This is a genomic window from Streptomyces sp. NPDC087844, assembly GCF_044742785.1.
Taxonomy (GTDB): domain Bacteria; phylum Actinomycetota; class Actinomycetes; order Streptomycetales; family Streptomycetaceae; genus Streptomyces.
In genome coordinates this window covers 171,495-227,058 of record NZ_JBIUVD010000016.1, presented here as the reverse complement: position 1 = coordinate 227,058, position 55,564 = coordinate 171,495, and the positions used below count along the sequence as shown (strand labels likewise).

At 70.3% G+C, this 55,564-nt stretch carries 51 protein-coding genes and 9 pseudogenes (2 of these 60 only partly in view); 27 read left to right on the top strand and 33 right to left on the bottom strand.

Annotated elements, in window-relative coordinates; translation table 11 throughout:
• The 3 genes from ACIOKD_RS28520 to ACIOKD_RS28510 all read right to left on the bottom strand — a co-directional run.
• A protein-coding gene (locus ACIOKD_RS28520; protein WP_402089686.1) for a hypothetical protein crosses the window boundary here: on the bottom strand, positions 1-764 show its 5' portion. 109 nt of this gene lie to the left of the window's left edge; only the first 764 of its 873 coding nucleotides appear in the window; its start codon is at positions 762-764; its stop codon lies beyond the left edge, outside the window.
• 281 nt (positions 765-1,045) lie between these two features.
• The gene (locus ACIOKD_RS28515; protein WP_402089657.1) at positions 1,046-1,894 is read right to left on the bottom strand and encodes a hypothetical protein; all 849 of its coding nucleotides are present in this window, start codon (positions 1,892-1,894) and stop codon (positions 1,046-1,048) included.
• 27 nt (positions 1,895-1,921) lie between these two features.
• Positions 1,922-2,197 (bottom strand): hypothetical protein, encoded by a 276-nt coding sequence (locus ACIOKD_RS28510; protein WP_402089655.1) that lies wholly within the window; start codon positions 2,195-2,197, stop codon positions 1,922-1,924.
• Between ACIOKD_RS28510 and ACIOKD_RS28505 the strand changes: the two genes are divergently transcribed.
• Positions 2,190-2,330, top strand: a complete 141-nt coding sequence (locus tag ACIOKD_RS28505; RefSeq protein ID WP_402089653.1) for a hypothetical protein — start codon at positions 2,190-2,192, stop codon at positions 2,328-2,330. The two genes, ACIOKD_RS28510 and ACIOKD_RS28505, sit on opposite strands and share 8 nt — an antisense overlap.
• A gap of 168 nt (positions 2,331-2,498) precedes the next feature.
• Here ACIOKD_RS28505 and ACIOKD_RS28500 read toward each other — a convergent pair whose 3' ends face one another.
• The 6 genes and pseudogenes from ACIOKD_RS28500 to ACIOKD_RS28475 all read right to left on the bottom strand — a co-directional run bounded on the left by ACIOKD_RS28500 (position 2,499) and on the right by ACIOKD_RS28475 (position 7,765).
• Positions 2,499-2,750: a hypothetical protein gene (locus ACIOKD_RS28500; protein ID WP_399265887.1), complete on the bottom strand. Its 252-nt coding sequence runs from the start codon at positions 2,748-2,750 to the stop codon at positions 2,499-2,501.
• A 4-nt stretch (positions 2,751-2,754) separates the two neighbouring features.
• Positions 2,755-3,147 (bottom strand): annotated as a pseudogene (locus tag ACIOKD_RS28495) (hypothetical protein); the annotation flags it as partial.
• A gap of 304 nt (positions 3,148-3,451) precedes the next feature.
• Positions 3,452-4,333, bottom strand: a complete 882-nt coding sequence (locus ACIOKD_RS28490) for a helix-turn-helix domain-containing protein (protein ID WP_402089651.1) — start codon at positions 4,331-4,333, stop codon at positions 3,452-3,454.
• A gap of 9 nt (positions 4,334-4,342) precedes the next feature.
• Positions 4,343-5,176, bottom strand: a complete 834-nt coding sequence (locus ACIOKD_RS28485; RefSeq protein ID WP_402089649.1) for an alpha/beta fold hydrolase — start codon at positions 5,174-5,176, stop codon at positions 4,343-4,345.
• 599 nt (positions 5,177-5,775) lie between these two features.
• Positions 5,776-6,213: pseudogene (locus tag ACIOKD_RS28480) on the bottom strand (ATP/GTP-binding protein); the annotation flags it as partial.
• 64 nt (positions 6,214-6,277) lie between these two features.
• Positions 6,278-7,765, bottom strand: a complete 1,488-nt coding sequence (locus ACIOKD_RS28475; RefSeq protein WP_402089647.1) for an FG-GAP and VCBS repeat-containing protein — start codon at positions 7,763-7,765, stop codon at positions 6,278-6,280.
• A 369-nt stretch (positions 7,766-8,134) separates the two neighbouring features.
• Between ACIOKD_RS28475 and ACIOKD_RS28470 the strand changes: the two are divergent.
• Positions 8,135-8,308 (top strand): annotated as a pseudogene (locus tag ACIOKD_RS28470) (IS5/IS1182 family transposase); the annotation flags it as partial.
• Here the strand turns inward: ACIOKD_RS28470 and ACIOKD_RS28465 are convergent.
• The gene (locus ACIOKD_RS28465; RefSeq protein WP_402089690.1) at positions 8,296-8,517 is read right to left on the bottom strand and encodes a hypothetical protein; all 222 of its coding nucleotides are present in this window, start codon (positions 8,515-8,517) and stop codon (positions 8,296-8,298) included. The pseudogene ACIOKD_RS28470 and the gene ACIOKD_RS28465 sit on opposite strands and share 13 nt — an antisense overlap.
• Before the next feature lie 20 nt (positions 8,518-8,537).
• Between ACIOKD_RS28465 and ACIOKD_RS28460 the strand changes: the two genes are divergently transcribed.
• On the top strand, positions 8,538-8,990 hold the full coding sequence (locus ACIOKD_RS28460) for an IclR family transcriptional regulator (protein ID WP_402089644.1): 453 nt from the start codon (positions 8,538-8,540) through the stop codon (positions 8,988-8,990).
• A 1,094-nt stretch (positions 8,991-10,084) separates the two neighbouring features.
• On the top strand, positions 10,085-10,888 hold the full coding sequence (locus tag ACIOKD_RS28455) for an IclR family transcriptional regulator (RefSeq protein ID WP_402089643.1): 804 nt from the start codon (positions 10,085-10,087) through the stop codon (positions 10,886-10,888).
• A gap of 155 nt (positions 10,889-11,043) precedes the next feature.
• On the opposite strand, the pseudogene ACIOKD_RS28450 reads toward ACIOKD_RS28455, so the two are convergent.
• The 5 genes and pseudogenes from ACIOKD_RS28450 to ACIOKD_RS28430 form a co-directional block, all read right to left on the bottom strand.
• A pseudogene (locus tag ACIOKD_RS28450) lies at positions 11,044-11,634 on the bottom strand (sulfatase); the annotation flags it as partial.
• Between the two features lie 169 nt (positions 11,635-11,803).
• Positions 11,804-12,724, bottom strand: a complete 921-nt coding sequence (locus tag ACIOKD_RS28445; RefSeq protein WP_402089640.1) for a VOC family protein — start codon at positions 12,722-12,724, stop codon at positions 11,804-11,806.
• A gap of 47 nt (positions 12,725-12,771) precedes the next feature.
• Positions 12,772-13,617, bottom strand: a complete 846-nt coding sequence (locus tag ACIOKD_RS28440; protein WP_402089638.1) for a fumarylacetoacetate hydrolase family protein — start codon at positions 13,615-13,617, stop codon at positions 12,772-12,774.
• A gap of 39 nt (positions 13,618-13,656) precedes the next feature.
• Positions 13,657-14,829 carry an acyl-CoA dehydrogenase family protein gene (locus ACIOKD_RS28435; RefSeq protein WP_402089636.1) on the bottom strand — a complete coding sequence of 391 codons (1,173 nt, stop codon included), beginning with the start codon at positions 14,827-14,829 and terminating at the stop codon, positions 13,657-13,659.
• A gap of 61 nt (positions 14,830-14,890) precedes the next feature.
• Positions 14,891-15,421, bottom strand: coding sequence for a flavin reductase family protein (locus ACIOKD_RS28430; RefSeq protein WP_402089634.1), 531 nt, complete (start codon positions 15,419-15,421; stop codon positions 14,891-14,893).
• 223 nt (positions 15,422-15,644) lie between these two features.
• Here ACIOKD_RS28430 and ACIOKD_RS28425 point away from each other — a divergent pair, with 223 nt between their 5' ends.
• Positions 15,645-16,325, top strand: coding sequence for a FadR/GntR family transcriptional regulator (locus ACIOKD_RS28425; RefSeq protein WP_402089632.1), 681 nt, complete (start codon positions 15,645-15,647; stop codon positions 16,323-16,325).
• Positions 16,326-16,421: 96 nt separating this feature from the next.
• Positions 16,422-16,886, top strand: a complete 465-nt coding sequence (locus tag ACIOKD_RS28420) for a DoxX family protein (protein WP_402089630.1) — start codon at positions 16,422-16,424, stop codon at positions 16,884-16,886.
• On the opposite strand, the pseudogene ACIOKD_RS28415 reads toward ACIOKD_RS28420, so the two are convergent.
• Positions 16,803-17,027 (bottom strand): annotated as a pseudogene (locus ACIOKD_RS28415) (IclR family transcriptional regulator C-terminal domain-containing protein); the annotation flags it as partial. The gene ACIOKD_RS28420 and the pseudogene ACIOKD_RS28415 overlap by 84 nt on opposite strands.
• A gap of 120 nt (positions 17,028-17,147) precedes the next feature.
• On the opposite strand from ACIOKD_RS28415, the gene ACIOKD_RS28410 reads away from it, so the two are divergent.
• A complete protein-coding gene (locus ACIOKD_RS28410; RefSeq protein WP_402089628.1) occupies positions 17,148-17,942 on the top strand; it encodes a hypothetical protein in 795 nt (264 codons plus the stop codon).
• Positions 17,935-18,318: pseudogene (locus tag ACIOKD_RS28405) on the top strand (GntR family transcriptional regulator); the annotation flags it as partial. The gene ACIOKD_RS28410 and the pseudogene ACIOKD_RS28405, both read left to right, overlap by 8 nt.
• 199 nt (positions 18,319-18,517) lie before the next feature.
• On the opposite strand, the gene ACIOKD_RS28400 reads toward ACIOKD_RS28405, so the two are convergent.
• Positions 18,518-19,144, bottom strand: a complete 627-nt coding sequence (locus ACIOKD_RS28400) for a TetR/AcrR family transcriptional regulator (protein ID WP_402089626.1) — start codon at positions 19,142-19,144, stop codon at positions 18,518-18,520.
• 110 nt (positions 19,145-19,254) lie between these two features.
• Between ACIOKD_RS28400 and ACIOKD_RS28395 the strand changes: the two are divergent.
• The 3 genes and pseudogenes from ACIOKD_RS28395 to ACIOKD_RS28385 all read left to right on the top strand — a co-directional run bounded on the left by ACIOKD_RS28395 (position 19,255) and on the right by ACIOKD_RS28385 (position 23,000).
• Positions 19,255-20,057: pseudogene (locus ACIOKD_RS28395) on the top strand (siderophore-interacting protein).
• A gap of 11 nt (positions 20,058-20,068) precedes the next feature.
• Positions 20,069-22,264 carry a 2Fe-2S iron-sulfur cluster-binding protein gene (locus ACIOKD_RS28390; RefSeq protein WP_402089624.1) on the top strand — a complete coding sequence of 732 codons (2,196 nt, stop codon included), beginning with the start codon at positions 20,069-20,071 and terminating at the stop codon, positions 22,262-22,264.
• A 343-nt stretch (positions 22,265-22,607) separates the two neighbouring features.
• Positions 22,608-23,000 carry a MerR family transcriptional regulator gene (locus tag ACIOKD_RS28385; protein ID WP_402089623.1) on the top strand — a complete coding sequence of 131 codons (393 nt, stop codon included), beginning with the start codon at positions 22,608-22,610 and terminating at the stop codon, positions 22,998-23,000.
• Here the strand turns inward: ACIOKD_RS28385 and ACIOKD_RS28380 are convergent.
• The gene (locus tag ACIOKD_RS28380; RefSeq protein ID WP_402089621.1) at positions 22,942-23,316 is read right to left on the bottom strand and encodes a cupin domain-containing protein; all 375 of its coding nucleotides are present in this window, start codon (positions 23,314-23,316) and stop codon (positions 22,942-22,944) included. The two genes, ACIOKD_RS28385 and ACIOKD_RS28380, sit on opposite strands and share 59 nt — an antisense overlap.
• On the opposite strand from ACIOKD_RS28380, the gene ACIOKD_RS28375 reads away from it, so the two are divergent.
• Entirely contained in the window at positions 23,206-23,835 is a 630-nt protein-coding gene (locus ACIOKD_RS28375; protein ID WP_402089684.1) for an aldo/keto reductase, read from the top strand. The genes ACIOKD_RS28380 and ACIOKD_RS28375 overlap by 111 nt on opposite strands.
• A 96-nt stretch (positions 23,836-23,931) precedes the next feature.
• Entirely contained in the window at positions 23,932-24,669 is a 738-nt protein-coding gene (locus tag ACIOKD_RS28370) for a dienelactone hydrolase family protein (protein WP_402089620.1), read from the top strand.
• A 250-nt stretch (positions 24,670-24,919) separates the two neighbouring features.
• Here the strand turns inward: ACIOKD_RS28370 and ACIOKD_RS28365 are convergent, their stop codons facing one another.
• Positions 24,920-25,825 (bottom strand): squalene/phytoene synthase family protein, encoded by a 906-nt coding sequence (locus ACIOKD_RS28365; RefSeq protein ID WP_402089618.1) that lies wholly within the window; start codon positions 25,823-25,825, stop codon positions 24,920-24,922.
• 119 nt (positions 25,826-25,944) lie between these two features.
• Positions 25,945-26,868 carry a lytic polysaccharide monooxygenase gene (locus ACIOKD_RS28360; RefSeq protein ID WP_402089616.1) on the bottom strand — a complete coding sequence of 308 codons (924 nt, stop codon included), beginning with the start codon at positions 26,866-26,868 and terminating at the stop codon, positions 25,945-25,947.
• A 357-nt stretch (positions 26,869-27,225) separates the two neighbouring features.
• Between ACIOKD_RS28360 and ACIOKD_RS28355 the strand changes: the two genes are divergently transcribed.
• Positions 27,226-28,164 (top strand): hypothetical protein, encoded by a 939-nt coding sequence (locus ACIOKD_RS28355; RefSeq protein ID WP_402089614.1) that lies wholly within the window; start codon positions 27,226-27,228, stop codon positions 28,162-28,164.
• On the opposite strand, the pseudogene ACIOKD_RS28350 reads toward ACIOKD_RS28355, so the two are convergent.
• The 7 genes and pseudogenes from ACIOKD_RS28350 to rhaI all read right to left on the bottom strand — a co-directional run.
• A pseudogene (locus tag ACIOKD_RS28350) lies at positions 28,131-28,659 on the bottom strand (ATP-binding cassette domain-containing protein); the annotation flags it as partial. The gene ACIOKD_RS28355 and the pseudogene ACIOKD_RS28350 overlap by 34 nt on opposite strands.
• Before the next feature lie 9 nt (positions 28,660-28,668).
• The gene (locus ACIOKD_RS28345; RefSeq protein ID WP_402089612.1) at positions 28,669-29,316 is read right to left on the bottom strand and encodes a lactate utilization protein C; all 648 of its coding nucleotides are present in this window, start codon (positions 29,314-29,316) and stop codon (positions 28,669-28,671) included.
• Positions 29,313-30,812 carry a LutB/LldF family L-lactate oxidation iron-sulfur protein gene (locus ACIOKD_RS28340; RefSeq protein ID WP_402089611.1) on the bottom strand — a complete coding sequence of 500 codons (1,500 nt, stop codon included), beginning with the start codon at positions 30,810-30,812 and terminating at the stop codon, positions 29,313-29,315. Before ACIOKD_RS28340 ends, ACIOKD_RS28345 begins: the two co-directional genes overlap by 4 nt.
• Positions 30,809-31,561, bottom strand: a complete 753-nt coding sequence (locus tag ACIOKD_RS28335; protein WP_402089609.1) for a (Fe-S)-binding protein — start codon at positions 31,559-31,561, stop codon at positions 30,809-30,811. The genes ACIOKD_RS28340 and ACIOKD_RS28335 overlap by 4 nt, the downstream gene beginning before the upstream one ends.
• Before the next feature lie 198 nt (positions 31,562-31,759).
• Complete coding sequence (locus ACIOKD_RS28330; protein WP_402089682.1) at positions 31,760-33,196, bottom strand: rhamnulokinase family protein; 1,437 nt, start codon at positions 33,194-33,196, stop codon at positions 31,760-31,762.
• A gap of 23 nt (positions 33,197-33,219) precedes the next feature.
• Positions 33,220-35,271 (bottom strand): bifunctional aldolase/short-chain dehydrogenase, encoded by a 2,052-nt coding sequence (locus tag ACIOKD_RS28325; RefSeq protein ID WP_402089607.1) that lies wholly within the window; start codon positions 35,269-35,271, stop codon positions 33,220-33,222.
• Between the two features lie 175 nt (positions 35,272-35,446).
• Complete coding sequence (gene rhaI, locus ACIOKD_RS28320; protein WP_402089603.1) at positions 35,447-36,607, bottom strand: L-rhamnose isomerase; 1,161 nt, start codon at positions 36,605-36,607, stop codon at positions 35,447-35,449.
• 284 nt (positions 36,608-36,891) lie between these two features.
• Between rhaI and ACIOKD_RS28315 the strand changes: the two genes are divergently transcribed.
• The 10 genes from ACIOKD_RS28315 (at position 36,892) to ACIOKD_RS28270 (ending at position 48,068) form a co-directional block, all read left to right on the top strand.
• Positions 36,892-38,409: a sugar ABC transporter ATP-binding protein gene (locus ACIOKD_RS28315; protein WP_402089601.1), complete on the top strand. Its 1,518-nt coding sequence runs from the start codon at positions 36,892-36,894 to the stop codon at positions 38,407-38,409.
• Entirely contained in the window at positions 38,406-39,446 is a 1,041-nt protein-coding gene (locus ACIOKD_RS28310) for an ABC transporter permease (RefSeq protein ID WP_402089599.1), read from the top strand. The genes ACIOKD_RS28315 and ACIOKD_RS28310 overlap by 4 nt, the downstream gene beginning before the upstream one ends.
• Positions 39,439-40,449 (top strand): ABC transporter permease, encoded by a 1,011-nt coding sequence (locus ACIOKD_RS28305; RefSeq protein WP_402089597.1) that lies wholly within the window; start codon positions 39,439-39,441, stop codon positions 40,447-40,449. The genes ACIOKD_RS28310 and ACIOKD_RS28305 overlap by 8 nt, the downstream gene beginning before the upstream one ends.
• Before the next feature lie 110 nt (positions 40,450-40,559).
• The gene (rhaS, locus tag ACIOKD_RS28300) at positions 40,560-41,645 is read left to right on the top strand and encodes a rhamnose ABC transporter substrate-binding protein (protein ID WP_402089595.1); all 1,086 of its coding nucleotides are present in this window, start codon (positions 40,560-40,562) and stop codon (positions 41,643-41,645) included.
• Positions 41,646-41,734: 89 nt separating this feature from the next.
• Positions 41,735-42,055 (top strand): L-rhamnose mutarotase, encoded by a 321-nt coding sequence (locus tag ACIOKD_RS28295; protein ID WP_402089593.1) that lies wholly within the window; start codon positions 41,735-41,737, stop codon positions 42,053-42,055.
• 120 nt (positions 42,056-42,175) lie between these two features.
• Positions 42,176-43,597 (top strand): BNR repeat-containing protein, encoded by a 1,422-nt coding sequence (locus ACIOKD_RS28290; protein WP_402089591.1) that lies wholly within the window; start codon positions 42,176-42,178, stop codon positions 43,595-43,597.
• A gap of 78 nt (positions 43,598-43,675) precedes the next feature.
• Complete coding sequence (locus ACIOKD_RS28285) at positions 43,676-44,701, top strand: LacI family DNA-binding transcriptional regulator (protein WP_402089589.1); 1,026 nt, start codon at positions 43,676-43,678, stop codon at positions 44,699-44,701.
• A 179-nt stretch (positions 44,702-44,880) separates the two neighbouring features.
• The gene (locus ACIOKD_RS28280) at positions 44,881-46,182 is read left to right on the top strand and encodes an alpha/beta fold hydrolase (protein ID WP_402089587.1); all 1,302 of its coding nucleotides are present in this window, start codon (positions 44,881-44,883) and stop codon (positions 46,180-46,182) included.
• A 96-nt stretch (positions 46,183-46,278) separates the two neighbouring features.
• A complete protein-coding gene (locus tag ACIOKD_RS28275) occupies positions 46,279-47,055 on the top strand; it encodes an SDR family NAD(P)-dependent oxidoreductase (RefSeq protein WP_402089585.1) in 777 nt (258 codons plus the stop codon).
• A 155-nt stretch (positions 47,056-47,210) separates the two neighbouring features.
• Positions 47,211-48,068, top strand: coding sequence for a pentapeptide repeat-containing protein (locus ACIOKD_RS28270; RefSeq protein WP_402089583.1), 858 nt, complete (start codon positions 47,211-47,213; stop codon positions 48,066-48,068).
• On the opposite strand, the gene ACIOKD_RS28265 is transcribed toward ACIOKD_RS28270, so the two are convergent.
• A complete protein-coding gene (locus ACIOKD_RS28265; protein WP_402089581.1) occupies positions 48,036-49,586 on the bottom strand; it encodes a cytochrome P450 in 1,551 nt (516 codons plus the stop codon). The genes ACIOKD_RS28270 and ACIOKD_RS28265 overlap by 33 nt on opposite strands.
• Positions 49,587-49,759: 173 nt before the next feature.
• Here ACIOKD_RS28265 and ACIOKD_RS28260 point away from each other — a divergent pair, with 173 nt between their 5' ends.
• Complete coding sequence (locus ACIOKD_RS28260) at positions 49,760-50,368, top strand: TetR/AcrR family transcriptional regulator (protein WP_402089579.1); 609 nt, start codon at positions 49,760-49,762, stop codon at positions 50,366-50,368.
• A 97-nt stretch (positions 50,369-50,465) separates the two neighbouring features.
• Positions 50,466-51,191, top strand: a complete 726-nt coding sequence (locus ACIOKD_RS28255) for a DUF2470 domain-containing protein (RefSeq protein WP_402089577.1) — start codon at positions 50,466-50,468, stop codon at positions 51,189-51,191.
• Positions 51,192-51,282: 91 nt separating this feature from the next.
• On the opposite strand, the gene ACIOKD_RS28250 is transcribed toward ACIOKD_RS28255, so the two are convergent.
• The 4 genes from ACIOKD_RS28250 to ACIOKD_RS28235 all read right to left on the bottom strand — a co-directional run bounded on the left by ACIOKD_RS28250 (position 51,283) and on the right by ACIOKD_RS28235 (position 54,823).
• A complete protein-coding gene (locus tag ACIOKD_RS28250) occupies positions 51,283-52,368 on the bottom strand; it encodes a hypothetical protein (RefSeq protein ID WP_402089575.1) in 1,086 nt (361 codons plus the stop codon).
• Positions 52,369-52,435: 67 nt separating this feature from the next.
• On the bottom strand, positions 52,436-53,683 hold the full coding sequence (locus ACIOKD_RS28245) for an aromatic acid exporter family protein (protein WP_402089573.1): 1,248 nt from the start codon (positions 53,681-53,683) through the stop codon (positions 52,436-52,438).
• Between the two features lie 126 nt (positions 53,684-53,809).
• Positions 53,810-54,304: an FBP domain-containing protein gene (locus tag ACIOKD_RS28240; RefSeq protein WP_402089571.1), complete on the bottom strand. Its 495-nt coding sequence runs from the start codon at positions 54,302-54,304 to the stop codon at positions 53,810-53,812.
• A gap of 126 nt (positions 54,305-54,430) precedes the next feature.
• Entirely contained in the window at positions 54,431-54,823 is a 393-nt protein-coding gene (locus tag ACIOKD_RS28235; RefSeq protein WP_402089569.1) for a hypothetical protein, read from the bottom strand.
• Between the two features lie 186 nt (positions 54,824-55,009).
• Here ACIOKD_RS28235 and ACIOKD_RS28230 point away from each other — a divergent pair.
• Positions 55,010-55,483 (top strand): annotated as a pseudogene (locus tag ACIOKD_RS28230) (phosphotransferase); the annotation flags it as partial.
• 45 nt (positions 55,484-55,528) lie between these two features.
• Here ACIOKD_RS28230 and ACIOKD_RS28225 read toward each other — a convergent pair.
• A protein-coding gene (locus ACIOKD_RS28225) for a GH1 family beta-glucosidase (RefSeq protein ID WP_402089567.1) crosses the window boundary here: on the bottom strand, positions 55,529-55,564 show its 3' end. 1,323 nt of this gene lie beyond the right edge of the window; only the last 36 of its 1,359 coding nucleotides appear in the window; the start codon falls outside the window, past its right edge; its stop codon occupies positions 55,529-55,531.

Genomic DNA, 55,564 nt, shown 5'->3' with positions numbered 1-55,564 from the left:
CGTTCGTCGAGTTCTTGTTGGCGCGCCGCCCACTCGACAGCTGTGACGTGGTCGATGGGGGCCTGGCTGAGGGGGACGCGGGAGCGGTGTAGGAACGCCTGCCCGAGCAGCCGGTTGCCGGAGGCATTGGCCCGGGCGTTGCCCTGGCGGATGGCCGCGTCGAACGCGACCACGTCCTCCCATTCTTCCGGGCTCGCGTCCCGGATATTCCTCCATTGCGCGTTTCCGTGAAATGGACAGCCCAGGCAACTCGATTTTGGTGTATCCGCCAGCCCGATGGAAGTCAGGTAACGGACGCAGTCCGCGCTGGACCAGTTGAGGTCGATGAGCGGATGCCGATTGTGCATGTACTTGACGTCGGCGTCCTTGGCCCGGTGGAATATATCTGTCGAGATGCCCACCCACTGCTCGACGAAGATATCCTTGGGGATGCGGTGCGGGTAGGGATATCCGAGAAGCTCCCGGACTTTCTTCTTGATCGGCCTAATTTTATATTCCCCTGTACAGTGGCGCCTGTTCATGCCCTGCTTCCCGTCCTGGTTGAGAACGTAGAGAGGCATGGAGGCAAAACGGTGATCGGGGTCGAGTGCGTCGTTCCGAATGTTTCCCGCAGAGACCCGCAGGACGGGTATCCCTGCCGGGGCAGCGATTTCCCGTTCGAGGCGGTCGAGGTGAGCATAAACGGTGCGCGGTTCCCATCCGGTGTCAGCGAAGATGGCGTAATCAGCCTTCGGGAGAACTCCGTGCGTCGGCAGGGCGAGCAGGGTGCTGGACTGAACTCCGGCACCGAGCGAAATGCAGGTGATGAAAGGAGATGAGGAAATGCTGGGTCCTTGCGTTGAGCGGGAATGCCCAGGCGGCATCCCCGGAGAAGAAGGAGGTGCGCTCAGCGCCGCGCAGGAGCAGGAAGGGCGACGGGGCGTTGTCGGTGAGGTGGCGGCTGCAGGCGCGATGCCCTCCTGGTGATAGGGCGGAGCGGACCTGAGCGCCCGCGACGTGGTCTTGGGCTGCGGAGCCCAGGACACGGTCTTGGTCTCGAAGCGTGTTACCGGCGCGCTAGCTGCACGGCAGGAAGCTTGGGAGCGGCTCTCGCGGGGGTCATCGCTTTGGCTGCGGGACGCTGTGCGGCCAGGACCTGCTGCCCTTGTTCGGTGACGGTGACCTTCTGCCCGCGGGCCAGGGAGGTGCTGGTGTCCCGGTCGACGAGCCCGCGTGTGGCCAGGGCACGGAAGGTGGCGATGGAGACGCGGGTGCCGTCGCTGGTGGCGACGCGGGTCACGCCCAGCCCGCGCTGCGAACTCTCGTGCAGCCTCCCTGCGCCGGAGGCGAAAGCTTGGAGGGCGTCGTACTGGGCGCTGGTGAGTGCGGGGGCGGCAGCCCGCTGGGCGGAAGCCGATTCATCTCGGGTGGCGGCGAGGGCGCGGGTGATGCCGGTGGCGACGTAGTGGCATCCGGTCGCGCTCAGGTCGAGTTGGCGGGCGGCGTCGACGAGATGGCCGGTCATCTTCGGGATGGCCTCGGCGCGGCGAGTGGTACGCACCGACTCGTCGTCCGCCGAGTAGCCGGCGAATGGGGCACCTTCATAGGGGTTGGCGTACAGCGCGCTGGCGAGGTCGTTGCCGGCCTGTGAGGAGGCGACCACGACGGAGGACAGGCACTCCAGGCCAGCGCTGCTGCCGGCGACGGCGGTGTATGCGCTGGCGTCGAGGGCGCGCAGGCGAAAGAGGGCGGTGGCCGTCAGGTCCTGGGCCCTGAGTAGGAGCGGGCTGATCCGGTGCAGCGCGTCGGTGCCGGGGGTGTAGGAGATGTCGAGGACGCTGGTGTGCAGGGCCTCGAATTCGCGTGCCAGAGCGCGCAGTTGCTGTGCTTGTTCTGCCGGGCTGAGCGGGGGCATGGGGGGGTATGGCTCCGGGAGGGTTGGTCAGCGGCTTCGGGTGGCCGTCTGTGCGGCGGCGGGCGCGGGTGGTGTGCTGCGGGGCCCGGTGGCCGGTGGATGGCTCAGGGCGGCGGCCAGAGCGGTGGTGCCTGCGCAGGTGAGACGGACGCGGTCCTGGAACGGCCCGCCCATGTAGGCGGAGGGCGCGGACTTCAGGTCGCGCTCGGCGAGTCCGTTGGACTCCAGCGACCGCAGGGTGGCGATCAGCACCCGCTCGTCGCGGTAGTGGACGTACTGCCGTCCCGGGGAGCTGGTGGCCACGACGTGCCCGCAGGCGATCTCCCAACGCGACGCCATCGACCTCCTCGGCCACGCTCTCCGCAACCCCACCGAGATCACCGGCAAGCCCGACGACGGCGACGAACCACCCCTCGCCGGAGCCGCCGTCCGCTGACGTTGCCGTCAATTACTGCCGTCAGACCACGCTGAAGCCCTGCCAGATGACACCTGACAGGGCTTCAGATTTGCATCCGTGGATTCACTCCGGGTGCCGCTGACAGAGCATTCTCACCGGAGGCGTCGAAACACATCCAGAGCGGTCCCCCTCCCTTACGGGAGAGGATTAGAGCGTATCGATTTCGTTCCCCTTTGAGTCAATGATCGCGTAGTCGCCGGGATAGGGGACCCAAACCCCAATCCCGTTAGGCCACGAGACAATCTCAAGCGAGGCCACGTTTGAGATTGCGGTCCGGAGATATACCGCCTCACCATCACTCAGGGAGAAGGTGGTTCCTACCGGCTCGAAGCACACCTCGATGCTTTCCCCTCGCGCCGCCACAAATTTCAGGTCTACGACCTGCTCTTCCTTGCTCACCTGACTATCTCCAAGCATCGATGATCTCCTGAGTCAGCCGCACGCGCGCCGGTGCAGTCTTTCCGCCCTTTCCTGCGAGCGCTGCACTCTGGTAGAAGTCCTGCAATTTCTCCGCGTCACCCCTGCTTGCCAACCCTCGCAATTCAGTCGGAGAGCGTGTTCCTGCGAGGTGAGAGGAATCTCCGGAACCCCAGACGCGCCCGCCCACTTCTTGCAGGGTGGCACCTTCAAGTTTCGGAACGCCGACCCTGCCGCCCGGATTGGCGAGATCGGTGGCGTTCCCCTTGGAGTCGACCGAGAAGCGAGGATCACAGTTGCTGTTGTGAACCAAGACCGGCGTCTGACCAGCCAGCACATAGTACGTATGGATGCTCTCGACTGTGAGGTTTCGAGTCTCCAGCCGTCCCTCAAAGGATCGAACGGTACTTACATCGACTGTCGGCAAGGGCTACGGCCCAGGGAGGCCCTGAGTGTGGCGGATGCGAGTAGCCGTGGGCGAGCGATCATGCTCGGCCCACGGGCTCCGGGGGTGCGCAGCGCTTCGCGTGTTCAGCCGTCTGTAGTCAGGTCTGGCAAACCGAATGCTGATCCAATGCTGACCCAATGCTGACTCTACTGACGTGTAATTAGAGGCGTGACTAGGTCGGATGTCGTACGACAGTTGTCGGTCGGGAGCAATGTGAGGGCCGCGGCTGGGCGGTTCAGCACCGGCCGGAACCGCGTGCGCCACCTGTCACGGGCCTCCCTGCCCGCCAGGATGCCGGCCACGCGACGTCGTCGATCGCCAGCCACGGCGCGGCGGAGACGGCAGTCGGCGTGAGCCCCGTGAACGCCTTCACTTCGCGGTGCAGATGGGACTGGTCGACGTAACCGCTCTCGGCCGCGACACCGGCGGGAGGGAAACCCGCCGCGAGCAGATGGGCCGCATGGTCGAACCGCACCAGCTGGGCGGCCCGCTTGGGGGTGACGCCGAGCTGCGCCCGGAAACGCGCCCACAGACGCTTGCGGCTCCAGCCGACGTCGTCCGCCAGGCCGTCGATACGCATCCGGCCCCTGCTGGCGACTGTCCGCCTCCAGATGTGGGCGACCTCCGGATCGACCCGTAGGCCGTCCCCGATCCGCAGGCGGACGGCGTCCGCCGCCATCGCGAACCGCTCCTCCCACGATCCGGCTGTACGCAGCCGCTCCTCGAAGCGCCCGGCGTCGCGGCCCCAGACGTCCGCCAAGGACTCCACGCTCCCGCTGCCCCCGGCCGACGGGCCGAGCACTGCGGCCGCCACATCCGGCTGCAGCCGGATCTGCAGGCACGCGCCCACCAGGCCGGACGCCCGCAGCTCCCCGGGGGCCAGGCCGATCACGACACTGCCGCGTCCGTGCAGCCGCTGCGTGTCGTAGACCAGGCCGTCATCGTCGCTCAGATCGATGAGCAAGGTGACGGACGGATGCGCGACCATCGCGATGTCGACGGGCGCGGGGACACGGTGGCGGAATCCGGCCATGCTGATGCCCGGCAGCCGGTCCGAGGGCTCCGGTACTGCGATGTCAACGCCCGACCACGCGGGTGGCACGCCCTGCGACAACACGGCGCCAGTCTAGGTCGGGCCTGCCGGCGGGGTTCCGGCGCACAGGGTCGCGAAGTCCAGCAGCAGCCGGCCCACCGGCTCGGGCGCTTCCAGCATGGGCATGTGCCCAACGCCCGGCAGCATCTCGACCCGCACGCCCGGCACGACGCCGTACTGGCGCGCCGACGCCGGATCCCACCGGGGATCGGCGGCGCCGAAGACCACGAGCACCGGGAGCCCGAGGGCGGCGAGCCGCTCGGGCACGGACTGCTCGGCGAGGTACGCGGTGTTCTCGCGCAGCACCTTGCGGAACGCGCGGTACGTGGTGCTCCGCACGTCGGCGACCATGCCGGGCGGAATGGGCGCAGGCCCGGCGAGCGTGGCGCCGATGCCTTTGCGGATCATCGCATCGGAACGCCGCCACCACAGCAGCGGCCCGAAGGGCGGTGCCAGCATCACGCGGAGGACGGCCGGCTGCGGCAGGAGCGCGTCGAGGTGCGGGCCGGTGCTGATGATCGCCAGCGAACCCACCAGGTCGGGGCGCTGCTCCGCGAGCGCGGTGGCGACGTATCCGCCGCTGGAGTGGCCGGCCACGGTGACGGCGCGCAGCCCGAGTTCGTCGAGCAGCGCCGCCACGCGGCCCGCCTGCGCCGGAACGTCGTAGGACGCGGCGCGCGGCGACTGGCCGCAGCCCGGGAGGTCTATCCGGACGACATGATGACGGGCGGCGAGGGCCGGGACCACCGGCCCCCAGGAGGCGCTTGAGGCTCCAGACCCGTGGATGAGCAGCAGTGGCGGCGCGTCCCGCGGTCCGTCACGGTCCACATGCATCGGCTGCGCGTGCTGTGCGTCGTGGGCGTTCATAGAGCGATGGTGCGGGGGGCGGCGGCTGCCGGTCTTGTACGAATGTCGCCAACGGCCCGCAGAGGGCGCGCCCCGCGTCTGGATGTCAACGATTCTGCTCGTGCTGGCGCTGTCGGGACCGTGTGTATCGGATGCAGTGGCGGATGCTGTCGTATGTAACCAAGTGTCGTGGTGGTCTATGAGTTCTGTCCGGATCTGCCTTCCGTTGAGCTTCCTACCGATCATGCTCTCGACCATGTCGGCGAGTTCGCCTGTGACAGGGGCAGTCAGGGGACCTGTCTCTGTGGTGGTCAGCCGTGGGGCCTCCAGGGCGAAGCGGACGTCCCAGGAGCGGAGGTTGTAGCGCTTTGTGGGCGGCGTCGGCGTCAGCAAGGGTACGTTCGAGTACTTCGGCCGAGTGCCGTGCCCTGCGGCCGTGGCGAGGTTTTCGAGGAGCGGCTTGCCGAACCACTGTGGTGGGCCGCAGAGATAGCAGTGCAGGAAGCTGGGCTTGAGATGGTTGGCGCGAGCCAGACGCCGGATGTAGGAGTTGACGGACTCTCCGAGGCAGGGGCGGAGCCGGACCGGCAGTGGTGCGAACCGGGGCGGTAGTTCGCTGTTCATCGGAACGTGGCGGTCTTCGTGGCCAGTGACGCCGTGGTGTGGGCGGTGTGGTCGAGCGGAATGGCCTGGAGGCTCTTCTTGGTGAGCTTCTCGGTGCCGGTGAGGATGGCGTCCACGGCGGCGACCAGTCCTTTCCACTCGCTGTTGCAGGGGAAGGGACGGGAGGGGATCAGGGTGAAGCGGCCGGCAATCTGGGCGCCCCGTGTCCCGGACAGCAGGCCGGATTCGGAGATGTCGATGCCGGCATGGACGAAGGTGGCGGCCAGGCGCTCGGAGAAGTACTTGAGCCTGTCGGCGACTTCGGGGCCGTGGCGACTGGCGAGTGAGATGTCGTGGAGTTCGTCGACCAGCACCAGCACCAGCACCAGCCCGGTGCGGGTGTCGGTGCAGACACCGACCGCGGCCTCGATGATGTTCGAGCGTGCCCGCACTGGCCGGACATGACGGTGGGGCGGCACCAGGCCGCCCCACCGAACCCCCGCTGCCCGATCGGCTCGCTCAGCGCAGGAGCGCGCCGAAGCGGGCGCCCGTGGCGGGCGCTGAGAGGTCGCCGGCGCCGAACGCGAGGGACGACGTGGCCGTGAGACCGGTCGCCGTGCCGTTCAGCACCCAGACCGCGCCGTTCCAGCTGTTCTCGGCCAGGGAACCGGCCGCGAGGTCGGCGTGGCCGTCACCGTCGACGTCCAGCAGCGCGCTGCTCGCGCCGAACTGGTCGTCGTTCTCGGCGACTCCGGGTACCCCGGCGGTGTCCTGGTGGAAGGTCTGCGTACCGGCGCCCGTGACACCGGAGGCGCTGCCGGGGACCAGGGCGATCGAGCCGGCGTCGGTGATGTCGCCGATGTCCTCGCCCGGGATGCCGAGCGCGATGTCGCCGAAGCCGTCGCCGTTGACGTCCGCCACCGAGACCGTGGAGCCGATCCCGTCGCCCTCCTCCTCCACGCCGGGGAAGCCGGGCAGGTCCTGGTCGAAGGTCTGTACGCGCTCCTCGGACAGGCCGGAGGCCGACCCGAACGCGATCTGGACCTTGCCGCCGTTCCAGTGGTTGCCCACCACGACGTCGTCGAACCCGTCGTTGTTCACGTCCCCGATGCCGGTGCCCGTACCGGTCGCCGTGCCGTCCGCGGGGACCCAGCCGCTGGTGAAGCCCGTGCTGCCGCCGCCGAGGAACAGGCGGTTGCCCCACTGGCCGTCGCCCGCGTACTTCCAGGCGACGATGTCGTCCTTGCCGTCGCCGTTGACGTCGCCGGTCCGGGTGGAGCGGATGGGCCCGCTGATCGAGTCGCCGTCCTCCTGGCAGCCGCCGTTGGTGGCGCAGGACGCGTCGTCTGCGTCGTAGCCCCACCAGTGGGCCTTGTCCAGCAGCGGCAGGGTGGCGGTGGGCTGTCCGGCACGGGTGACCGGGCCCTTCCATACGGTGGCGTCGCCGCTCGCCGGGTCGTCGCCCGCGCCGGACAGGTAGGAGAACAGGGCGAGGTCCGTCTTGCCGTCGCCGTCGAAGTCGCCGGTCGTGGGGGACTGCCCGTACCCGGGTACGGCCGTGCCGCCGGTGAGTCCGGAGGCGGAGCCCCAGAGGATGACGGAGCCGGGACTGCCGCCCGAGATCACCAGGTCGCTGAAGCCGTCGCCGTCCAGGTCGCCCTTGGTGAAGTTGGTCCCGAAGCGCTGGTTCGCGGTGGCGGAGCCGGGAACGCCGCTGGTGGAGCGGCTGATGAGCTTCTTGTCGGCGGCGGAGACCCCATTGGCGGAGCCGTAGGTGACGGCCACGTAGCCCGCCTTGGCCTTGCTGGAGATCGTGGCGTCCGGAGCCGACACGACCAGGTCGGCGTATCCGTCGCCGTTGAAGTCGTCCTGCGTGTCCGCGGACCCGGTGGCCGCCAGCGCCGGGCCCCCGGTGAGAGCCATGGCGCCGAATCCTCCGGCGAGCAGCACCGCGGCTGCCAGGGGTGCGGTGAGCGCGGTACGGGTCCGGCGGTGTGCTCGGGACATACGTGAGCCTTTCGAGTCGAGTCGGTCGGTTCTGTACGCGGAAGGCCGCGTTCAGTGGGTACGACTCAAGCCGGGCGATCCCAGTTGTACGTCTCAATGTCATGGATACGTAACCGAAGAGACAGGTGTTGCGCTGAACTCCCTTGTCGTCACAGGGAGTTCAGCGCATAGTCCCACGCGTGTTGTAAGTGGGCGTGCTGGTAGCAGCAGGTGAGTGTCGGCAGCATGGAGCGCTGGTTGCCTGATGACAGGGCGTGAGGCGTTTCCACCCTGACGGGTGATTGGACGGGCGACCCCGGCGGTGGGCATGTAAAGGCTCCTGGTAGACGGGTTCACGACCAGGATCACCAGTCCGCCAGGAGCTTTCGCGTGCTTGTCCACCCGTCCGGTATCGATCTGTCCAGCCGCACCCTGCAACACCTCCCCGGTCTCCTCGCAGGTCACCGTCGTCGGATCGGCTCCCGGTGGCGTCGCCCGACCTGCGGCCGACAGGCCCTGCTCGTCCTGGCCCACCCGCGCTGCGGCGACACCTACGCGTTGTTGGGCTGCATGCGCAGGGCTGTGGCGATCTCGCGGACGCTGATCCCCGGCCGGCTGTCGATGAGGCGCAGAACCTCCACCTGGGCGAGCGGGCGGGTCGATTGGCCGGTCGGCGGTGTCTGGCGCTGGCGGAGTGCCCGGTGCAGCGTCCACGCAAGACGGACCAGGTCGTCGGGCAGCCGAGTAGCCCGCAGCCCGCAGCCCGCCCCCACGTCCCTACTACGTTGCCTGCATGCCAGGATCTGTTTCTCGTGATGCGGGAATTGGGCAGGGGCGTCGAGGGCGGAATGCGACCGCCGACCGGGCGCTGGACATCCTCCTCATGTTTGACGACGACCGGCTCGTCCTCTCCGCCGCCGACGTGGCGACCCGTCTCGGAGTGGCCCGCTCGACCGCCTTACGGTACCTGCAGAGCCTGACCGGCAACGGCTTCCTGGAGGAGGACGACGGCTCGGGATTCCGGCTCGGGCCCCGGGTCGTCGATCTCGCGCGTCTGGCGCGCAAGGGCGTGGGGCTGTCGGACCTGGCGCGGCCCGTCATGCGCGGACTGGTGAAGCGCACCGGTATGCCCGCCCTGCTCACCCGGAGAACAGGTGGCACGGTCGTATGCCTGGAACGCGTGGACGCGGGCACCTCGCTGCGCCTTTCCTGCGAGCGCGGGGAGGTCCTGGCCATCAACGCCTGAGCTTCCGCCCTGGCCCTGCTCGCCTGGGCGCCGACGGAAGAAATCGACGAACTCCTGGCCGGCCCGTTGGTGAAGTCGGCCCGGGGCGCGGTTCCGGTCTTTCGACCGGCCCGTTTCCCCGGAGCCGCTTCCCGAACCGGGCATGCGACTTGGCACCGCACCCGGCTCTCCACAAGCCCCGAGGGGGTTCGTGGTGGTTGTTCTCATCCCGTGGCGTTCCAGGGGGTGGGAATCGTCAGGCCCCGCTATCGGTAGCGAGTGGTGCCTACCGTGATCGGGTTGACCGCCGGGTTGATCCGGGTGAGCAGGGCGTCGAGCGGCTGGTTCGTGCCGACCTCCCGGCGCATGTCTGGACCTTGGCCCCGCGACTGCTACGGGACCTCCGCCCCACCCACAGCCATCAGTCGGCAACGGACCTGCCCACCGCCGAACCGGCTGTGGGCGGCTCGGGCGACCGCGGATGGTTCCCACGTTCACCACACAATCGATCGGTCAGGGAGACGCCCAGCTCTACTCCGGCAGCATCGCCACGCCTACGCCGCAGGCTTTCAACGTGGCCTCCCCACCGGAACAGGAAATCCGGCTTCGGAGTTGACCCGTCTATCCGAAGACGGACAGTCCCGGCACGTCCCGCCGTTGTCGGGGCCGCTTGCCACCCTCCCCGGCGGACCCCGGATCAGGCTGCCCCCAGCTTCACCAGACCGCTGCGACGGCCCGGCGGAGAAGGTCTTCCACCTCCACTCGATTGCGTAGCGCCTCGTGGCGCACCCCCGCTGCACCGAAGCCACCCCTCGCCGATCCCGGGGCGCTGCGTGCCCGCCTCGCCGGGATCCGGAAGCAGGGATGCGCGGTGGGTCATGGCGAACTCGACCCCGACGTGCTCGGGATCGGGCTCCGGTGAGGGGTGAGAGAGGCGACATCGTCGGGGCGCTCGGTGTCGCGGCCTTCTCCCATCCCACCGGGTGCCGGAAGGAGAAGTGCCGCACCACATCGAGAGCGTGTGCCAGGCGGCCGAAGATCTCTCGGGTCAAGCGGCGCGCATGGGGATCGGCTTAACGCGGAAAGTCGTACACGGCACCCGTACGATGTCCTGCATGACAGGACGTAAGTCAGGCAAAGGTACTCCGGTGGGCCAGTACCGGGAACGCAACTCGACCGCGGAACGTGCGCTCGACATCCTCGGACTGTTCTCGCAGGACAAGCTGTCCCTCTCCGGCCAGGAGGTGGCGACCGCTCTGGGAACGGCACGTTCGACCGCCTACCGCTACCTCCAGAGCCTGGTCGGCAGCGGGTTCTTGGAAGAGGACCCCCAGGGCGGGTTCCGGCTCGGCCTGCGTGTTCTGGAACTGGCGCGCCTGGCCCGTCGGGGGTACGGGCTGTCGGAGATCGCGCTGCCTCTGATGCGGGAGCTGTGTACCGAGGTCGGCGAGACGGTACTGCTGACTCGCCGTGCCGGAGGCGCCGCCATCTGCGTGGAGCGATGCGAGGCGGAGCATCCGGTGAGAATTTCCTACGAACGCGGCAGTGTGCTCCCTGCCAACGCCGGGGCCTCCGCCCTGGCGCTGCTGGCCTGGCTGCCCGAGCAGGAGTGCCGCGAGCTGCTGGAGGCCCAGAGACTGCAGCGGTTCACCGCGCGCACGATTACGGACGTCGACGGTCTCATGGAACGGCTCGCTCAGATCCGCCAGGACGGGTTCACCGTCAGCCGGGGTGAACTCGATGCCGACATCCTCGGTATCGCCGCCCCGATACGCGGATCGTCCGGGGGCGTGGTGGCCGCGCTGAGTATCGCCGCACTGGAGCACCGGGTCCCGGATCGACGGCTTGACGAGGTGGTCGCAGCGGTCCGCCGTGCCGCTGAACTCATCAGCGGCCAGCTGGCGGTCGTGGGGGACTGACCAGAGGGCCCGCCGGGAGCGCCGGTGGGCAGCTGGGCGTCGACCGGCGCCCGTTTCGCACCGGACGGGACCGATCATCATGACAACGGCTGCGGTCAGCATCCGTCCGTGTGGCTGCGCGCAGTAACCTTCGCCCCCCCCGCGGGGAGGAGACGCTACGCGACCGGGTACGGGAGGAGGCCGGCCGTTGTCTTCTCCCAGGCGGCCCGCGAATCGGTCAGCAACCCCGGTTCCGTGCCGACCGGATCGGCCTGTTCGCGTGCGTCGTTCGCCAGGTTGTACAGGTGATCGCTGTCGGCGGCGTCCCGGTAGTACTTCCACTCGCCCCGCCGCAGCGCCCGGTTGTCCCGTACCCGCCAGAACAGGTCATGCTCCGGCGCCTTCTTACCCTTCAGCAGATATCCGACGAGGCTGGTGCCGTCCAGCGGGTACGCCGGGTCGGGCCGGGCGCCGCCCACCTCCAGCAGGGTCGCGGTCCAGTCGGGGGAGAGGTTCGGTGCGTGGCTGACCTGGTGGCTCTCGATCCGGGCCGACCGGCGCACGATCGTCGGCACCCGGATTCCGCCTTCGAGGAGCACGGACTGCGCACCGCTGAGCGGCCAGTTGTAGGAGTAGCGCTCCCCGCCGTTGTCGCTGGCGAACAGCACCAGCGTGTTCTCCTCCTGACCAGAACGGCGCAGCGCCGCGAGGACCTCGCCGACGGGCGCGTCCAGGCTCTCCACCATCTGTGCGTACTTCTCGACATTCGTCAGCAGGCGGCTGCCGCCGAGGCCGCGGTACAACTGGGCGGGGACGAAGCCGGGTTGCACCTTCATGATCAGGGAGTCCTGACGCCAGACGTCGACGACCTTGTCGGCCTGTCCTTCGGGGGCGAGGTCCTTGAGCTCCGATGACGTGGAATCCGCCGGGAGCAGGTCAGGCGCTGTGGGAGCCGGACATCAGTCCTGCCAGGTCGTCGGGCTTGATGAACGAGGGGGGTGGGGGCGGCCCCCAGTTGAACAGTCCCTTGGCGCCCTCGAAGACTTCCGGCTTCCACAGCTGGTCGTCGACGATGCAGTCCAGGTCCGAGTAGTACTCGGAGAAATTGCCGGCGGGGTCCTTGAGGTACCAGAAGAAGTTGGAACCGGCGTGGTGCCGGCCCAGGCCCCAGACGTGGCGTTCGGGGTGGTCCTCCAGCATGGCCGTGGCACCGCGGCCCACCTCGTCCACGTCGTCGACCTGCCAGGAGGTGTGGTGCAGGAACGCCACCGGAGCGGCGAGTACGAGGATGTTGTGGTGATCGGTGGAACAGCGCAGGAAGGCGCCGACGTCACCCATCAGGTCGGACACCTTGAAGCCGAGACCGTCACGGAAGAAGCCGGTGGTGGCCTCGAAGTCGGTGGTTCCCAGGACCGCGTGACCCAGCTTCCGGGGCCGGACCCGGTCGCTTCGCAGCAGGGCGGGCGCTCGGGTGCCGGCGCGTTCGATGCGTCCTGGGCCGTTGTAGGGAGTGGGCGGGGTCTCGGGCTGGGTGGCGCGGGGTTCCACCTTGAGGACGGTGCGGACGCCGGTGATCTTCTCGTAGGCGGTGAGGGCGCCGGCTTCCTGCTGTGCGAAAACACCCAGCCGGTCCAGCCGGGCGGCGGTGGCGGAGAGGTCGTCGGGGGAGTCGACGCCCACGGTGATCTCGACGAGCCGGCGTGTGGGTGTGTGGACGACCTGGAGCTGGCGTCCTCCGTCCCGGGTGCCGAACCAGCCGTCCCCTTCGGGCGCGAGCCCGAAGTCGGTGTAGTACGCGACGGTCTGAGTGGTGTTGGGGACACCCATGACGACGGAGGACAGACGGTGCAGGGCCATGGTGAACTCCTGAACGCGGGAAGTACGTGGTGGTGGGTGCGCCGGCTTCAGGCGCGGAAGGTCTGGCAGAGCTTGCCGATGCCCTGGACGTGGCTCACGAGGACATCGCCGTCGGCGAGCCGGCGCTGCGGTGTACGGCCCATTCCGACACCCGCGGGGGTGCCGGTGAAGATGACGTCACCGGGCAGCAGGGTAAGGACGGCCGACAACCGGGCCACCAGGGCGGGCACGGAGAAAACGAGGTCTCTGGTCCGGCCCTTCTGCACCTCCTCGCCGTTGATCGAGCAGCCCAGTTCGAGGTCGTCGCTGTCGGGCAGAGCGTCCGGCGTGACCAGGTACGGCCCCATGGGGGTGAACCCGGGGAAGGACTTGCCCAGCCCGAACTGAGGTGCGGGTCCGGTGAGTTGCGTGATGCGTTCCGAGATGTCCTGGCCCACGGTGAGTCCCGCGATGTGCAACCAGGCATCGTCCTCACTGACCCTGTGGGCCGGCTCGCCGACGACGGCGACGAGCTCGACCTCCCAGTCCGTGTGGCCCCCTTCGGGGAGCCCCACTTCGGTGACGGGGCCCGTGATGCTGGAGACGTACTTGGTGAACACGGGCGGCAGGGTGTCGGGGACCGCGAAGCCGGACTCGGCCGCGTGCGCACGGTAGTTGAGTCCCACGGCGAGCACCTGCCGCGGAGCGGGGGCGGGTGAGCCGAGGTCCGTGGCCGAGAAGGGCCGCCCTGCGGGCAGTTCGGCACTCGCAGCCCACGTACGGAAGGCGGTCCAGCGCTCGTAGACCTCTTGGGGGTCGGGACCGAACCGGCCGTCACTGGCGTGCTCGATGTCGACGGCCGTGTCGTCGTCGGTGATGATGACGAGGCGTCCGGACAGGTTGGCGGTACGCACGTGCTGCTCCTCTGAAGGATGGGGGTGTCGTGCGGGTGGTCACACGAGGGGGGTGATCTTCTCTTCGATGCCGAGCAGGGCCTTGCCATACACCTCGAACGCCACCGTCGGCGCGGCGACCGCGTGCCGGCCCGCGGTGTTGGCGTCGCGCCAGATCCTCTGCAGGGGGTTGACGTCGGCGAAGGAGCCGGCGCCGTGCACGCTGACGAGGGTGTTGATCGCTTCCAGCACGTTCTGGATGGCCCAGCCGGTGTCCGCCCGCACTCGGGCGCGCTGGGTGAAATCGAGGTAGACCCCGTTCTGCGCGGCCTGGTCGATCTCGGCCGCGGCGCGTTGCGCGTGGAGCGTGGCGGTGTCGATCCGCAGGGCCGCCTCGGCGATCTGCAGCTGCACGGCGACCGACTCGGCCTGCGTCTCGTAGAAGGTGTACGAGATCGGCTTGCGGGCGGTCTTCTCCATGACGTACTCAAGTGCCGCGCGGCCCAGGCCCAGTTGGGGTCCGGCGAGCACCAGGGCCAGGATGGGCACGAAGGCGGAACGGGACAGGACCTCGTCCGTGTGCTCGGTCGGATACCGGCCCTCGATGGCGGCGGGCACGGACAGGACCCGGTGCTCGGGCACGAAGACGTCCTCGGCGATCAGACAGTTGCTCGCGGTGCCCTTCATCCCCGCGACGAACCAGGTGTCCTCCAGGGCGAGGTCACCGCGGGGCACGAGCGCGAGTGCCTGGTCCACCACCGCGCCGTCCTCGTCCGTGAGAGGAACACCGAGCACGGCCCAGTCGGAGTGCGAGGAACCTGAGTTGTAATACCAGCGCCCCGAGACCTGCCATCCGCCGTCGACCTTGGTCGTCGTGGAGGTCGGACTGAGTACCCCGGTGACCCGGGCGTCGGGGTTGGCGCCGAAGACGTCGTCCTGGGCTTTGGAGGGGAAAAGGCTGGTGAGCCAGTTGCAGACGTTCACGAGGGTGACCACCCAGGAGGTGGAGCCGTCCCCCTCGGCCAGGGCGGCCGACACGTCGAGCATGGTGCGCATGGACGTCTGGTGACCGCCGTACCGACGGGGAGTGGCGAGCTTGAACAGGCCGGCGTCCGCGATGGCGTCGATCACCGGGTCCGGTACCTGGCGGCCGGTCTCCGTGGCGGCCGCGTGCTCACGCAGCAGTGGCCGCAGGGCTGCGGCGCGGGCGACGAGGTCCTCATGAGTCGTCATCGGTGTGCGCTCTTTCTGTCATCGGCGGGACAGCGGTCCCTGGTTCGGGCGGGAGGAGTGATCAGCGCGCGCAGGCTGCGACGTGTTCGCGGATCGTGTGGCGAGGGCGGTCGGCGAAGGCGGAGTGGGTGCCGAACGTGCGGTGCCCGTAGACGAGCGGTGCCGCCGGCGTCGTTTCCGCGTGGGTGACCAGGCCGAGGATCAGAAGGTGGTCACCGCCCTCCACGGCTCGGGCCACCTCGCACACCAGCCATCCCGGTGCCGAGCCGAGCCGGGGAAGGCCGTGATCGAAGTCGAAGTCCACGCCGGCGAAGCGGTCGGCACCGCGGCGGGCGAAACCCAGGGCGAGGTCGTCCTGGCTCCGGGCGAGCACGTTCACACCGAAGCGTCCGGTGGTGGTGATGTGGGACAGGACTCTGGACCCGCGGTCGAGAGCCACGGTCACCATGGGCGGGCGCAGCGACAGGGAGGCGAAGGCGCTGACCGTCGTGCCATGGGGGAGACCCTCCGCCGTAGCGGTGACGATGGTGACTGGGGCGCAGACACCGGCCATGAGGTCGCGGAATGCCTGCTCACCGAAGGAGGGGATCATGAGGATCTCCATTCGTCATAATGATTACGGTGATGCTGCATCCGGGTTACATGGGGCGTCAAGAGGTGCGACTGTATTCGCCATAATGATTTCTCGGCGCCGGTCGAAGGGCGGAGTGGCTGTGGCGGCACGTAAGGAAGATGCTCAACGTCGAGGTGCGGGCGCGAGCAGGGCGGTCGATCCACCGGCATTGCGACGCGCCGAGTGGGGGCAGGCGGGAAGTGTGTCTCGTGCCGAGGCCGCGGCGGACGCTGTGGCCGAACTGGCCGCGCGTGTCACTCCTGGCACGCGACTGGGTACGAAGGACGAGCTCCGATCGCGCTGCGGGGTGTCTGTCGGGACGTTCAACGAGACGCTGCGCCTGCTCCAGACGCGGGGAGTGGTGACCGTGCAGCGCGGTCCGGGAGGCGGTCTGTTCGCCGCCGAGCAGACCCCGATGACGCGGCTCGCCCACTCCGTACTGGCCCTGGACGCGTCCCAGGGTGATGTCGCGCAGGCGTTGCGCATCCGCAACGCTCTTGAGCCGCTGTTGTGGCAGGACGCGTTGTGGCATGCCTCGCCGGCCGATGTCAAAGACCTCCGAGTGTGTCTGGAGGGCATGGCCGAGGCCGCGGCCTCGGGTGACGCGGACGAGTTCGTGGTGGCCAACTGGCGGCTGCACGCCAGGGTTGCCGACATCACTCCGAACTCTCTTCTGTGTTCGCTCTATGTGGCCCTCCTGGAGCTGGTCGAACGTCATGCCCTGGCGGTCCGGCCGCAGGCCGGCGTCTCTCTCGCGCAGCACGTCCGCGACCGCTGGAAGCTGCATGCCGCGATGGTCGACGCCCTCGACGGGCGAGACGAGGGAACTCTCCTGCGGCTCGTCGCTGAGCACGACACGACCAAGGCCGTCGATGAAGGGTGAGGCGGGGGCGGTGCCGACGGCCGAGAGGAATATACGACGGGACTGTCTTGTATAGGAGGACCATTGTCCTGCTATTCCGGTCATCCTGCCAGGGGTGTGCGCCTCTCCACCCTTGGCAGGTCTCCCACCGTGCACCCGGCCGATCCTCGATCCTGGAGCGGATCGAGGGATCGACCCTGTTCAGGCCGTTGGGTGGCCGGTTTCCCGGCTGATCGGATGTGGATGCTGGGCGTGTGCACTGTGGTCGGCGGCATCGGGCTACTCGCCGGGCTCTTCTGGTGGTCGATCGGGGTCGCGGCGGCTGCGAGTAGCGTCGCTCATCTTGTCGCGGCGCTCGCCTTCCACCTTGAGTCCCGGAGTGTCGACCGGCCGATGAACGGCGTCATCGTCTTGACGGCCCTGTCTGTCGCCCCTTGGTACTGTGCGCGTCGCGTCGGTGGCCGTGCGAGCGCCAGGTGGGTGGCGAGATGTCGTAGGTCAGCCCACCTGCTCACCAAGTTCCTTTGCGATGCGTGTCAGCGTCGGCGCGACCCTCTCGGTCCATCCTGTGTCGGCGCGTGAACTGGGCGCTGTCACTGCGATGGAGGCGCGGGTGTGGCCGTGCCCATCCCGTACCGCGGCGGCCACTGAGCGGACTTCCGGCTCACCCTCGCCGTCGTTGATCGCGTAACCGCGCTCCCGGACCGCCCGCAGCTCGGGGAGAAGTTGGTCGAGAGTTGCGGATACTCAAGTCCCCTTTTGTATCAAGCGTTTGACACAACGCTCCGACAGAAGCCATCTTGTACCCATCGCTTGGTACAAGATAATTCGGGGGATCTCCAGATGCTCGACACCGTCCCGCTGCAGTCCCGGATCCTCGACCATGCCGACCACTACGCCCGTTGGTCCGGTCTGGCCATCGGGATCGTGGCCGCACAGCATCTGATCATGATGAACAGCGGTGACATCGCGCTGCCCCTGGTGTTCGCCATCACCGCTTTCGGACTGTGCGCGGTGGGCGGTGTGCTGCTCGGTGACGCCCTCACCCTGCCGCCGCAGGAGGCGGTGCGCACCGCGAGCCTCGCCCCGCGCCTGATCCGGGACCAGGTGCCGCCGCGGATGGCGCCCCTGCTTCTTCTGCAGGCGGCGTTCCTCGTGGTCCTGTTGCTGATCGGCGCGGTCACCGCATCCTCCGTCGTCGACCGGCCCGACAGAGCGGGGAGCGTCATCAACGTCACCTGCGAAGGGATACGCACCTCGCTCGGCCCCTGGCCCGGCCTGTACTACAGCGGCCCGATGTTCGCCGCGCTCGCGGTGGCGACCCCGGTCTGCGTCTGGGCCCTGCGCCGCATCGCCGACGGCACGGCCGACGAACAGCAGCGCCGCGACCGTGCGTGGGCCATCACCGGAGCCTGGGGGCTGCTGGTGTCCAGCCAGGTGCTGCTCGTCGTGCTGATGCTCTTCGTCGCGCTCACGGACAAGGCCTGCGCCGGCCCGCTGGGTGCTGCCACCATCGTGGCGATCTGCCCCCTGGGCCTGCTGGGCATGTTCTGCTTCGGATGGTCCCTGGCCACCGTGGTGGCGCCCAGGGCGGTCGACGACGAGGCAGCCTACGAGGGGACTCCCGGCGATGAGTGACCCCGTCGTCCGCGTCGACACCACTGGCCAGGTACCGCCGTACGAGCAGATCCGCGCCCAGTTGGCCGCGCTGATCCGCACCGGCCGGCTGGCCGAGGGGGAGCGGCTGCCGACCGTGCGCCAACTCGCCACCGACCTCGGGCTGGCGCCGGGCACGGTGGCCCGCGCCTACCGTGAACTGGAGGCCGGCGAGCTGATCCGCACCCGCCGTGGCGCGGGCACCAGGGTCGCACCGCTGCCGCCGGACGCACCCGCGCACGATGCCGGCCGACTCACCACGCTGGCGCGGGACTTCACCTCGGCCGCCCGTGCGCTCGGCGCCGAGAGCGAGGACATCCTGACCGCCGTCCGTGACGCCCTGGAGCCCGGATCTCCTTCCTCTCCACCCGCACCCGGAAGCGGAACGCCCGGCCACAGAACGGCGGGTGTCACACCGGCGGTTCAGCGGCTGCCCCGGGGAGCGGCACGGTGAAGAGGGCGGCGCGCGGCACGTCGTAGGGGCCGCCTCGCGCTGCAGGGCACGCCGTAGCCGGAGGCGTGCGGTGGCGGTGTGACCGCCGCACCCGCCCCAGCAGCTACCGATCACCGCTGCCGCGCAGATATCGAGTGATCATGGCGGTCAGCTCCTTCTCCAGCCGTTCGATCTGGAGGGGGTGTGGGCTCGCCATGAGCTTGTGGGTGTTCATCTCCACCGTTCCCACGACGAGTTCCGCGGCCATGTCGAGATCCTCCACCCGTACGTCCGGATGCCGGGCGAGTACGTCGCGTATCTGCTCCACCCGTGCCTTGCCGTGCCGGTCCATCGCTTCGATCAGTTCGCTGGAGACCGGCGCTTCTTCGATCATCATCCGCAGGAGTTGCGGGTCGTCGCGATGGTGGTCGATCGCGTCGCGGACGAGGGCCAGCACCGTCTCCTTCAGGCTGCCGGGGGTCAGGTCCAGCTCTTCGGCTCCCGTCCAGCCACCGCGGTCGATGTGACGGACCAGCAGCTTGGCGAGGATGGCGTCCTTGTTCGGGAAGTACTGGTAAAGCGAGCCGATGGACACGCGGGCGTGCTCGGCGATGCGGTTGGTGGTGCCGGCGGCGTAGCCGTACTCGGCGAAAACGTGAGCAGCGGCGCTGAGGATGCGCTCACGCGTAAGTTCGGCGCGCACCTGCCGAGGCGTACGACGTGGGGCGAGACGGCGTTCGTCGGAGGGCATCCAGTGATCCTTCCGGGCGGTGGAAAGCGAGTAGCCAAAAGTTGAGCTTTTACTCAGAATGATGCCATGACCTGCGCAAACAAGCGAAGCGAAGTAATCGGAGCGCTTCCGTGATCCCCCAGGTGGGCATTCCTCGCGAACGCACGGCGATCACATGGGAAGTGCGGCGGCGCGAGCTGCTCACACCCGGCTTCGCCTGCGTCACCCTCGGCGGCCCCGACGTGCGGGACCTCGTCCCTGGAGGCGGCGACCAGGCCGTCCGTCTCTTCTTCACCAGGGAGGGGCAGAGCGAACTGAGGATGCCGACCGCCTCGAACGAGGCGGCGTGGATGGTCCAGGTGATGCTCATGCCCAGAGCGGCCCGCCCGTGGGTGCGCAACCTGACCGTCCGGCGGCTGCGGCCCGCGGAGCAGGAGATCGACATCGAGTTCGCCCTGCACGGCGACTCGCCCATGAGCTCGTGGGTGCGCCGGGTCGGGCCGGGCGACCCGGCCGGGATCTACGACCTGGGGACCAGGTACCGGCCGCCCGCACATGCCGGGGGCGGCTGCTGGTGGGTGACGACAGCGCGCTGCCGGCCATCCTGTCGATCCTGCAGGGCGACCCGGACCCGGTGCCCACCGAAGTCTTCGTGGAAGTGGCGACCGAAGCCGACGTCCGGCCCGTTCCCGCGCGGGCCGGTGTGCGCTTCCACTGGCTCAGCCGCGACGACCGGAGACTGCGGCCCGGCGTCCGCGCGCTTGAGGCGATCCGCGACGCCGAACTGCCCGAAGGCCCCCTCTACGCGTGGGTGGCCGGCGAGTCCCGGCCGGCCACCGGCGTCCGGCGGCACCTGGTCGACGACCGCGGCGTACCCAAGCGGGACATCTTCTTCCATGGCTACTGGCGACCGGGCCGGTCCACCCCCGGCTGAAAAGGACTCCCATGCAGCAGCACACCCTCCGGCCGGACTCCGTGCGCCGGCTCTCGTCCGCGGCCGAGGTCGAGGCGGTCGTCGGCCGTCCGGCCGCGATCGTCATGCGCAAGCAGATCGGCGTCCTCGACGCGGGCTGCCGTGACGTCCTGGCCCACAGCCCGGTCGCGGCCCTCGGTCACCGGGACGCCGACGGCACCGCCCGGACCACCTTCGTCGGTGGGGCGCCCGGGTTCGCGCGCGTCCACTCCCCGAAGCGGTTCTCCTTCCGCGTTCCCGGGCCGGCCGTCGCGCACGGTCCGGTCTCGCTGTTCTTCCTGCTGCCCGGTGTGGGCGAGGTGCTGCGCGTCAACGGCACCGCGTCCGCCCTCAAGGGCGGGGAGACAGCCGTGGACATCACCGAGGCGTACGTACACTGCGCGCAGGCCGTCATCCGGTCCGGCCTGTGGGAGCCGCCCGCCCCGTTCCGGGCAGCAGAACCGGTACCGGGCGAGGGCCCGCTGACCGGCCCCGGCGTGAGCGACTTCCTGGCCGCCTCACCCTTTCTGGCCCTGTCCACCTGGGACACGGACAACGGCGGTGACACCAGCCCGCGCGGGGATCGGCAGGCGGTCGCCCGCATCCTGGACGGCCGTACCCTGGTCCTCGCGGACCGCAGGGGGAACAAGCGCGCGGACACCCTGTACAACCTCCTGCGGGACGACCGGTTGTCGCTCGCCGCGCTCGTCCCCGGCCGCAGCGGCGTGCTGCACGTCCACGGGCGAGGCGCCATCACCGACGACGCCGCCCTGCTGCGGATGATGGCTCTGCGCGGGGTGCCCCCGCATCTCGCACTCGTCATCGACGTGGAGTACGCCGAGGTGAGCGGCAACGACGCGGTGTCCGGTGCGAGGCTGTGGACGCCCGACGGACGGGCCGGTCAGGGCCGCGTACCCGACATGATGGCCCTGGGCGGTGCCCACCTGGCCGCCAACTCGGCGGAGTCCGGGAGCAGATCGGCATGGCTGATCAAGCTCGTCACCTCCCTTCCCGGGGTGAGCCGGCTCCTGCGAAAGGTCGCCGACCGCGCCTACGTCTCCGGACTGCGCAAAGAGGGTTACGACGGCGTTCGCGCCCCCGCTGCCGCACACCGCGGCGACGCCTCACAGGATGCCCCCCAAGTCGGCGCGGTGCAGGGCCCGTTGCGGCCTGTGCGTGTCCGCGAGATACGCCGGGAGACACCCACCGCCCGAACCCTGGTCCTTGAGGACGCGCCCGGTCGGGCCGAGCGATTCGACTTCCGTCCGGGACAGTTCTTCACGCTGGTCACGGACTTGGAGGGCCACCCGGTACGGCGTGCCTACTCGGCCTCCTCGGTCCCCGGCGCGACACAACTGGAACTCACCGTCAAGCACGTGGAGGGCGGACGCTTCTCGACGCACGCCCACCGCGGCCTGCGTCCCGGGGACCGCCTCGCGGTACGCGGCCCCTCCGGCACCTTCCACGCCCCGGCGCAGGCCCCCGACGAGCTGGTGCTCATCGCGGCGGGCAGCGGCATCACCCCCATGATGAGCATGATCCGAACGCGCCTCTCCGATCCTGCGGCGGCCGGCAGGATCCATCTGCTCTACAGCAGCCGGAGTCCCGAAGACATCATTTTCGGCGACGAGTTGACCCGAATGGAGGCGGAGTGTCCGGACCGGCTGGCCGTCACCCACGTCCTCACCCGCCGCGACGGCCGGCTCGACACCGAGGGCGTCCGCCGATGGGTGACCGGCCTGTCCCTGTCCGACGGCGCACACCACTATGTCTGCGGCCCCGAAGCGCTGATGGACACCGTTCAGGACGTCCTGCGGCAGTTCGGCGTGCCGGACGAACGCATGCACCAGGAACGCTTCAGCGGTGGCGTGGCCGCTCCCACCGCCGCGGCACCCCAGGAGATGAGAGTCGAGAAGGAGGGGAGCCTCGTCGGAGCCACCGTGGTCGAGCCCGGCCAGACGCTGCTCGACGCCGGTCTCGCCGCGGGACTGCGTATGCCGTACTCCTGCACGGTCGGCAACTGCGGCGAGTGCATGGCGCGGCTCGGCGGCGGAGAGGTCACGCAGCCCGAGCGCACCTGCCTCACACCGGAGCAGAAGGCCGAGGGGTACGTGCTGACATGCGTCGGTTGTCCCCTCTCGAAGGTGACGCTCGACATCACCGATCCGGCGGCCCCCGAGGAATCTTGAGGGCCGGAGGCGGCACCACCACGTGCGGGGATCCGGTCCGGCGGCAGGGCCGGGTCGGCGATCAGGGTGCCGGTCCAGGCCTCGCGCAGCCGGGCGAAGAGCGCCGGCCGGGATCGGCGAAGTCGTGGATGGTCCGGCGGATGTCGTCGGCGGTCCGCACGGCCTCGGTGGCCTGGCGCCGGTCGGCGGTGGACCCTCAACCGCGCCGCAAGCGGTTCGCCGGCTCGTGGGTACCGAGGCGGGCCGGGGCCAGGAGGGGGAGGTCGTCGTCTCGTGCGTCATGTGGGTACCGTAGAACTTGACGTCGGTGTAAGAAGCAAGCGGAAATGATGTGATCTGCGTCATGCGAATCGGTGAGTTGGCTCGGCGCACGGGCGTCAGTGAACGGTCGCTGCGGTACTACGAGCAGGAGGGCCTGCTGACCGCGGAGCGGACACCGGGCGGGCACCGGGACTACACGGAGCCGGCGGTGGCCCGGGTGCGGCGGATCCAGGAGCTCTACGCGGCCGGCCTGTGCAGCTCGAAGATCGTGAGACTGCTGCCCTGTATGAGCGACAGTGACGGCGGACCGGCGGAGACGGCGGACGAGTTTTTGGTGAGCGAGCTGACGGCGGAGCGGGCCCGCATCGACCGCGTGATCGAGGATTTGCGGCGATCCCGCTCCCTGCTGGACGCCATCATCGACACCGCCGCCGCACCCCCGGGCCGAGGGCACCGCACGCCTCGGCCACGGTGAAGCGGGCCGTCAGCGGCCGGTGCTCCTCGCTGGCCGGCCACTTGACCGTCTCGCCGGCGCTGGTGCGCACGACGCGCCCGTCGCGGGTGCCGACCAGACCGACGCCGTCGGTGACGTGCAGGACCTGTCCCCTGGCGTGGGAGTGCCAGTTGGTACGCGCGCCGGGGGTGAACCGCACCAGCACCGGGTCGACCCGGACACCCCGATCGAGGAGGTCGCCGGGGCGGTCGCGGAACTCGTACAGGCGGGCAAGATACGCCACTTCGGTCTGTCCGAGGCGGGCGCGGTGACGGTCCGCCGGGCGGACGCCGTCCATCCCGTGACCGCCGTCCAGAGCGAGTACTGCCTGTGGACCCGCGACCCCGAGCCCGAGGTGCTGCCCGCGCTCGCCGAACTCGGCGTCGTCGGACGCGTGCCGTTCAGCCTGCTCGGCAAGGGCTTCCGCACCGGCACCGCGGACACCACGACAGCGTTCACCGAGGGCGACATCCGCACCACCATCCCGCGGTTCGACCAGACAACCTTGCCGCCAACCAGGCACACGTCGACCACGTCACCGCGCTCGCCCGCGCCCGCGCCCGCGCCCGCGCCCGCGCCCGCGCCCGCGCCCGCGCCCGCGCCCGCGGCGCCACGCCGGGCCGGCTCGCGTTGGCCTGGCCGCTCGCCCAGCCCTCTGGATCGCCCCGGTCTCCGGTCTCCGGTCCCCGTCGCGTCGAACGCCTGGAGTGAGACGGCATCCGCCAACGGGTTCCGCGAAAAACCCGTTGGCGGGCCACGGCGGCCACTGCTACTTTTCCGGAGGCCGTGCGAGAGAACGAGGAGGTGGTACCCGTGACATCACTGTCGACATGGGTGCTCTCCTCCGGGGTCACGGTCGGGCGATAGGTCGTCCGGGAGCGCCGTTCAGCAGCACTCCCGAAAGGCCCGACCAATGCGCGACACGAGCACGCACTTCACTTCCGAGCGCCGCCTTGACGACGGCGTCCTCGAACGCGAATTCACCCTCGGCGAGATCCCCGGCACCCTCTGGACGCCTGAATCCGCCGCACCGGCCCCGCTGATCCTGATGGCCCACAACAACGGCCTGCCCAAGAGGGATGCCCGGTTGGTGGCCCGGGCCCGGCACTCCGCGGCGCACGGCTACGCGGTGGCCTCCATCGACGCCGCCGGGTGCGGCGACCGGCCCCGTTCCGCCGCCGACGAACAGGTCCGCGCCGACCTCCGCCGGGCCATGCGGGCCGGCGAGCCGGTCGACGAGATCTTCGAGTCCGTTGTCGGCCCACTGGTCGAGAAGGCGGCCCCGGAATGGCGGACCACCCTGGACGCCCTCCTTTCGCTGCCCGGGATCGGCGGCCCGGTCGGGTACTCGGGGTGGACCGCCCTCGGCATCCGGCTGGTGGTGACCGAACCGCGTATCGCAGTCGCCGGCTTCTTCGCCGGGGGATACGTGCCCCACGCCCAGCGCGAGGAGGCCCGGCAGGTCACCGTTCCGCTGCTGCTCCTGCTGCAGTGGGACGACGAAGGGAACCCCCGGCAGCGGGCCCTGGACCTGTTCGAAGCCTTCGGCAGCAAGGAGAAGACGCTGCACGCCAACATGGGCGGGCACACCGGCACCCCGTGGTTCGAGGTGGAGGACGGGGGCCGGTTCTTCGGGCGGCACCTGAAGTGAGGCCGGGCTGTCCGGCCGCCGGCAAGCGGTAGGTGGTAGGCGGCACCGGCCGCGACGCCGCTGGTCGAGGCAGGCTCCGGCCTTTCTCGACGAGCGGCGTCGCCCCGCCGCGATCAAGTGAAGGGCGCGGTGGGTGAGCCGGGCAGTGCTGCTCCTTGCGGCGCGCCGACATCAAGCCGGACCGGGCACGGCCCGGCGCTGCCCGGTCCGGGCGTGCGCGGCCGCGGGTCCGTCGTGGGTGGTCGCGCCGCTAGAGAGCGCCGACGGGTTCGGGGCGGCGGGCCAGCAGGCGCAGGCATGCCACCGGGCGGTCGCGTACGGGGCGGCGGGTGACCGTGGCGCCGCGGGTCGCCACCGATTCCAGGCGCTGGTGGTGCAGGTCCAGGATGAAGCGCATCAGCCGCCGGTGTTCGTCCGAGCAGTGGTCGAGCAGTACGCCGGCCTCCCGGAGCGTGCTGCGCGCGGTGCGGGCGGTGGCCGCGACCAGCGCGCGTACTCCGGGCAGGTCGCGGCCCCGCTCCAGATCCTCGCGGGTGATGTCGTACCGGTCGAGATCGCTGACGGGCAGGTACAGGCGCCCCTCGCGCAGATCCTCGTGCAGGTCGGTCAGGATGTCCGTCCGCTGGGCCGCGTCGGCGAACAGCCGGCAGGCGGCGGCGAACTCGGCGCTGCCGCCGCCCTGATGGGCCAGACCCGAGGTGATCATCAGGAACGGCCAGGTGAGCTGTTCCACGTACCGCTGGTAGTCGGCCTCGGTGGCGAAACCGGGGAAGTCGAGGTCGATCCGCGCGCCGTCCAGATACGAGTCGACCCACCGGCGCGGCAGCTCACGAGAGGCCGCGGTGTGCAGGAAGGCGCGCAGCAGCGGGTGCTCGGCGGTTCCCGAGCCCAGCGCCGTACGCACCTGCGCGTCCCACGCGTCGTAACGCCGGGTGCGTTCCCCGACCGTGCCCCGGTCGCAGACGTCGTCGGTGTAGGAGGCGAACGCGTATCCGGCGAGGACGTGGGGCTGATGGTCCGCGGGCACCATCAGGCGCACCGCCAGGTAGCCGGCCGGCTCCCGCCGCCGCATGAACCGCGCGGCCTTCATGTAGTCGTCACGCAGCGTGCCGTGGCTCACCCCGGCCGCTTCGAGACTCTTCCGCCAGGTCCGCACGTTCCGCTCTCCTGAAACTGCCGGTCTGCAACCACCGAAGCGACGCAGGCTATCAGTCACGTGATCTTCGGCGGACGGCAGGTCCGGCGGGCGGCGGGTCCGGACGGCAGGTCCGTGCGTCAGCGGCGCCTGCGCAGGGTGTACGCGGCGCCCGCCGTGATGAGGAGCCCCGCCGCGCCGCCCGCGACGAGGGGCAGGGCCGGGGCCCGGTCGTCCTCGTCGGAAGTGGCGGAGGAGACCGCCTCGCCGGGATCGCTGGTCACCGTCTCCGACGGCTGCGGGGGAGCGCTGGTCACGTCGGTCGGGGACTTCGAGGGGGAGGGAGCGGCGCTGGTCTTTGCCGCCGCGGACTTCGTCGGCGACGCCACGGGCTCGCGCGTCGCGGACCCGGCGGACCCGGCGGCCTTCTTCGCGGCGGGGAAGACCACGTCCGAGCACGAGTAGTACGTGTCCGGCGTACTCGTGTTCTGCCAGATCGTGTACAGCAGGTGGCGTCCGGTGCGGTCGGACGGCAGCTCGGCCTTGATCCGGTAGGCGCCGTTCACCAGCGCCGGGTCGGTGGCCGTCGCGAAGGGCCGGCTCGGCAGGTCGGACCACTTGAGCGGCTTCGTCGGGTCGTAGCCGTCCTTCGTCAGGAACAGCTTGAACGTTCCTGTGTGCGGGATCGTCGACTTGTAGGTGAGCGTCATGCCCGCTCCGGCGGTGAGCCGGGTCGAGGGCCAGTCGGCGCGGGCCAGATCCAGGCCCCGGTAGGCGGCGAGGCCCGCGCTGCACAGCTTGCCGTCGGGGACGACCTGCCGGTCCCGGCCGTCGACTCCCGCCAGCCGCAGGTTGTCGAAGACGGCGACACCGGAGGCGGCGGCGGCCCGGCAGGCCGCCGACCGGGCCTGCTGCCCGCCCTCGGGGGAGCAGGCCACCACCCGGCTGACCGGATCCGTCGGCGCTCCGTGCGCGGCGGCGGGCCCGGCGGCCCCCACCGCGAGCAGAAGCGGGGCCGTCCCGGCGAGGACGACGAGGGCGGCGGTGCGGGGTGCGGTCGTCATGGGCGGGATTCCTCCTGGGACGGCGGACAGGGGAAGCCCGCTGTCCCTGAAGTACGGGGGCGGCGCAAGGGGCGTTCAACTCGCCGCCCACGGGCAATGCCCTCCCGTCGGCCCCCCTCCGGTACACGGGACCTGGCGTCCATGAACCAGCAGGTGGACAGCTGGCGCCGACTGCCCGAGGACGTGGCCCGGACGTATCTGCGGGAGAACGGATCGCTCCCGTAGCAAGGCCGTGACGACTGTGGCCGTACTGGTGCGACGGAACGGCTTCCGCCACGACCTCCGCGTCGGTAGACGTCTTACATGGAAAACGGGGGACACCGCCCGACGAGGCGGGGAAAGTTATGCGAAACGGTGGTGGGAGCGGCCACGCTCGAAAAGCCCAGGCTGCTGAGCGAGGTGGATTCCGTGCCCTGCGACGGCTACCAGAAGCTGGGCAGGTCGTTCCCGAAGCAGCAGCTGGAACTGCAGCGGCTGTACGGGGTTTCCCAGCGGGCCTTCGAGAGGGAGACCAGGGTCTCGCTGATGGCCACCGTGGAGTACACGCTGCGCAGCGCGCTCGCCTCTCCGCAACTCGACGAGACGCAGCGCAGCTCCAGCCTTGAGGACTACCTGGACAAGGAGATCGCCGGCATCAGGGCCAGGGTCCGCCAGGACAGAGCGGTGGCTGTCAGCCGCGGGCTCAACGTCGGGCTCTCCAGCGGGCTGCTGCTCAGTCTCGTGCTGCTCAGCCTGCCGCTGATGGCGGGCGCGTGGGGGTGGCTCGGGGACCTGGGAATCACCCTGAACTGCAGCGACCGCTGGACGCTCCTGGGTGTCTTCCTGAGCGGCGGTGCCGGGGCGTTCGGCGCGGTGTTCAGCGTGCTGGCGCGGCTGCGCAACAGCGGGGACGAACTGACCCGTCGCAAGGCCAACGGACACAGCGCGGCCGTCGTGCCGGGCCAGATGTCGCGGAGCATGCGGTACGAGGGCGTCTATCGCGTGGTCATCGGCTGGGTCCTCGGTATCGCCGTGTTCCTGTTGCTGAGCGCCGAGTTCGCCCAGGTGATCGACGTACCGGTCGCCACGGGCGACATCTGCGGTGGCCAGGAGGCGGCGAGCACCTCGTTCTGGGTGTTCTGGTGCGCCATCGGCTTCCTGTCGGGCTTCAACGAACGATGGACCTTCGGACTGCTGAACCGCTCGTCCCGTTCCTACGGCGCGGACAGCAGGGACGGCGCGGGCACCAGGGACGGTGCGGACAGCGGCGGGAGGGACAGGTCTCAGGCGTCCGCCACCGACTCGAAGTCCACCTGACCGCGCGCCCCGTCGAGCACGGCCACCCACCCGGCGTCGTGCTGGAGCATCACGCCGAAGGCCGGCTTGAGCGGGGCGCCCACCGTGCCCCAGGACGTCATGCGGTGGACGAGGGCGGCCACCGTGCCGCCCTCGGCCGGCTCCTCGCCACCCACCCAGCCGTAAAAGTTCACCGTCCGCGTCCAGGACGACCGCCCAGCGCGCGCCCTCCGCGTGCAGCCGGGCTGTCCAGCACCGCCGCGGGCGTGTCGTACTGCTCGATGCGGCCCTGCCCGTACACGGCGACGCGGTCGCCGAGCCGGACGGCCTCCTCGACGTCGTGCGTGCCCAGCAGCACCGTCTTGCGCACCACCGGGTCGGCCGTCGCGATGTCCTCGCCGCCGACGAGGATCCGGCCCGGGTCGGTTCGATGAGCCGGTCGACCATCATCGTGGTCGTCGTCCCGCCGCAGCCGGACGGGCCCACGAGCCTGACCGGTTCGCCCTCGGACACCTCCCGCGTCCGTCACTCTCCGCTCACCAGCACGACCTCAAGGGTGCGGGGACCGTGCACCCCCTCGACCCGGTCGAGTTCGATGTCACTGGTCGCGGACGGACCCGAGATCCAGGTCAGCGGGCGGGCCGGGTCGACGCGCTCCAGGCCCTGGGGCACGGAGGACACGACCTGATCGGGGACGCGTACGACGCAGATGTGGTGGTCCGGGACCAGGGTGGTCCGGCGGCGGCCCTGATCCGGGCTCCCGTCCAGCACGATGGTGCCGGTCTCGGCGATGGCGACGGCGCACGCCGTGACCACGCTGTCGACACGGTCCAGTTCGTCCGGGGTGTCCATGGCGGAGTCGGGCACCTGGGTGACCTCGGTGGCCGCCAGCCACCGGGGGTCAAGGCCCGTCGGTACGGAGACCGCCGCCGAACCCCGCTCGGCCAGCAGCCGGGCGATCGTCGCCGCCAGCTCGCCGGCCGTGCAGCGGTGCACGAGTGCCCGGTAGTCCGCGAGGTTCTCCGCCAGCAGATCCACCGTCTCCTCGACACTCCGGTGCCCGTGCTCGCGCAGATACGGGCGCGCGAAGGCCTGGTCGTACGGCGTGTCGTCCTGTGGCACATCGGCCAGCGCGCGCCGCACCCGGGCCAGGATCAGATCCCTGCTGCTCACTTCGAGGTGTCCTTTCCGCCGCGCGTCGCCTGTCCGCCCCGGGTCCGCTGCCACCAGTCGCGGAAGGGCTCCGCCGGAACCGCCGGCAGTGACCGGGTCTCGCTCCACGCCTTGCCGGGTCCTGGCAGCGTCCGCGGGTGGAAGCGGCGGGTCCGGGAGGCCATCCGCTGGCCGGTGCGCAGCGCGCCCGGATGGCTGAACGCCCACCGGGCGGCACGCATCGCGGCACGCTCGGCGGCATGCCCCTTCGCGGGCTTGAGGACGACCTTGGTGCCCTCGCGGGTCACGGCGCCGCCCTGCACGACCCGTTCCCGCAGATGCACCAGCACCTCCGGGATGTCGATCGCCACCGGGCACACGTCGTAGCAGGCGCCGCACAGCGAGGACGCGTACGGCAGTGAGGCGTCGATCTCGCTCTCGGTGCCCCGCAGTTGGGGGCTGAGGATCGCGCCGATGGGGCCCGGGTAGACCGAGCCGTACGCGTGGCCGCCCGCCCGCTCGTAGACCGGGCAGACGTTGAGACACGCCGAGCAGCGGATGCAGCGCAGGGCCTGCCGGCCCACCTCGTCGGCCAGCGTGTCGGTGCGCCCGTTGTCGATGAGGACCAGATGGAAGGTCTGCGGCCCGTCCCCCTCCGTGGTGCCCGTCCAGGTCGAGGTGTACGGGTTCATGCGCTCGGCCGTCGAGGAGCGGGGGAGGGTCTGGAGGAAGACCTCCAGGTCCTGCCAGGTCGGCACGATCTTCTCGATGCCGACGACCGAGATCAGCGTCTCGGGCAGGGTCAGGCACATCCGGCCGTTGCCCTCGGACTCCACCACGACCAGGGTGCCGGTCTCGGCGACCATGAAGTTGGCGCCGGAGACACCGACCTTGGCACGCAGGAACTTCTCGCGCAGGTGCAGACGCGCCGCGTCGGCCAGTTCGGCGGGCGTGTCGGTCAGGCCCTCGGGCGCCGGGCGGCCCCACTCGCCCATCTCACGCGCGAAGATCTCCCGGATCTCACCGCGGTTGCGGTGGATGGCCGGGACGAGGATGTGCGAGGGCCGGTCCTTGCCCAACTGCACGATCAGCTCGGCGAGATCGGTCTCGTAGGCGTTGATGCCCTCGGCTTCGAGCGCTTCGTTCAGCCCGATCTCCTGCGTGGCCATCGACTTGACCTTGACGACCTCGCTCTCACCGGTCGCCTTGACCAGGTACGTCACGATCCGGTTGGCCTCGTCCGCGTCGGCGGCCCAGTGCACGGTGCCGCCCGCCGCCGTGACCGACTCCTCCAACTGCACCAGATACGTGTCGAGATGGCGGAGCGTGTGGTCCTTGATCTGCTTGCCGGCCTCGCGCAGCTCGGCCCAGTCGGAGAGTTCCGCGACCGCCTTCTCGCGCTTGGCGCGGATGGTGTGCGTCGCGTGGCGCAGGTTGCCGCGCAGGGTCTGGTTGTGGACGGCCTCGTGCGCGGCCTTCGGGAAGGCCGGCATACCGACGAATGTGCCACCGCTCATGCCAGTTCCTCTTCCGTGCTCGCCAGGATCTCCGCGATGTGCACCGGGCGCATGCCCGTCCTGAGCCGGGTCATGGTGCCGCCGATGTGCATGAGGCAGGAGTTGTCGGCGGCGCACAGCACGTCGGCGCCCGTCGACTCGGCGTTGCGGACCTTGTCGGCCCCCATCGCCGCCGAGACGTCGGAGTTCTTGAGAGCGAAGGTGCCGCCGAAGCCGCAGCACTCGTCGGCGCCAGGCAGTTCCTTCAGCTCAAGTCCCCTGACGGACTGGAGCAGTCGGCGCGGCCGGTCGCCCAGACCGAGACTGCGCATTCCGTGGCAGGTGGGGTGGTACGTCACGGTCTGCGGGTAGTACGCGCCCACGTCGGTCACCTTGAGCACGTCCACCAGGAACTCGGTGAGCTCGTACGTCTTCGGTACGACCGGCGCGAGGGCGGTGGCGAGGCCGTCGCCGCGGCCCTCCGAGCGGGCCCGTTCGCCCATCCGGGGGTACAGCTCACGCACCATCGCGCCGCACGAGCCGGAAGGGGTCACGATCGCGTCGTACTCACCGAACACATCGGAGAAGTGCCGGGCCAGTGGTTCGGCCTCGTGGCGGTATCCGGTGTTGTAGTGCGCCTGCCCGCAGCAGGTCTGCGCCATCGGGAAGTCGACGTCGACGCCCAGCCTGGTCAGCAGCTTCACGACGGCTCGGCCTGTGTCCGGATAGAGCGTGTCGTTGACACAGGTCAGGAACAGGGCGACACGCATCGCGGCTCCTATAGATCATTCATCGGATGGGTATACGTTACGCGCGGCTGAGCTTCGCCGTAATGACGTGTGCCGACCGTGCGTTTTTCGGTGCGAATGCCGGTCCGTCGTGGCCGGCCGGGCCCCGCGGCGGAGCCGCACATCGGTACAGCCCCGCGCCCCTGACGGGGTACACCGGTGCTGGGGTGGGACCTCATGTCATCGGCCGGTGAGTCGGGCCTCCGCCGCTTGCCATGCCGCCGTGGTGCCCTGAGGCTCGTAGCGGGTCAGTCGCTGGGTACGGGCCAGCAGCGCGCGCATCTCGGCCCGGTCGCCCACCTGGCCGTTCGTCCGGGCCTGCACCAGGACGTTGCCCAGGGCCGCCGCCTCGGGCGGGCCCGCCACGACCGGGAGACCGCAGGCGTCGGCCGTGAGGCGGCACAGCAGGGCGTTGCGGGCGCCGCCGCCGACGACGTGGACGACGTCGACCGGGTGGTCGGCCAGTTCCTGCGCCTGGAAGATCGCCCGGCGGTGCGCGAGGGCGAGCGAGTCGAGGATGCACCGGGTGATCTCGGCGTGCGACCCAGGCACGGGCTGCCCCGACTCCCGGCAGGCGTCGGCGATCCGGGACGGCATCCGGCCGGGGGCCAGGAACGCTGCGTCACCCGCGTCCACGACGGACCGCAGCGCGGGTACCTCGGCCGCGGCGGACAGCAGCTCGCCCAGGTCGGGGTTCCCCCACTCCCGCAGGCACTCCTGGAGGAGCCACAGGCCCATGATGTTCCGCAGGTAGCGGACCGTGCCGTCCAGCCCCAGCTCGTTGGTGAAGTTCGCCGCGCGGCTCGCCTCGGTGAGGACGGGCGCCGTCAGCTCCAGGCCCACCAGCGACCAGGTGCCGGTGCAGATGTACGCGAACCGCTCGCCCACCGCCGGGACGGCCGCCACCGCGGAGGCCGTGTCGTGGGAGCCGACCGTCGTCACCGGTACCGGCCCCGTCAGCCCGGTCTCCTCCAGCACGCCCGGCCGCAGCAGACCGGCGGGGTCCCCGGGCCGCCGCAGCGGTGCGAAGAGGCCCAGGTCGATACCGAGGCGCGCCGCGACGTCGTACGACCAGTCACCCGTGCGCGGGTCGATCAGCTGGGTGGTGGAGGCGTTGGTCAGCTCGGTGCCGGCCTCGCCCGTGAGCCAGTACGTCAGCAGATCCGGGATGAGCAACAGGCGCTCGGCATGAGCCAGTTGAGCGGAGGAGCCCGCCGCCACCAGCTGGTACAGCGTGTTGAAAGGGGCGTACTGGAGTCCGGTGGCCGCGTACAGCTCGGCGGCGGGCACGGTGGCCCACACCTTCTCCGCGACGCCCTGGGTGCGGGTGTCGCGGTAGTGCACCGGATTGCCGAGCAACGCCCCGTCGGCGTCCAGCAGGCCGTAGTCGACGGCCCAGCTGTCGATGCCGACCGAGTCGACGTGCCCGGCCGCGCGCAGCCCGTCGAGCACCCCCGCGTACAGGGACAGGATGTCCCAGCGCAGGCCCTCGGGCGTACGCACCGGCCGGTTCGGGAAGCGGTGGGCCTCCGTCAGCTCCAGCGAGTCGGGGCCGACGCGGCCGACCATGACGCGTCCGCTGGACGCGCCGAGGTCGACCGCGGCGTACGACTTCACAGCCGATTCCCGAGTGCGGTCCGTCATCGGAGGAACGCGGCGGCGACGCCGGCGTCGACCGGGACGTGCAGACCGGTGGTGTGCGTGAGGTCGCCGCCCGTGAGGGCGAAGACGGCGTTCGCGACGTGCTCGGGAAGGACCTCGCGCTTGAGGATGGTCCGCTGGGCGTAGAACTCGCCGAGCTTCTCCTCCTCGATGCCGTAGGTGGCCGCGCGCTGGGCGCCCCAGCCGCCGGCGAAGATCCCCGAGCCGCGGACGACGCCGTCGGGGTTGACGCCGTTGACCCGGATGCCGTGCTCGCCCAGTTCGGCGGCGAGGAGACGGACCTGGTGGGCCTGGTCGGCCTTGGTCGCCGAGTAGGCGATGTTGTTCGGGCCCGCGAAGACCGCGTTCTTGGACGCGATGTAGATGACGTCGCCGCCCAGCTCCTGCGCGATCATCACCCGGGCCGCCTCGCGCGAGACGAGGAAGGAACCGCGGGCCATGATGTCGTGCTGGAGGTCCCAGTCCTTCGCCGTGGTCTCCAGGAGCGGCTTCGAGATGGAGATGCCGGCGTTGTTCACGACCAGGTCGACACCGCCGAAGGCGAGGACCGCCGCCTTGAAGGCCTCGGCGATCTGCTCCTCGGAGGTCACGTCGACGGCCACGGCGACGGCCTTGTCGGGACCGCCGAGCGCGGTGGCGACCTCGGCCGCGTTCTCCGCGTTGAGGTCCGCGATCACGACACAGGCGCCCTCGGCGACGAGCCGCTCGGCGATCGCCTTGCCGATACCGCTGCCGGCGCCGGTCACGAGCGCGACCCGGGTGGCGAGCGGCTTCGGCTCGGGCATCCGCTGAAGCTTGGCTTCCTCAAGGGCCCAGTACTCGATGCGGAACTTCTCGGACTCCTCGATCGGCGCGTACGTCGAGACGGCCTCCGCGCCGCGCATCACGTTGATCGCGTTGACGTAGAATTCGCCGGCCACGCGTGCGGTCTGCTTGTCCTTGCCGAAGGAGAACATGCCGACGCCGGGGACCAGCACGATCGCCGGGTCCGCGCCGCGCATCGCGGGGGAGTCGGCGTCGGCGTGCCGCCCGTAGTAGGCCGCGTACTCCTCGCGGTACTCGGCGTGCAGTTCCTTCAGCCGTGCGACCGCCTCGTCGAGGGAGGACGTCGGCGGCAGGTCGAGGACGAGCGGCCTGACCTTCGTACGCAGGAAGTGGTCCGGGCACGAGGTGCCGAGGGCGGCGAGGCGGGGGTGCTCGGCGCTCGCCAGGAAGTCGAGGACGACCTCGGAGTCGGTGAAGTGGCCGACCTGGGGGCGGTCCTGCGAGGCCAGCGACCGGATCACGGGCGCGAGGGCGGCGGCCCGCTCCCGCCGCTCGGCGTCACCGAGGGCCGCGTACCCCTCCAGGACGGGACCGAAGGGCTCGGCCTTCCCGCGCTCGACGAGGAACTCCTCGGCGGTGCGGATGATGTGCAGCGAGTTGCGCTCGCACTCCTCGGCGGTGTCGCCCCAGGCGGTGATGCCGTGTCCGCCGAGGACACAGCCGACGGCCTGCGGGTTGGCCTCCTTGACCGCGGCGATGTCCAGCCCCAGCTGGAAACCGGGCCGCCGCCACGGCACCCACACGACACTGTCCCCGAAACACTCGGCGGTCAGCTTCTCGCCGTCGGCGGCGCAGGCGAGCGCGATCCCGGAGTCGGGATGCAGGTGATCGACGTGGGCCGCGTCGACCAGCCCGTGCATGGCCGTGTCGATCGACGGCGCCGCCCCGCCCTTCCCGTGCAGGCAGTAGTCGAAGGCGGCGACCATCTCGTCCTCGCGCTCGACGCCCGGGTACACGTCCTTCAGCGCCAGCAGCCGGTCGAGCCGCAGCACGGCGAGCCCGCCCTCGGTCAGGGTGCCCAGGTCACCGCCGGACCCCTTGACCCACATCAACTCGACGTCCCCGCCGGTCACAGGGTCGGCCCCGGTGCCCTTCGCGGACGTGTTCCCACCCGCGTAGTTGGTGTTACGAGGATCAGCACCGAGCCGATTGGACCGCCCGAGCAGAGCAGCGGCTTCAGGATGGGGACGGGGATGGGTTGCCATGTTCCAGTTCCTTAAAGAAGAAGAGAGAAGAGAGGGGAAAGCCCCGCAAGGGGCGCGGGGCTGTGTCGATCTGCGGCTCCGCCGCGGGGCGCGACCAGCCACGAGCGACCCGCAGTCGGCCACCGGCCTCCGGTCCCACGGCGAGCGGACCGCCGAGGCCGAGGGGGAGCCGGGGTCAGGCGCCCCAACCGGCCTGCTGCCCACCCACCCGCTCCGCGGCGATCTTCTCCGCCCACCCGGACCGGTGATACGCCGCGATCGGATCGGGGTCGAGCCCGAGCTCCTCCCGAACCTCCGCGACCAACGGCCGCACATCCGTGTTGTACGCGTCCATCAGCACGGCGTTGGCGGCCAGCACGTCACCGGCCCGCTGCGCGGCGGCCAACGCGTCCCGGTCGACGAGCAGCGCCTTGGCCGTGGCCTCCTGCACGTTCATCACGGACCGGATGATCGCCGGGATCTTCGCCTCGATGTTGTGGCACTGGTCGAGCATGAACGCCACGTCCGCCGTGAACCCGCCACCCCGGATGACCTCGTACATGATCCGGAACAGCTGGAAGGGGTCGGCCGAGCCCACCATCAGGTCGTCGTCCGCGTAGAACCGCGAGTTGAAGTCGAACGCTCCGAGCTTCCCCTCCCGCAGCAGCGTGGCGACGATGAACTCGATGTTGGTGCCGGGCGCGTGGTGGCCCGTGTCGACGACGACCTGCGCCTTGGGGCCGAGCTTCAGGCAGTGGGCGTACGCCGTGCCCCAGTCCGGCACGTCGGTCGCGTAGAAGGCCGGCTCGAAGAACTTGTACTCAAGGAGCATCCGCTGGTCGTCACCGAGACGCTCGTACACCTGGGCAAGAGCCTCGGAGAGCCGGTCCTGGCGCTCGCGGATGTCGTCCTGGCCGGGATAGTTCGTGCCGTCCGCGAACCACAGCTTCAGGTCCTTCGAACCCGTGGCGTCCATGATGTCCACGCATTCGAGCAGATGGCCCACGGCCTTCCTGCGCACCGCGGCGTCCGGGTGGCAGACGCTGCCCAGCTTGTAGTCGTCGTCCTGGAAGGTGTTGGAGTTGATCGCGCCGAGGGTCAGGCCGCGCTCCTCGGCGTGCTTGGCCAGCGCCGCGTAGTCCTCGACCCGGTCCCAGGGGATGTGCATCGCCACGGTGGGCGCGGCCCCCGTGAACTCGTGCACCTTCGCCGCGTCGTCCAGCTTTTCGAAAGGATTGCGGGGGACCCCTGGCTGCGCGAACACCTTGAAGCGGGTTCCCGAGTTCCCGTACGCCCACGACGGCGTCTCTACTGCCTGGGTCTTGAGGGCGGCCTTCACCGCGGCGAGCTCGGTCACTTCGGGGCTCCTGTGACTTCCGTTGTGGCATCGGTTCCGAACGGCTTCTGAACACCATGGCTCTGAAACGATTCAGAAGGCAGAAGTTATGAGCCCCCCGAAGGGCTGTCAACCCCTGCGGCGCGTACGCCTTGCCGTGACTCGGTTGTGACCTTTGGCTATCGAAAATTTCGGCCTGTACCCATTGACGTGACCTGGGCTACATGTCTAACGTCCCGGCAACCTAGTTGAAACCTTTCACGACGTCGTGAGGCCGCATCGCCCGCGTCGTTGAGGAGCCCCTCATGACCCACCGGTCCGACGCGGATCCGGCCCCCGTGCTGGCACTCAAGGACATCTCGAAGTCCTTCGGCGCCGTACGCGCCCTGCGGGACGTGTCCCTGGAACTCTTCCCCGGCGAAGTGCACGCACTCGCCGGAGAGAACGGCGCGGGCAAGTCGACCCTCATCAAGACGCTCGCCGGCGTGCACCGACCGGACGCCGGTCAGGTGCTCCTGGACGGCGAGCCCACCCTCTTCCACGGTCCCGCCGACGCCCGCGACGCGGGTATCGCGGTGATCTATCAGGAGCCGACTCTCTTTCCCGACCTCTCGATCGCCGAGAACATCTTCATGGGGCGCCAGCCCCGGCGGGCCCTCGGCCGGATCGACCACAAGGCCACGCACGCCGCGACCCTGGCCCTCATGAAGCGTCTCGGCGTCGAGCTCGACCCCGACCGCCCGGCACGCGGCCTGTCCATCGCGGACCAGCAGATCGTCGAGATCGCCAAGGCGCTCTCCTTCGACGCCCGCGTCCTGATCATGGACGAGCCGACCGCCGCACTCACCGGCAGCGAGGTGGCCCGCCTCTTCGGAGTCGTCCGGGCGCTGCGCGAGCAGGGCTCGGCCGTGCTGTTCATCTCGCACCGCCTGGAGGAGATCTTCCAGATCTGCAAGCGGGTCACGACCCTGCGCGACGGTGCCCTGATCTCCAGCGAACCGATCGACGGCATGACCGAGGAGGATCTCGTCCGCCGTATGGTCGGCCGCGACCTCGACGAGCTGTACCCCAAGCAGGACGTCAAGGCGGGCGAGGTCGCGCTGAGCGTGCGGCGCCTGACCCGCGAGGGTGTCTTCACCGACGTCTCCTTCGACGTCCGCCGCGGCGAGATCGTCGGCCTCGCCGGACTCGTCGGCGCCGGGCGCACGGAGGTCGCCCGGGCCGTCTTCGGCGTCGACCGCTGGGACGCCGGAGAGGTCGAGCTCGACGGGAAGAAGCTGACGAACGGCGCGCCCTCCACGGCCATGGCCGCGGGTCTCGCCCTCGTCCCCGAGGACCGCCGCGCCCAGGGCCTGGTGATGGACATGTCCATCGAGCGCAACATCGGCCTCACCGGACTGCGCAAGACCGTGAAAGCGGGACTGATGGACCGCGGCGCCGAGCGCAGCCGCTCCCTCGACTGGGCCGTCAAGCTCCAGGTCAAGTACGCCCGGATCGCCGACACCGTCAACACCCTGTCCGGCGGCAACCAGCAGAAGGTCGTCCTCGCCAAGTGGCTGGCCACCGGCCCGAAGGTGCTGATCGTCGACGAGCCGACCCGCGGCATCGACGTCGGTACGAAGGCCGAGGTGCACCGGCTGCTCAGCCAGCTGGCCGCCGACGGGGTCGCCGTCCTGATGATCTCCTCCGACCTGCCCGAGATCCTCGGCATGGCCGACCGGGTCCTCGTCATGCACGAGGGCCGGCTCACCGCCGAGATCGCACGTACCGACGCCACCGAGGAAACCGTGATGGCCGCAGCCACCGGGAGGGCAGCCGCGTGACGGTCACCGCTCCCAACCCCGCCCCCGCCGCCGAGGTGCAGAAGTCCAGCGGCACCCGGCTGGTGGACCGCGTCTTCAAGATGCGTGAACTCGCCATCCTGCTGGTCTTCCTGGTGATGATCGTCATCACCCAGATCGGCAACAGCGACTTCCTGTCCGAGCAGGGCATCAAGGACCTCCTCCTGAACGCGACCATCCTCGTGCTGGTCGCCACCGGCCAGTCGCTGGTCGTCATCACCCGCAACGTCGACCTGTCCGTCGGCTCGACGCTCGGCATCAGCGCCTTCGCCGCCGGCACCTACCTGGAGGGCGGCGGCAACTCGGTCGTCGCGGTGGTCCTCGCGGTCCTGCTCGGCGTCGGCTGCGGCCTCGTCAACGGACTGCTCGTCAGCCTCGGCCAGGTGCCCGCGCTCGTCGTCACCCTCGGCACGCTCTACATCATCCGGGGCATCGACTCCATCTGGGTCGGCTCCCGGCAGATCACCGCGGCCGGCCTGCCCGACGACTTCATCGACTTCGGCTCCGGCGGCATCTCCGCCGTGCCGTACCTGGCGCTGATCGCGCTGGCGGTACTGATCGCCACGGCGTACTACCTCAAGCACTTCGGCAGCGGCCGTGAGCTGTACGCGCTCGGCTCCAACCCGGAGGCCGCCCGCCTCGCCGGCATCCCCGTACGCAAGCGGATCCTCGCCGCGTACACCTTCTGCGGAGCCCTCGCGGGCCTCGCCGGCGCCCTGTACCTCGCCCGGTTCGGCAACGTCGACTCCGGAACCGGCAACGGCTACGAACTCACCGTCGTCAGCGCGGTCGTGGTCGGTGGCGTCGTCTTCACCGGCGGCTCCGGCAGCGTCTACGGAGCGGCCCTCGGCGCACTGCTCCTCACCTCCATCAACAGCGTGCTGCCCGCCCTCGGTGTCAGCTCCGTCTGGGTGCTCGCCATCAACGGCATCCTGCTCATCCTCGCCATCGCGGTCGACCGGATCGTCGCCCTGCGCGTGGCGACCGCACTGAAGAAGAGGAACGCCCGCCATGGCTGACTCCGCTCTCACGCGCGCCGTCCGCTGGTCCGCCCTGAAAAGGTGGGATTCCGCGGTGGGCGCCCTCCTGATCGTCGTCCTGTTGCTCTCCTTCACCACCGTGGACGGCTTCGGCAACGCGCTCAACCTGTCGTTCCTCATCGGCAACACGCTGCCCATCGCGCTGATCGCCCTGCCGATGACCATGCTCGTGGTGTCCGGCGAGATCGACCTCTCGGTGGCCTCCACGGCCGGTCTGTCCGGCGCCGTGATGGGTGCCCTGTGGAACCAGGGCATGACGATCGAGACGATCATCCCGATCTGCCTGCTCCTCGGAGTGGTGTGCGGGCTGATCAACGGGCTGCTGGTGACCCGCCTGGGTCTGCCGTCCCTCGCCGTCACCATCGGCACCCTCGCCGCCTACCGGGGCATCGCGCAGATCGTGCTCGGCTCCGACGCGGTGACCGACTTCCCCACCCAGTACCTGGACTTCGCGGCCGGCCGCCTCGGGGACACCTTCATCCCGTACGCGCTCCTCCCCTTCCTGGTGCTGCTCGCGATCGCCGTGGTCGCGCTGCACGCCACCCCGTTCGGGCGATCCCTGTTCGCGGTCGGCGCCAACGAGGAGGCGGCGAGGTTCGCCGGCATCCGCGTCAAGCGGCAGAAGCTGATCCTGTTCACCGTGACCGGGCTGATGGCCTCGCTGACCGGCATCTTCTGGGCGCTGCACTACGCCAGCGCCCGGTACGACAACGCCACGGGGCTCGAACTGTCCGTCGTGGCCGCCGTGCTGCTGGGCGGGATCGACTTCGACGGCGGCAAGGGCACGCTCGGTGGGGCGATCGCGGGTGTCTTCCTGCTCGGTGCGCTGCAGAACGTCATGAGTCTGCAGGATGTCTCGGCGCAGTCGCAGATCGTCGTCACCGGCGTTCTGCTGGTGCTGTCCGTGCTCGGGCCGCGGGTCGCGCGGCAGGTCTCCATCGCGCGGGCGGGGCGCCGGGCGGCGCGAAGTTCCACTGGGTAGCTCCGCTGGTTCGGCAGTTCGTCGGCTGCGGGGCCGTTGTGGCTGGTCGCGCAGTTCCTCGCGCCCCTGAAGGCGGGCGCGCCGTACTTCAACTCTGTAAAGGACCCATCATGCGCAAGTCATCCCTCCGTCGAGCCTGTGCGGTTCTCGCCGCCACCACCTCTCTGGCCCTGGCCCTCACCGCCTGCGGTGGGGGGACCTCCAAGGACGACGTCAAGGACGAGGGCGGCTCGAACGCGGCGGCCGGCAAGGCCGACCCGAACGCGGCCACCAAGAAGGGCCTGACCGTCGGCTTCCTGCCCAAGCAGGTCAACAACCCGTACTTCACCTCCTCCGACAAGGGTGGCGAGAAGGCCCTCACCGAGCTGGGCTCGAAGTACAAGGAGGTCGGCACCAACAGCGGCACCGACACCGCCGGCCAGGTCTCCTACGTCAACACGCTCACCCAGCAGCAGGTCGACGCCATCGCCGTCTCCGCGCAGGACCCGGGCGCGCTGTGCACCTCGCTCAAGCAGGCCATGAAGAACGACATCAAGGTCGTCACCTACGACTCGGACACCAAGACCGACTGCCGCAACGCCTTCGTCTCGCAGGCCAGCGCCGAGGACCTGGGCCGCACCGAGGTGCAGCTCCTCGCCGAGCAGATCGGCTACAAGGGTGAGATCGCGATCCTGTCCGCCGCGCAGACCGCGACGAACCAGAACACGTGGATCGACTTCATGAAGGACGAGCTGAAGGACCCGAAGTACAAGGACATCAAGCTCGTCAAGACCGCCTACGGCAACGACGACGCCCAGCAGTCCTTCCAGCAGACCCAGGGCCTCCTCCAGGAGTACCCGAAGCTGAAGGGGATCATCTCCCCGACCACGGTCGGCATCAAGGCCGCCGCCCAGTACCTGTCGGGCTCCAAGTACAAGGGCAAGGTCAAGCTGACCGGCCTCGGCACCCCGAACGACATGCGCAAGTACGTCAAGAACGGCACCGTCGACGCGTTCGAGCTGTGGGACCCGGCGAAGCTCGGCGAGCTGGCCGCCCGCACCTCCGTCGCGCTGGTCTCCGGCCAGATCACCGGCAAGGAGGGCGAGACCTTCAAGGCCGGCGACATGGGCGAGTACACCATCGGCAAGGACGGCGTGATCAACCTCGGCAAGCCGACCGTGTTCAACGCCAAGAACATTGACCAGTTCGACTTCTGAGACAGGCGCCGACAGCAGGGCCGCCCTCCGCGTCGCGGGCGGCCCGGCCGACGGCACTTACCCCCCCCACGACCCCGGAGTGGTACTTCATGCAGCGCGTCTGTTTCCTGCTCAAGGTCCGCGAGGACCGGCTCGACGAGTACCGCGAGAGACACGCCACCGTGTGGCCCGAGATGCAAGAGGCGCTCTCGGCCACCGGCTGGCACAACTACTCGCTCTTCCTGCGCGAGGACGGCCTGCTGGTCGGCTACTTGGAGACCGAGGACTTCGCGGCCGCGCAGGCGGGCATGGAGGCAACCGGGGTCAACGCCCGCTGGCAGGCCGAGATGGCGCCGTTCTTCGAAGCACTGGACGGCGCCAGACCGGACGAAGCCATGAAACCGCTCAACGAGGTGTTCCACCTCGCCTGAAGCCCTGCCGAACCACTGATCCACCTACCCACTGACCCACCTACCCACTGACCCGACCCCTGTGCTCTTCCCTCGCTCGTTCTCGTTCTCCTCGTCCCCACACACCAAGGAGCCCCGAACATGAAGAGACGCACCCTGCTGGCGACCGCCCTGCTCGGCACCGCGGCCGCACCCGCTCTCGCCGGGACGGCCAGGGCGGCAGCCCCCGGCCCCTCGGTCACCCGGACCGGGACCACCACACTCGACAGCCAGGCCATCTTCTTCGTCTCCTACGACGGCTTGGTCAACAACAACTCGTTCCAGAAGAACGCCCTGCTCACCTACAAGGGCCACCAGTACGCCGCCTGGTACACCGCCGACCGCAACGCCGTCATCGGCCGCCGCGTGCTCGGCGCGAGCACCTGGTCGACCGTCAAGGTCGGACACACCCTGCGGTACGACGACTCCCACAACGTCATCTCCATGGGTCTCTCGAAGACCGACGGCCGCCTGCACCTCCACATGGACTCCCACAGCGACGGCTTCACCTACGTGAAGTCGGTGGCCGGGCTCATGGACAACCCCGCGGGACAGACCTGGACCACGAGCCGCTTCGGCGCGCCGCAGTCCACCCTCGACGGGCTCGCCCTCACCTCGCAGTTCACGTATCCGCAGTTCGTCGCCACGCCCGACGGGAAGCTCCAGCTCAGCTACCGCGTCGGGGTGTCCGGCAACGGCCGCAACGCCCTCGCCGAGTACAACGGCACATCCTGGACCGCCCTCGGCGAGTGGAGCGGCTCCACCGGCACGTACACGAGCGAGCACGGGTCCAGCACCGTCCGCAACATGTACCTGCACGGCATCGACTACGACCGGAACGGCCGGCTGCACTCCTTCTTCACCTGGCGTGAGCAGAACGGCGCGGTGATGTGCAACAGCGGCGGCCTGACCAACCACGACACGGGTTACGTCTACTCGGACGACCGCGGCCGCACCTGGCGCAACGACGCCGGTACGGTGGTCGGCACCACCGGCACCTCGAACACGGTCGCCGTCACCGACAGCGGCCTGGTGATCGACGCGCTCAACCCGGACCACTCCCTGATGAACCAGGAGAGCCAGGCCACCGACTCCGCCGGCCGTCCGCACGCGATCATCAGTTACGTTCCCGGCCGCTTCGGCCAGTGCACCACGAACTACGTCGGCGACCGGACGGCCAACGGGCGCGCCTTCCACGTACGGAAGACCGCCGCCGGAGCCTGGAGCAAGACGGAGATACCGGTCGCCCTCAACTCCAGCCAGCGCACCAGGCTGGTCCTCGACAAGTACGACAACGCGTACGCGATCCTGCCGTACGGACGCATCGCCGCCGCGTCCGCCGCCTCCGGACACACCGACTGGACGACCCTGTTCGACGGCAGCGGACTCGACGCCTTCGGCGAGGTCCTCGTCGACGAGACGCGGATCGCCCAGGACGGCGTACTGTCCCTCCTTCACCAGGTCAGGTCCAGCGGTACGACGCCCTCGGCGCTGCGTGTCATCGACTTCGGACTGCCTGCGTGACGCAGTCCGTTCCGGGTGGGCACGCGGGTAATGTGACTGCGTGCCCACCACTCACCGTTCCATGGAGGTAACCGCCTGATGGCCCAGTCGGTGGGTATCAAGGACGTCGCCCGAGTCGCCGGAGTCTCCGTCGGCACGGTCTCGAACGTCATCAACCGCCCGGACACGGTCGCCTCCGAGACCCGTGCCCGTGTGCTCTCCGCCATCGACCGGCTCGGCTATGTCCGCAGCGAGTCGGCCCGGCAGTTGCGCGCCGGACGGAGCCGGATCATGGGCCTCCTCGTCCTGGACATGGGCAACCCCTTCTTCGTGGACGTGGCGCGGGGCGCCGAGCGGGCGGCCCGCGAGACCGGGCTCGGCGTGATGGTCTGCAACAGCGCGCAGAGCGCCGGCGAAGAGGCCGACTATCTGTCGCTCTTCGCCGAACAGCGCGTCCGGGGCGTCCTGTTGACCCCCGCCGACGCGACCGGGCGCAACATAGAGGCGTTCCGCCGGCACGGCATCCCCTTCGTCCTCGTCGACCGCGTGGCCGAGGGCACCACCGAGTGCTCGGTGTCCGTCGACGACGTCGCGGGCGGCGCACTCGCCGTACGGCACCTGATCGACGCGGGCCACCGCTCCATCGCGTACGTGAGCGGCCCGCCCGGACTCACCCAGGTCACCGACCGCCGCACGGGCGCCATGAACGCCCTCGCCGAGGCCGGACTCGGCCCGGAACGCCTGCGCGAACTGCCCACCGAGCGCCTCGACGTGGCCGCGGGCCGCGACGCGGGAGCCCGGCTCCTCGGCCTCGCCGACCGTCCCACCGCCGTCTTCTGCGCCAACGACCTGCTCGCCCTCGGTGTGCTGCAGGCGATGTTCGCGGCCGGGGTGAGCGTTCCGGACGACCTCGCGATCGTCGGCTACGACGACATCGAGTTCGCCGCGGCGGCGGCCGTCCCGCTGACCTCGGTGCGCCAGCCCGCCGTGACCATGGGCGCGCTCGCCGCGGAACTGCTCCTGGAGGAGACCGAGGCCGACGCGGCCCCCGGCGCGCACAAGCACCGGCGCGTGGTCCTCCAGCCGGAACTGGTGGTCCGGCGCTCCAGCCTCCCACCGCGCTGAGGAGTGTTCCGGGCTGAGCGGTGGTGCTGAGCGGTTGTTCAGTACGTTCCTGTTCCCGAGGTGTTCCACGGCCTGATCGGCCGGTCAGTACGGATTTCTTGATCCCCGGCCTCGGCTCGCCGAAGAACTTGTGCTGAACTGGTTCGCGGTCAGGAATCCGTCCGTCTCGGGAGCCCCTTTTGAGCGCCAGTTACCGTCAGCCCGGTGTCGTCCTCAGCGACCGCCGGTTCACCGTGCCCCTCGATCACGACGCCCCCACCGGGGAGACGATCGAGCTGTACGCCCGTGAGGTGGTCGCGAGTGACCGGGCGGACCAGGACCTGCCCTGGCTGGTGTATCTCCAGGGAGGGCCCGGATTCGGCGCCAACCGCTTCGTCGGCAGGCAGGCCTGGCTGGGCCGCGCCCTGCAGGAGTACCGCGTCCTGCTGCTCGACCAGCGCGGCACCGGCAGCTCCACCCCCGCCAACCGGCAGACGCTCCCGCTGCGCGGCGGACCCCGCGAACAGGCCGACCATCTCGCGCTGTTCCGCGCCGACTCCATCGTTCGCGACTGCGAGGCGATCCGCCCGGCCGTCACCGGCGGCGCCCCCTGGGCCGTCCTCGGCCAGAGCTTCGGCGGCTTCTGCACGACCCACTACCTCTCCACCGCGCCGGAGGGGCTCAGCACGGCCCTGATCACAGGCGGCCTCCCGACCCTCGACGGGCACGCCGACGACGTCTACCGGGCCGCGTACCCGCGTATCGAGCGCAAGGTCGCCGCGCACTACGCGCGTTACCCCCAGGACATCGAGCGGGCCCGGCGGATCGCCGAGTACGTCCTGCTCAACGAGCCCGTCCTGCCCGGCGGCTACCGGCTCACCGTCGAGGCCTTCCAGTCGCTCGGCATCCTCCTCGGCGGCGGCGAGGGCAGCCACCGGCTGCACTACCTCCTGGAGAACGCCTTCGTCCGCACCGCCCAGGGCACGGCCCTCTCCGACGCCTTCCAGGAGGAGGTCAGGCCCCTCCTCTCCTACGCCGGACATCCCCTGTACGCGCTGGTCCACGAGGCCTGCTACGCACAGGGCGAGCGCCCCACCGCCTGGTCCGCCGAGCGGGTCCGCGCCGACTTCCCCCAGTTCGACGCCGCCAAGAGCCTCGCGGGCGACGGTCCCGTGCTCTTCACCGGCGAGTCCGTCCACCCCTGGACCTTCGACTGCGACCCCGCCCTGCGCCCGCTGCGCGAGACCGCGGACCTCCTGGCCGAGCGCACCGACTGGCCCGTCCTGTACGACGCCGCCCGGCTCGCCGCCAACGAGGTCCCCGTCGCCGCGGCCGTCTACCACGACGACATGTACGTCGACACGGACCACGCCCTGCGCACGGCCGGCACGATCCGCGGCCTGCGCACGTACGTCACGAACGAGTTCGAGCACGACGGCGTACGAGCGGGCGGCCCCCGAGTCCTGGACCGCCTCCTGTCCCTGGCGAGGGACGAGGCCTGAAGGCCCCGCAAGGGGGGGCGCCCTCCGGGGGCGCGGGGAACCGCGCGCCCAGCCACAACGGACCCGCAGGTCACGTCCGCTCCCTAGTCTGATCCCATGACGAGATTCAACGATCACGCAGTCCTGATCACAGCCGCGGGCCAGGGCATCGGCGAGGCAACGGCACACCGCTTCGCCGAGGAGGGCGCGTCCGTGCTGGTCACGGACCGGGACAAGGCGCGTGCCGAGCGGGTGGCCGCCGCGATCCGTGACAGCGGCGGCACGGCCGCGTCGTACGCGTGCGACGTGACCGACCCCGCCGCCGTCGAAGGGGCGGTCACCACGGCAGTGGACTCCTTCGGCCGCCTCGACGTGCTGGTCAACAACGCCTACGCGTGCCACACCGACCCCGCCTCCTTCGAGGAGCACGAGGACGGCCCCTGGTACGAGGACTTCGAGATCACCCTGCACGGCGCGTACCGCTGCATCCGGGCGGCCCTGCCGCATCTGGTGGCCGCGGGCGGGCGAGGGGCGATCGTCAACATCGGTTCGGTCAACGCCGAGCAGCACTTCGGCTCCCACGCGTACAGCGCGGCGAAGGCGGCACTGGCCTCGCTCACCCGTACCGTCGCCGTCGAATCGGCCCCGCGGGGTGTCCGGGTGAATCTCGTCGAGCCCGGCACCGTCCGCACCAACGCCTGGGACGACCGGGCCGAGGTCCTCGTACGGGCCGCCGCCCACTACCCCTTGGGACGGGTGGGCGAGCCCGCCGACATCGCGTCCGCCGTCGCCTTCCTGGCCTCGGCGGACGCGGCCTGGATCACCGGAGTGACGCTGCCGGTCGACGGCGGCCTGCTGGTGAGCAACCTGGCGATGATCCGTGACATGTCCTGAGACCGGGCGACACAACAGAACAAATTCCAGGGAGAGTTGAACCGCGGGCGCGCAGGACGGCCTACCTCTGCCGCGTGATCCGACCCCGCCACCCACGCCGCGGCCACCGGTCGGGCGGTGATCACCACGGGCGCGCCCTGCGTACGCTGGGGGACATGCAAGACGAACCCGGCAGCGCGGCCCCCGCCCGCACCGACCTGACAGCCGACTGTGCCCAGTGCTTCGGGCTGTGCTGTGTCGCGCTGCCCTTCGCCGCCTCGGCGGACTTCGCGATCGACAAGGCCGCCGGAAGCCCCTGCAGGAACCTGCGGACGGATTTCGGCTGCGGCATCCACACGGAGCTGCGGCAGCGGGGCTTCAACGGCTGCACGGTCTACGACTGCTTCGGCGCCGGCCAGAAGGTCTCGCAGCTCACCTTCGGGGGCGAGGACTGGCGCTCGGGAAGCAGGGAGCACTCCCGGCTGATGTTCGACGTGTTTCACGCCGTACGGCAACTGCAGGAACTGCTCTGGTATCTCACCCAGGCGCTGGAGCTGCCCGCGGCCCGCCCGGTCCACCCCGAACTGCGCCGCGCGCTCGACCGCGCCGAGGCGCTCACCCGCCGGGAGCGGGAGGAACTGGCCGAGCTGGACGTGACGGCGGTCCGCCAGGACGTCAACGTCCTGCTGCTGCGCGCCAGCGAGCTGACCCGCGCCGGTCTCTGCCGGGACAAGTACAACAAGAAGGACAAGAGGAAGGAACGCCGGGGCGCCGACCTGATGGGGGCCCGGCTCAAGGGTGCCGATCTACGGGGCGCCAACCTCCGCGGTGCCTACCTCATCGCCGCCGACCTGACGGGCGCCGATCTGCGCTCCGCCGACCTGATCGGCGCCGACCTGCGCGACGCCGACCTCACGGACGCCGACCTGACCGGCGCCCTCTTCCTCACCCAGCCGCAGCTCAACGCCGCCAAGGGCAGCGCGGGCACCAGGCTTCCGGCGTCATTCACCCGCCCCGGTCACTGGACACCGTGACGCCGACGGGGCCTCCCGGGCCCCGGAGACCTCCGGCCCGCCGGGCGGCGCGGGGGAGCGGCGGCCGAGCCGCAGTGTCAGCCCCTCCGGCATCAGCGTGAGCCGCTCCGCCACCCGCAGCCGGTAGGCGGGGTCCGGCAGCAGCTCGTACCGGCGCAGGAGCAGCCCCAGGACGAGGGTCGCCTCGTGCAGTGCGAACTGCCGCCCTATGCACGCCCTGGCGCCGGTGCCGAACGGCTTGAAGGTGTGGGCGGGCCGGGCCCGTACCGCCCCCGGCTCGAAGCGGTCCGGATCGAACCTCTCCGCGTCCGGGCCCCACGCGTCGGGATCGCGGTGCAGCAGCGGCATCAGGACCAGCGCCCACGCGCCCCTGCGCATCGGATGGACATCGCCCAGGACCGTGTCCTCGCGGGCCTCGCGCGCGAACGCGGGCGCCGTCGGCCACAGCCGCAGCGACTCGTCGAGCACGCGCCGCACGTACCGGAGCCTGGCGACCTGGTCGTAGGCCGGTTCCGGGGTGTCTCCCCAGACGCGGTCCACCTCGGCACGGGCGCGGGCGGCGATCCCGGGGTGCCGCGCCAGATGGTGCAGGGCGAAGGAGAGCGCGCCCGACGTCGTCTCGTGGCCGGCGATCAGGAAGGTGATGACCTGTCGGCGGATGTTCTCGGGCGTCAGCCGCTCGCCGGTCTCCGGATGGGCGGTCTCCAGCATCCGGTCCAGCAGATCGCCGTCGCCGGCCGGCCCGTGCAGCCGCGTCTCGACGACGGCGTCGACCGTGCGGTTGAGGTACGCCACGTCGGCCCGGTTGCGGCGGGTGGCCGTGCGCATCAGCACCGGCGCCACCGGCGGGGGGACGACATTGAGGCGCTGCGCGTACGACAGGGCGCCCACCATGGCCGTGACGAAGGGGTGCGGCCGGGCCCGCTCGAACGAGTCGAAGTCATGGCCGAAGCCGGTGCGGGCGATCGTCTCCAGCGTCAGCTTCGTCATGTCGCCGGGCACGTCGACGGCCCGTCCCGCGGCCTGTGCGCCGTCCCAGCGGTCGGTGAGCCGGGAGGCGACCCCCAGCATCATCGCGTGGTAGCCCTCCATGGCCTCGCGGCTGAAGCCGGGCACCAGCACGTCGTGCGCCAGCTGCCAGTTGGGCTCGTGGTTGTACGCCGTGAAGAGGCCGTCCCCGGCGACGGGCCGGAGGTTGGCGACCCCCAGCCCCACATGCTTGGCGAACCGTGACTCGTCCGCCAGCTCACCCGTGAGCCCCGCGCCCCAGACGAAGACGACCTCCTTGCCGAACCCCTTGCGCCGGAAGATCGGCCCGAGCCTTCGTCCGACACGCAGCGAATCCTGCAACGGCGTACGGAGGTTGGTCCCGACGGCGTCACCGATCAGCGGCACCCGGTAGGGCGGGTGCGGGATGCGGCGCAGTTCGGGCCAGCCCAGCTCCGCGCTGCGGAACCCCTTCGGCAGCGCGCCTTTCGGCGCGCCCTTCGACGACCGGGTCTCCCTCGTGCCCGCCATCACGTCATCTCCCCTGCACCGGCCGCCGGTTGCGCTTGTTGTACGCGGATTCAATAGTGTCCGCCAGTCTGGTACCGCTGTTGAACCGACGTCAAGTAAGACGCTGTGCAAGACGCCGTGCAAGGCACCGTGTGAGATGTCGGTCGAGTCGGCGGGCCGGGTAAAGTGCGGGCATGGCCGCCAAGGAGGGGGAGCGCACGCGTCGTCGGCTCAGTACCGAGGAGCGCCGGGAGGAACTGCTCACGGTCGGGGCGAGGCTGTTCTCGGAGAGTCCGTACGACGACGTCTGGATCGAGCAGGTCGCCGAACTCGCCGGTGTGTCACGGGGGTTGCTCTACCACTACTTCCCGACCAAGCGGGACTTCTTCGCGGCCGTCGTCGAGCGGGAGAGCGGGCGCATGCTGCGGGTCACCGCCGCCGTGCCCGGAGTGCCCGTGCGTACGCAGATCGACGCCGGGCTCGACACCTTCCTGGAGTACGTCCAGAAGCACGCGCACGGCTTCCGCGCCTTCCATCGCGCGGAGGCGGCGGGGGACCAGGCCGTCCGGAAGGTGTACCGGGAGACGTTGGCCGCGCAGCAGCGGCAGATCCTGGAGGCGCTGGCGGCCGACCCGGAGACGGCCTGGACCGAGGAGGATCTGCCGGTCCTGCGGATCGCCGTGCGGGGCTGGCTGGCCTTCATGGCGGCCGCCTGTCTGGAGTGGCTCAAGGAGCCGGATCTCTCCCGGGAACAGGTGCGCGACGTGTGCGCGCGAGCTCTGCTCGGAGCCGTCCGTCCGTGAACTCCCCGTCACAAAGGTGCCGTGAGCGGCGCCGCGTGGTTGGCGTACACCTCGATCTTCTGTAGGTTAGGCAAGGCTTACCTAAGGGAGGTTTGGGATGGGTGACCGTCACAGCTGGACGGCCGCACCGGCCACGGCGCAACGTGCCCGCTCGGTGCTCGCCGCGGCGTGGTCCTGCGCGGTGACCGCGGAAGGCGGTCGGGAGGAGTTCATCGGCGTACACACCGTCGCGGAGGACGGCAGGGTGCTGCTGCACCTGCCCGACGACAGCGTGCTCACCACGGCCGCGATCTGCGCGCCACGCGGAGAGCCGTCCGCCGTACTGGAGTTCGCCGACGTAGCGCCCGTCCCGGTACGCGACCGTATCCGCTCGCGCCTGTGGATGGCGGGCTGGTTCGCGCCCGAGGACGAGCACCTGACGTTCCACCCGACCCGCGCCGTGCTGCGTGAGTCCGGCGGCGCGGTCGTCGTCGACCTCGACGAGTACGCCGCCGCCGAGCCCGACCCACTGGCCCTCGCGGAGGCCCAACTGCTCACCCACCTCGCCGATTCGCACCCGGACGCCGTCGAGCGGCTGACCCGGCTCGTCGAACCGGACTGCCTGCACGGCGCCGTTCGGGTGCAGCCGCTCGCCGTCGACCGCCACGGGCTGACGCTGCGCATCGAGCGCGTCCGCGGCCACGGCGACGTACGACTGCCCTTCCACCGGCCCGCGGACGACGTCGGGCAGCTCACCGAGCGCATGCACGTCCTGCTCACGCAGGCGAGCGGCGCGAGCTGCCCGCGCGCGCTGCAGCGGCAGCGCACGGAGAGCGAGGGGTGAACCGAAGGGCGAGCCGAGGGCGACGGGCGACAGGTGACGGGTGACGGGTGACGGGTGACGAGAACGTGCCTCCGGCGGACCGGAGCCGGGCTCACCAGTCCCCGTCACCGACCGGTTCGCCCGGCGCGTCTCCCAGCGGCTTCACCTGGCCCGGCGACGGCGGCTGCCACGGAGTGTGGTCGTCGCCGAGCCAGTCACCGACCGGCTTGACCGCGCCGAGTTCGTCCGTGGGGTCGAGATCCGTGGCGTCCTGGTCGTAGTAGTCGAACCAGGGCAGCCCCGCGCGGGTGTAGGCCGCGCGGTCGACGGGGGACGGCGGGGGAGCCTCACCCGTGATGCGCCGCCACTGAGGCGGTGTCACGAGGTGGACGAAGACCCGCCCGGACGCGGTGGTCGACCAGTCCGACAGCGGGCGGTCGTCCTTGTAGACCTCCTGGCGCATCGAACCGCCGACGCCCAGACCCATCGCCCCCGAGGCGCGGGGCGCAGCCGCCGGGGCCGCCGGCATCGCACCGCCCTGCTGCGGCATGGAGCCGGGCGCGGCCATGGCGCCCGGGGCGGACACGGGCGCCGGAGCGCCGTAGCCGCCCGACGCCATCAGGGCCTGCCTGCGTGCCGTCTCCTCCGCCAGCCGGCGCTGTTCCTCGTGCCACGCGTGCAGCGCGGCGTCGGTCAGCGGGAACGACTGCAGCTGTACGCCGCCCCAGACCTCCTCGCCGGTCACCTGGCCCTCGACCGTGGCGCCCAGCCCGAGCGGCACCGCCACGAACTGACGGACCGTGCCCTTCCCGGAGTTGATGCCGTCGAGCCACGGCTGGCGGGGCAGCACCACGTAGTTCTGCGGGTCCCGGGCCGGCCGGGGACTCCACGGCTTGCCGGACACCGCGCACACCTTGCCCGCGCCCACCTGCAAAGCCGCCGGTTCGGTCGTGCCGCCGAAGCTCAGCCACATCGCCTCGCGCAGATGGACCGGCAGCATCACTCCGCCGCGGGCCAGCCACTCGGCGGGCACCGTCTCCGGGTAGTCCTCCACGCGCCGCAGCGGGAACTCGCCGAGCCCCGGGGGCAGCGCGTGCGTGCCCGTCTCGGGCAGGCGCAGGGTACGGATGAACCGGACCCGCACGACACCCGCCACAAGCAGTGAGTTCCCGTCGATCCGGACGGTGCCGTCAGCCATCCGCACTCCCTCTGTCGTCATGTGCCGCCCCGTGGGCAGGTCGCCCTGTCGTGGCGGTGTCGGTACATCACGTAGTACGACTTGAGGAGGCCTTGCGGTTCCGTCGCGAGCGGCGCAGACGTCGGCCCAGGCGGTCCAGCCGGGGCATGCGCTCGCGCTGTTCGCGCGTACAACGGTCCAGCTCCTCCAGCAGGCGGCGGGAACGGTGCTCCATGTCGAGTTCGTCGAGGATCCGGGTGACCTCGGTGACCACGGCGCCGTACAGCTGCCACTGGCGCGCGTCCCGCTGCACCTCCTCCAGGAGGAGCTGGGCCAGCTTGTCGCGGGTGGCCGTCGCGGCGGTGAGTTCGTGGGCGAGCCGGGACTCCGCCGATTCGGCACTGCGGCTGACGTCGGTGGTGACCAGCACGGCGAAGCTGACCACGGCGTCACCGACCTCGGACAGGAGCTGCTCGAACACCTCCCCGATCCGCGACTCGAACAGCCGCTCGGGCGCGCGTTCCTTGGCGAGGTCGGTGAGGGTGCGGGTGAGCACCCGCAGGACCACCGTGCAGATCTCCAGTGTGTCGAGCCCCGTGCGCAGGACGACCCGGTGCAGCAGCCCCTCCCGTACACGCGGATTGAGCCGCAGGCTGTCCTCGGCCTGCTTGAGGGCCGCGTCCACGTCGACGATGTCGTGGTCGAGCCGCCGAGCCTCGTGGAGGCTCTCGGCCGCGACGGCCACCTGTGTGCGGCCGGCCGCCTCGTCGCCGACGCGCAGCATCAACCGGCGCATCCGGCGCGCCAGATCCTCGATGGACTCACCGGCGGCGCCGACCCACACCGGGGGAGCGAACAGCAGATTGCAGCCGAGGCCCACCACGGCACCGATCACCGTCTCCAGGATCCGGGCCCAGGCCGTGTCGCCGATCCGCGTGACGCCGAGGACCAGCATGGCGCTGATCGCCACCTCGGGCACGAACTCGCTGACCCGCACCAGGTGCCCGACGGCCAGCGCGGCCAGGATGAGCAGTCCCAGACTCCACCAGGTCAGCCCCACCAGGGCGCTGAAACCGATGGCGACGAGGACGCCGGCCACCACGGCGTTCACCCGCCGGATACCGGTGGTGAGGGTGGCGTAGAGGGTGACCTGGACGACGAGGAGCGCGGTCAGGGGAGCGGTGAGCGGCGCGGCCTCGGGGCTGAAGCGCAGAGCGACCACGTAGGCCACGGTCGCGGCGGCCGCCGCCCGGACCGTCTGGACGATCACGGGCTCCTGCCGCCACTTCGTCACCTGGGCGCTACCGGCGGCCCACACTTCACGTACATCTCGCATCCTTGGCCACTTCCCGTTCGACAGCCGCATCGAACGCGAACGGAAGGATCAGCTCCGCCGATGCCACCCACCGTCCGGTCGGTCAGGGGCGCCTCGGGAGCGGATGAGGAGCGGATGAGGAGTGGATCAGGAGTGGAGGCGGTCCAGGAAGGCCGACACATGGCCGTTCATGCGGGCGACCTGCTCCTCCACGGTGAGACTCTCCTCGAAGCGCGCCCCGGGTCCGGGCAGCTTCTTGCCGCGTACGTAGAGGGAGCAGGCCAGGTCGGCGCAGATGTAGACGCCGACCGAGTTGCCCTCGCGGCCGGCCGGACCCACTTTGCGGGCCGTCATCAGGGAGACACCGTTACCCGGGTGGGTGGTCAGGCACAGCGAGCACATGCTGCGGTGCGTGAAGCCGCGCTGCTGCGAAGGGAAGCGCAGGGTCACGCCGACGGGGCGGCCCGACCGCTCGGTCACCAGGTGACTGCGGTCGGGCGCCCCGGGGTCGCGCCAGCCCAGGAAGTCCAGGTCGTCCCACGGCCGGTCCGCCAGATCGTGTGGTACGAACAGGCGCTTGGCCTCTCCCTTGGAGCAGTTGACGAACGAACTGCGGATGTCCTGCTCGGTGAGCGGCTTCATGGCGGGTTCTCCCGGCGGGTCGTGGGCGGTGCGAAAGCTGAACCTAGGGTCACTAGGTTATGGCCTAGGCTACGTAGCCGATCCAGGGAGAGCCAATGTGTTTTTGTGGGGGCGATATGGGGAGCTTTACGCGTCGCCGCCGAGGTCCGGGTCCGGGTCGGGACCGGCGGTCGAGTCCGTGTCGGAGAGGCGCAGTGCGAGGGTGCGCAGGAGATCGGTGCTCTTGATCTCGGTGCGTTCCGTGTCGTGGATGTCGGCGAGTTCCGAGAACAGGAAGGCGAAGGCGCCGACCAGGGAGATGGCCGCGGGCATCAGGGCGTCGATGACTGCCTGGCCCGCCTCGGCGGGGGTCGCGTCGCCGGGGACCTCTACCGAGGGGAAGACCTCCGTCACGAGCCTGCCGAGCTGGGCCTCGCCGGCGTCGATGTCGATCTCGGTGTCCTCGTTGAGCCTGCGCACCATTTCCTGGGTCTCGGTCAGGACGCCGATCGCTCGGAGGATGATCTCGCTCTGTTCCATGCGGGGAGCTTATGCGGTGCGCTTGTACGGGGGCGGGGGTGGGCGTTGCGGGGTCGGTGCGGGTTGTTCGTGGCTGGCCGCACCGTTCCCCGCGCCCCCTGCGGACGAAGGACTGCCGAAGCCGAGGCGCCCTTCAGGGGCGCGGGGAACTGCGCGATCTTTGAGGCGCGCGAAGGATGGCGCATGGCCCGGCGGTACGAGGCCTGGCTGCTGCCCCGTCCGCTGGACGAGGTGGCCCGTACGGCCGCGTCCGCGTACGGCGCCCTCGACGAAGTGACCGTCCCGCGGCTGGTCCATTTCGACCTCTGGCGGGGGAACATCCTCGTCGAACGCCCCGCCGGCCGCGGTGAGCCCCGGATCGGCGGGCTGATCGACGGCGAGCGTATGTTCTGGGGCGACCCCCTGGCGGACTTCGTGTCCCTGGCGCTGCTCGACGACATCGAGAAGGACGTAGCGTTTCTGGCGGGCCATCAGGAAGGCGGAGGGCGACCCCGGTTCACCGATCCGGCCCGCCGCCGTCTCGCCCTCTACCGCTCCTACCTCTACCTGATCATGCTCACCGAGACGGTCCCCCGGGACATGGGGGACGAGCACGACACCTGGCTCCGGGACACCGTGGCCCCGGAACTCGACGTGGCACTGCACGAGTTGCCCCGGTAGGCGTCAGGCGTCAGGCGTCAGGCGTCAGGCGTCAGGCGTCAGGCGTCAGGCAGCCTTGCGCTGCCCGGCGCCGTGCTCCCG

Excerpts from the sequence above, each read along its gene's own strand:
- ACIOKD_RS28340 (WP_402089611.1), bottom strand. The coding sequence starts at position 30,812 with ATGAGCGGTGGCACATTCGTCGGTATGCCGGCCTTCCCGAAGGCCGCG.
- ACIOKD_RS28315 (WP_402089601.1), top strand. The coding sequence starts at position 36,892 with ATGACCCACCGGTCCGACGCGGATCCGGCCCCCGTGCTGGCACTCAAG.
- ACIOKD_RS28485 (WP_402089649.1), bottom strand. The coding sequence starts at position 5,176 with ATGAACGCCCACGACGCACAGCACGCGCAGCCGATGCATGTGGACCGT.
- ACIOKD_RS28335 (WP_402089609.1), bottom strand. The coding sequence starts at position 31,561 with ATGCGTGTCGCCCTGTTCCTGACCTGTGTCAACGACACGCTCTATCCG.
- ACIOKD_RS28515 (WP_402089657.1), bottom strand. The coding sequence starts at position 1,894 with ATGCCCCCGCTCAGCCCGGCAGAACAAGCACAGCAACTGCGCGCTCTG.
- ACIOKD_RS28460 (WP_402089644.1), top strand. The coding sequence starts at position 8,538 with ATGCCAGGATCTGTTTCTCGTGATGCGGGAATTGGGCAGGGGCGTCGA.
- ACIOKD_RS28250 (WP_402089575.1), bottom strand. The coding sequence starts at position 52,368 with ATGGCTGACGGCACCGTCCGGATCGACGGGAACTCACTGCTTGTGGCG.
- ACIOKD_RS28360 (WP_402089616.1), bottom strand. The coding sequence starts at position 26,868 with ATGACGACCGCACCCCGCACCGCCGCCCTCGTCGTCCTCGCCGGGACG.
- ACIOKD_RS28305 (WP_402089597.1), top strand. The coding sequence starts at position 39,439 with ATGGCTGACTCCGCTCTCACGCGCGCCGTCCGCTGGTCCGCCCTGAAA.
- ACIOKD_RS28390 (WP_402089624.1), top strand. The coding sequence starts at position 20,069 with ATGCAGCAGCACACCCTCCGGCCGGACTCCGTGCGCCGGCTCTCGTCC.
- ACIOKD_RS28370 (WP_402089620.1), top strand. The coding sequence starts at position 23,932 with ATGCGCGACACGAGCACGCACTTCACTTCCGAGCGCCGCCTTGACGAC.
- ACIOKD_RS28400 (WP_402089626.1), bottom strand. The coding sequence starts at position 19,144 with ATGCCCTCCGACGAACGCCGTCTCGCCCCACGTCGTACGCCTCGGCAG.
- ACIOKD_RS28410 (WP_402089628.1), top strand. The coding sequence starts at position 17,148 with ATGCTCGACACCGTCCCGCTGCAGTCCCGGATCCTCGACCATGCCGAC.
- ACIOKD_RS28275 (WP_402089585.1), top strand. The coding sequence starts at position 46,279 with ATGACGAGATTCAACGATCACGCAGTCCTGATCACAGCCGCGGGCCAG.
- ACIOKD_RS28445 (WP_402089640.1), bottom strand. The coding sequence starts at position 12,724 with ATGGCCCTGCACCGTCTGTCCTCCGTCGTCATGGGTGTCCCCAACACC.
- ACIOKD_RS28260 (WP_402089579.1), top strand. The coding sequence starts at position 49,760 with ATGGCCGCCAAGGAGGGGGAGCGCACGCGTCGTCGGCTCAGTACCGAG.
- ACIOKD_RS28455 (WP_402089643.1), top strand. The coding sequence starts at position 10,085 with ATGACAGGACGTAAGTCAGGCAAAGGTACTCCGGTGGGCCAGTACCGG.
- ACIOKD_RS28270 (WP_402089583.1), top strand. The coding sequence starts at position 47,211 with ATGCAAGACGAACCCGGCAGCGCGGCCCCCGCCCGCACCGACCTGACA.
- ACIOKD_RS28295 (WP_402089593.1), top strand. The coding sequence starts at position 41,735 with ATGCAGCGCGTCTGTTTCCTGCTCAAGGTCCGCGAGGACCGGCTCGAC.
- ACIOKD_RS28475 (WP_402089647.1), bottom strand. The coding sequence starts at position 7,765 with ATGTCCCGAGCACACCGCCGGACCCGTACCGCGCTCACCGCACCCCTG.
- ACIOKD_RS28385 (WP_402089623.1), top strand. The coding sequence starts at position 22,608 with ATGCGAATCGGTGAGTTGGCTCGGCGCACGGGCGTCAGTGAACGGTCG.
- ACIOKD_RS28435 (WP_402089636.1), bottom strand. The coding sequence starts at position 14,829 with ATGACGACTCATGAGGACCTCGTCGCCCGCGCCGCAGCCCTGCGGCCA.
- ACIOKD_RS28255 (WP_402089577.1), top strand. The coding sequence starts at position 50,466 with ATGGGTGACCGTCACAGCTGGACGGCCGCACCGGCCACGGCGCAACGT.
- ACIOKD_RS28240 (WP_402089571.1), bottom strand. The coding sequence starts at position 54,304 with ATGAAGCCGCTCACCGAGCAGGACATCCGCAGTTCGTTCGTCAACTGC.
- rhaS (WP_402089595.1), top strand. The coding sequence starts at position 40,560 with ATGCGCAAGTCATCCCTCCGTCGAGCCTGTGCGGTTCTCGCCGCCACC.
- ACIOKD_RS28290 (WP_402089591.1), top strand. The coding sequence starts at position 42,176 with ATGAAGAGACGCACCCTGCTGGCGACCGCCCTGCTCGGCACCGCGGCC.
- ACIOKD_RS28285 (WP_402089589.1), top strand. The coding sequence starts at position 43,676 with ATGGCCCAGTCGGTGGGTATCAAGGACGTCGCCCGAGTCGCCGGAGTC.
- ACIOKD_RS28265 (WP_402089581.1), bottom strand. The coding sequence starts at position 49,586 with ATGGCGGGCACGAGGGAGACCCGGTCGTCGAAGGGCGCGCCGAAAGGC.
- ACIOKD_RS28245 (WP_402089573.1), bottom strand. The coding sequence starts at position 53,683 with ATGCGAGATGTACGTGAAGTGTGGGCCGCCGGTAGCGCCCAGGTGACG.
- ACIOKD_RS28235 (WP_402089569.1), bottom strand. The coding sequence starts at position 54,823 with ATGGAACAGAGCGAGATCATCCTCCGAGCGATCGGCGTCCTGACCGAG.
- ACIOKD_RS28430 (WP_402089634.1), bottom strand. The coding sequence starts at position 15,421 with ATGATCCCCTCCTTCGGTGAGCAGGCATTCCGCGACCTCATGGCCGGT.
- ACIOKD_RS28380 (WP_402089621.1), bottom strand. The coding sequence starts at position 23,316 with ATGGACGGCGTCCGCCCGGCGGACCGTCACCGCGCCCGCCTCGGACAG.
- ACIOKD_RS28325 (WP_402089607.1), bottom strand. The coding sequence starts at position 35,271 with ATGGCAACCCATCCCCGTCCCCATCCTGAAGCCGCTGCTCTGCTCGGG.